General features: G+C 62.8%; 53 protein-coding genes (2 of these 53 cut by a window edge). 15 read left to right on the forward strand and 38 right to left on the reverse strand.

What is annotated here, in order from left to right; genetic code table 11:
* Both AC3WOS_RS03345 and AC3WOS_RS03350 read right to left on the reverse strand, forming a co-directional pair.
* On the reverse strand, positions 1-20 hold the 5' portion of the coding sequence (locus AC3WOS_RS03345) for an esterase/lipase family protein (protein WP_492714409.1). 1,156 nt of this gene lie to the left of the window's left edge; the window shows 20 of its 1,176 coding nt (coding positions 1-20); the start codon lies at positions 18-20; its stop codon lies off the left edge, out of view.
* 21 nt (positions 21-41) lie between these two features.
* A complete protein-coding gene (locus AC3WOS_RS03350; protein ID WP_492714411.1) occupies positions 42-647 on the reverse strand; it encodes a glutathione peroxidase in 606 nt (201 codons plus the stop codon).
* A gap of 190 nt (positions 648-837) precedes the next feature.
* On the opposite strand from AC3WOS_RS03350, the gene AC3WOS_RS03355 reads away from it, so the two are divergent.
* Together AC3WOS_RS03355 and AC3WOS_RS03360 are read left to right on the forward strand one after the other, a co-directional pair.
* The gene (locus AC3WOS_RS03355) at positions 838-2,058 is read left to right on the forward strand and encodes an extracellular catalytic domain type 2 short-chain-length polyhydroxyalkanoate depolymerase (RefSeq protein WP_492714413.1); all 1,221 of its coding nucleotides are present in this window, start codon (positions 838-840) and stop codon (positions 2,056-2,058) included.
* 33 nt (positions 2,059-2,091) lie between these two features.
* Positions 2,092-2,568, forward strand: coding sequence for a hypothetical protein (locus AC3WOS_RS03360; RefSeq protein ID WP_492714414.1), 477 nt, complete (start codon positions 2,092-2,094; stop codon positions 2,566-2,568).
* Positions 2,569-2,667: 99 nt separating this feature from the next.
* On the opposite strand, the gene AC3WOS_RS03365 is transcribed toward AC3WOS_RS03360, so the two are convergent.
* The 3 genes from AC3WOS_RS03365 to AC3WOS_RS03375 all read right to left on the reverse strand — a co-directional run bounded on the left by AC3WOS_RS03365 (position 2,668) and on the right by AC3WOS_RS03375 (position 6,728).
* Positions 2,668-3,510, reverse strand: coding sequence for a PPK2 family polyphosphate kinase (locus tag AC3WOS_RS03365; protein ID WP_492714415.1), 843 nt, complete (start codon positions 3,508-3,510; stop codon positions 2,668-2,670).
* Positions 3,511-3,600: 90 nt separating this feature from the next.
* Complete coding sequence (locus tag AC3WOS_RS03370; protein ID WP_492714416.1) at positions 3,601-5,217, reverse strand: NAD(P)-binding protein; 1,617 nt, start codon at positions 5,215-5,217, stop codon at positions 3,601-3,603.
* A complete protein-coding gene (locus tag AC3WOS_RS03375) occupies positions 5,217-6,728 on the reverse strand; it encodes a polyamine aminopropyltransferase (RefSeq protein ID WP_492714417.1) in 1,512 nt (503 codons plus the stop codon). The genes AC3WOS_RS03370 and AC3WOS_RS03375 overlap by 1 nt, the downstream gene beginning before the upstream one ends.
* A 65-nt stretch (positions 6,729-6,793) precedes the next feature.
* On the opposite strand from AC3WOS_RS03375, the gene AC3WOS_RS03380 reads away from it, so the two are divergent.
* The 5 genes from AC3WOS_RS03380 to speD are packed head-to-tail and all read left to right on the forward strand — an operon-like array spanning position 6,794 to position 10,316.
* The gene (locus AC3WOS_RS03380) at positions 6,794-7,180 is read left to right on the forward strand and encodes a DUF350 domain-containing protein (protein WP_492714418.1); all 387 of its coding nucleotides are present in this window, start codon (positions 6,794-6,796) and stop codon (positions 7,178-7,180) included.
* 20 nt (positions 7,181-7,200) lie between these two features.
* Entirely contained in the window at positions 7,201-8,259 is a 1,059-nt protein-coding gene (locus tag AC3WOS_RS03385) for an SPFH domain-containing protein (protein WP_492714419.1), read from the forward strand.
* A 19-nt stretch (positions 8,260-8,278) separates the two neighbouring features.
* Entirely contained in the window at positions 8,279-9,748 is a 1,470-nt protein-coding gene (locus tag AC3WOS_RS03390; protein ID WP_492714420.1) for a DUF4178 domain-containing protein, read from the forward strand.
* Positions 9,749-9,761: 13 nt separating this feature from the next.
* Positions 9,762-9,932, forward strand: a complete 171-nt coding sequence (locus tag AC3WOS_RS03395; RefSeq protein ID WP_492714421.1) for a hypothetical protein — start codon at positions 9,762-9,764, stop codon at positions 9,930-9,932.
* 12 nt (positions 9,933-9,944) lie between these two features.
* Positions 9,945-10,316, forward strand: a complete 372-nt coding sequence (gene speD, locus AC3WOS_RS03400; RefSeq protein WP_492714422.1) for an adenosylmethionine decarboxylase — start codon at positions 9,945-9,947, stop codon at positions 10,314-10,316.
* A 152-nt stretch (positions 10,317-10,468) separates the two neighbouring features.
* Here the strand turns inward: speD and AC3WOS_RS03405 are convergent, their stop codons facing one another.
* The 15 genes from AC3WOS_RS03405 to AC3WOS_RS03475 form a co-directional block, all read right to left on the reverse strand.
* Entirely contained in the window at positions 10,469-11,101 is a 633-nt protein-coding gene (locus AC3WOS_RS03405) for a glutathione S-transferase family protein (RefSeq protein WP_492714423.1), read from the reverse strand.
* Between the two features lie 223 nt (positions 11,102-11,324).
* Complete coding sequence (locus AC3WOS_RS03410; RefSeq protein ID WP_492714424.1) at positions 11,325-11,747, reverse strand: F0F1 ATP synthase subunit epsilon; 423 nt, start codon at positions 11,745-11,747, stop codon at positions 11,325-11,327.
* A gap of 73 nt (positions 11,748-11,820) precedes the next feature.
* Entirely contained in the window at positions 11,821-13,221 is a 1,401-nt protein-coding gene (gene atpD, locus AC3WOS_RS03415) for a F0F1 ATP synthase subunit beta (protein WP_492714425.1), read from the reverse strand.
* Positions 13,222-13,251: 30 nt separating this feature from the next.
* Positions 13,252-14,127, reverse strand: coding sequence for a F0F1 ATP synthase subunit gamma (gene atpG, locus AC3WOS_RS03420; RefSeq protein ID WP_492714426.1), 876 nt, complete (start codon positions 14,125-14,127; stop codon positions 13,252-13,254).
* A 60-nt stretch (positions 14,128-14,187) separates the two neighbouring features.
* Complete coding sequence (atpA, locus tag AC3WOS_RS03425) at positions 14,188-15,729, reverse strand: F0F1 ATP synthase subunit alpha (protein ID WP_492714427.1); 1,542 nt, start codon at positions 15,727-15,729, stop codon at positions 14,188-14,190.
* Positions 15,730-15,796: 67 nt separating this feature from the next.
* Complete coding sequence (locus AC3WOS_RS03430; RefSeq protein WP_492714428.1) at positions 15,797-16,342, reverse strand: F0F1 ATP synthase subunit delta; 546 nt, start codon at positions 16,340-16,342, stop codon at positions 15,797-15,799.
* Between the two features lie 2 nt (positions 16,343-16,344).
* Positions 16,345-16,815, reverse strand: a complete 471-nt coding sequence (locus AC3WOS_RS03435) for a F0F1 ATP synthase subunit B (protein WP_492714429.1) — start codon at positions 16,813-16,815, stop codon at positions 16,345-16,347.
* A 43-nt stretch (positions 16,816-16,858) separates the two neighbouring features.
* The gene (gene atpE, locus AC3WOS_RS03440) at positions 16,859-17,140 is read right to left on the reverse strand and encodes a F0F1 ATP synthase subunit C (protein WP_492714430.1); all 282 of its coding nucleotides are present in this window, start codon (positions 17,138-17,140) and stop codon (positions 16,859-16,861) included.
* A 60-nt stretch (positions 17,141-17,200) separates the two neighbouring features.
* Positions 17,201-18,007, reverse strand: a complete 807-nt coding sequence (atpB, locus tag AC3WOS_RS03445) for a F0F1 ATP synthase subunit A (protein WP_492714431.1) — start codon at positions 18,005-18,007, stop codon at positions 17,201-17,203.
* A 21-nt stretch (positions 18,008-18,028) separates the two neighbouring features.
* The gene (locus tag AC3WOS_RS03450) at positions 18,029-18,397 is read right to left on the reverse strand and encodes an ATP synthase subunit I (protein ID WP_492714432.1); all 369 of its coding nucleotides are present in this window, start codon (positions 18,395-18,397) and stop codon (positions 18,029-18,031) included.
* Between the two features lie 395 nt (positions 18,398-18,792).
* Positions 18,793-19,680, reverse strand: a complete 888-nt coding sequence (locus AC3WOS_RS03455) for a ParB/RepB/Spo0J family partition protein (protein ID WP_492714433.1) — start codon at positions 19,678-19,680, stop codon at positions 18,793-18,795.
* 47 nt (positions 19,681-19,727) lie between these two features.
* Positions 19,728-20,498: a ParA family protein gene (locus AC3WOS_RS03460; protein ID WP_492714434.1), complete on the reverse strand. Its 771-nt coding sequence runs from the start codon at positions 20,496-20,498 to the stop codon at positions 19,728-19,730.
* Between the two features lie 146 nt (positions 20,499-20,644).
* The gene (gene rsmG / locus AC3WOS_RS03465) at positions 20,645-21,292 is read right to left on the reverse strand and encodes a 16S rRNA (guanine(527)-N(7))-methyltransferase RsmG (protein ID WP_492714435.1); all 648 of its coding nucleotides are present in this window, start codon (positions 21,290-21,292) and stop codon (positions 20,645-20,647) included.
* Complete coding sequence (gene mnmG, locus AC3WOS_RS03470) at positions 21,292-23,220, reverse strand: tRNA uridine-5-carboxymethylaminomethyl(34) synthesis enzyme MnmG (RefSeq protein WP_492714436.1); 1,929 nt, start codon at positions 23,218-23,220, stop codon at positions 21,292-21,294. The genes rsmG and mnmG overlap by 1 nt, the downstream gene beginning before the upstream one ends.
* 204 nt (positions 23,221-23,424) lie before the next feature.
* Positions 23,425-24,192: a TSUP family transporter gene (locus AC3WOS_RS03475; RefSeq protein WP_492714437.1), complete on the reverse strand. Its 768-nt coding sequence runs from the start codon at positions 24,190-24,192 to the stop codon at positions 23,425-23,427.
* Between the two features lie 152 nt (positions 24,193-24,344).
* Between AC3WOS_RS03475 and AC3WOS_RS03480 the strand changes: the two genes are divergently transcribed.
* Positions 24,345-25,502: an iron-containing alcohol dehydrogenase gene (locus tag AC3WOS_RS03480; RefSeq protein ID WP_492714522.1), complete on the forward strand. Its 1,158-nt coding sequence runs from the start codon at positions 24,345-24,347 to the stop codon at positions 25,500-25,502.
* A gap of 290 nt (positions 25,503-25,792) precedes the next feature.
* Here the strand turns inward: AC3WOS_RS03480 and AC3WOS_RS03485 are convergent, their stop codons facing one another.
* The 8 genes from AC3WOS_RS03485 to AC3WOS_RS03520 form a co-directional block, all read right to left on the reverse strand.
* Positions 25,793-27,853 carry a 3-hydroxybutyrate oligomer hydrolase family protein gene (locus AC3WOS_RS03485; RefSeq protein ID WP_492714438.1) on the reverse strand — a complete coding sequence of 687 codons (2,061 nt, stop codon included), beginning with the start codon at positions 27,851-27,853 and terminating at the stop codon, positions 25,793-25,795.
* A gap of 165 nt (positions 27,854-28,018) precedes the next feature.
* Positions 28,019-29,002: a branched-chain amino acid ABC transporter permease gene (locus tag AC3WOS_RS03490; RefSeq protein WP_492714439.1), complete on the reverse strand. Its 984-nt coding sequence runs from the start codon at positions 29,000-29,002 to the stop codon at positions 28,019-28,021.
* An 11-nt stretch (positions 29,003-29,013) separates the two neighbouring features.
* On the reverse strand, positions 29,014-29,898 hold the full coding sequence (locus AC3WOS_RS03495; protein WP_492714440.1) for a branched-chain amino acid ABC transporter permease: 885 nt from the start codon (positions 29,896-29,898) through the stop codon (positions 29,014-29,016).
* Positions 29,899-30,024: 126 nt separating this feature from the next.
* On the reverse strand, positions 30,025-31,233 hold the full coding sequence (locus AC3WOS_RS03500) for an ABC transporter substrate-binding protein (protein WP_492714441.1): 1,209 nt from the start codon (positions 31,231-31,233) through the stop codon (positions 30,025-30,027).
* A 151-nt stretch (positions 31,234-31,384) separates the two neighbouring features.
* Positions 31,385-32,095, reverse strand: a complete 711-nt coding sequence (locus tag AC3WOS_RS03505) for an ABC transporter ATP-binding protein (protein ID WP_492714442.1) — start codon at positions 32,093-32,095, stop codon at positions 31,385-31,387.
* Positions 32,095-32,865, reverse strand: coding sequence for an ABC transporter ATP-binding protein (locus tag AC3WOS_RS03510; RefSeq protein WP_492714443.1), 771 nt, complete (start codon positions 32,863-32,865; stop codon positions 32,095-32,097). The genes AC3WOS_RS03505 and AC3WOS_RS03510 overlap by 1 nt, the downstream gene beginning before the upstream one ends.
* A 145-nt stretch (positions 32,866-33,010) precedes the next feature.
* Entirely contained in the window at positions 33,011-34,642 is a 1,632-nt protein-coding gene (locus AC3WOS_RS03515; RefSeq protein WP_492714444.1) for a GMC family oxidoreductase, read from the reverse strand.
* Positions 34,643-34,684: 42 nt separating this feature from the next.
* The gene (locus AC3WOS_RS03520; protein ID WP_492714445.1) at positions 34,685-35,722 is read right to left on the reverse strand and encodes an NAD(P)H-dependent flavin oxidoreductase; all 1,038 of its coding nucleotides are present in this window, start codon (positions 35,720-35,722) and stop codon (positions 34,685-34,687) included.
* Between the two features lie 540 nt (positions 35,723-36,262).
* On the opposite strand from AC3WOS_RS03520, the gene AC3WOS_RS03525 reads away from it, so the two are divergent.
* Both AC3WOS_RS03525 and AC3WOS_RS03530 read left to right on the forward strand, forming a co-directional pair.
* Positions 36,263-38,977 (forward strand): bifunctional diguanylate cyclase/phosphodiesterase, encoded by a 2,715-nt coding sequence (locus AC3WOS_RS03525; protein ID WP_492714446.1) that lies wholly within the window; start codon positions 36,263-36,265, stop codon positions 38,975-38,977.
* Positions 38,978-39,631: 654 nt separating this feature from the next.
* Positions 39,632-40,402, forward strand: a complete 771-nt coding sequence (locus tag AC3WOS_RS03530; RefSeq protein ID WP_492714447.1) for a 5'-methylthioadenosine/adenosylhomocysteine nucleosidase — start codon at positions 39,632-39,634, stop codon at positions 40,400-40,402.
* A gap of 187 nt (positions 40,403-40,589) precedes the next feature.
* Here the strand turns inward: AC3WOS_RS03530 and putA are convergent, their stop codons facing one another.
* Positions 40,590-44,243, reverse strand: coding sequence for a trifunctional transcriptional regulator/proline dehydrogenase/L-glutamate gamma-semialdehyde dehydrogenase (gene putA / locus AC3WOS_RS03535; RefSeq protein WP_492714448.1), 3,654 nt, complete (start codon positions 44,241-44,243; stop codon positions 40,590-40,592).
* 221 nt (positions 44,244-44,464) lie between these two features.
* On the opposite strand from putA, the gene AC3WOS_RS03540 reads away from it, so the two are divergent.
* Both AC3WOS_RS03540 and AC3WOS_RS03545 read left to right on the forward strand, forming a co-directional pair.
* On the forward strand, positions 44,465-44,920 hold the full coding sequence (locus tag AC3WOS_RS03540; RefSeq protein WP_182160856.1) for an Lrp/AsnC ligand binding domain-containing protein: 456 nt from the start codon (positions 44,465-44,467) through the stop codon (positions 44,918-44,920).
* Positions 44,921-45,065: 145 nt separating this feature from the next.
* Positions 45,066-46,628 (forward strand): methyl-accepting chemotaxis protein, encoded by a 1,563-nt coding sequence (locus AC3WOS_RS03545; protein ID WP_492714449.1) that lies wholly within the window; start codon positions 45,066-45,068, stop codon positions 46,626-46,628.
* 26 nt (positions 46,629-46,654) lie between these two features.
* Here AC3WOS_RS03545 and AC3WOS_RS03550 read toward each other — a convergent pair whose 3' ends face one another.
* Positions 46,655-47,623, reverse strand: coding sequence for a LysR family transcriptional regulator (locus AC3WOS_RS03550; protein ID WP_492714450.1), 969 nt, complete (start codon positions 47,621-47,623; stop codon positions 46,655-46,657).
* 172 nt (positions 47,624-47,795) lie between these two features.
* Between AC3WOS_RS03550 and AC3WOS_RS03555 the strand changes: the two genes are divergently transcribed.
* Positions 47,796-48,104, forward strand: coding sequence for a hypothetical protein (locus AC3WOS_RS03555; protein WP_492714451.1), 309 nt, complete (start codon positions 47,796-47,798; stop codon positions 48,102-48,104).
* Between the two features lie 64 nt (positions 48,105-48,168).
* Here AC3WOS_RS03555 and AC3WOS_RS03560 read toward each other — a convergent pair whose 3' ends face one another.
* The 5 genes from AC3WOS_RS03560 to AC3WOS_RS03580 form a co-directional block, all read right to left on the reverse strand.
* Complete coding sequence (locus AC3WOS_RS03560) at positions 48,169-48,768, reverse strand: chalcone isomerase family protein (protein WP_492714452.1); 600 nt, start codon at positions 48,766-48,768, stop codon at positions 48,169-48,171.
* Between the two features lie 216 nt (positions 48,769-48,984).
* Entirely contained in the window at positions 48,985-49,239 is a 255-nt protein-coding gene (locus tag AC3WOS_RS03565; protein ID WP_492714453.1) for a YfhL family 4Fe-4S dicluster ferredoxin, read from the reverse strand.
* Between the two features lie 12 nt (positions 49,240-49,251).
* Positions 49,252-49,743 carry a pantetheine-phosphate adenylyltransferase gene (gene coaD / locus AC3WOS_RS03570; RefSeq protein WP_492714454.1) on the reverse strand — a complete coding sequence of 164 codons (492 nt, stop codon included), beginning with the start codon at positions 49,741-49,743 and terminating at the stop codon, positions 49,252-49,254.
* 125 nt (positions 49,744-49,868) lie between these two features.
* On the reverse strand, positions 49,869-50,525 hold the full coding sequence (rsmD, locus tag AC3WOS_RS03575) for a 16S rRNA (guanine(966)-N(2))-methyltransferase RsmD (RefSeq protein WP_492714455.1): 657 nt from the start codon (positions 50,523-50,525) through the stop codon (positions 49,869-49,871).
* Positions 50,526-50,583: 58 nt separating this feature from the next.
* On the reverse strand, positions 50,584-51,483 hold the full coding sequence (locus AC3WOS_RS03580) for a DUF6279 family lipoprotein (RefSeq protein WP_492714456.1): 900 nt from the start codon (positions 51,481-51,483) through the stop codon (positions 50,584-50,586).
* 28 nt (positions 51,484-51,511) lie between these two features.
* On the opposite strand from AC3WOS_RS03580, the gene glmU reads away from it, so the two are divergent.
* Positions 51,512-52,876 (forward strand): bifunctional UDP-N-acetylglucosamine diphosphorylase/glucosamine-1-phosphate N-acetyltransferase GlmU, encoded by a 1,365-nt coding sequence (gene glmU, locus AC3WOS_RS03585; protein WP_492714457.1) that lies wholly within the window; start codon positions 51,512-51,514, stop codon positions 52,874-52,876.
* A gap of 478 nt (positions 52,877-53,354) precedes the next feature.
* Here the strand turns inward: glmU and AC3WOS_RS03590 are convergent, their stop codons facing one another.
* Entirely contained in the window at positions 53,355-53,828 is a 474-nt protein-coding gene (locus tag AC3WOS_RS03590) for an Lrp/AsnC family transcriptional regulator (RefSeq protein WP_492714458.1), read from the reverse strand.
* Positions 53,829-53,993: 165 nt separating this feature from the next.
* Between AC3WOS_RS03590 and glmS the strand changes: the two genes are divergently transcribed.
* Positions 53,994-55,823 carry a glutamine--fructose-6-phosphate transaminase (isomerizing) gene (glmS, locus tag AC3WOS_RS03595; protein ID WP_492714459.1) on the forward strand — a complete coding sequence of 610 codons (1,830 nt, stop codon included), beginning with the start codon at positions 53,994-53,996 and terminating at the stop codon, positions 55,821-55,823.
* An 83-nt stretch (positions 55,824-55,906) separates the two neighbouring features.
* Here glmS and AC3WOS_RS03600 read toward each other — a convergent pair whose 3' ends face one another.
* Together AC3WOS_RS03600 and AC3WOS_RS03605 are read right to left on the reverse strand one after the other, a co-directional pair.
* Positions 55,907-56,455: a M48 metallopeptidase family protein gene (locus AC3WOS_RS03600; protein WP_492714460.1), complete on the reverse strand. Its 549-nt coding sequence runs from the start codon at positions 56,453-56,455 to the stop codon at positions 55,907-55,909.
* A 12-nt stretch (positions 56,456-56,467) separates the two neighbouring features.
* On the reverse strand, positions 56,468-56,478 hold the 3' end of the coding sequence (locus AC3WOS_RS03605) for a Fic family protein (protein ID WP_492714461.1). The gene runs 1,441 nt beyond the window's last position; the window shows 11 of its 1,452 coding nt (coding positions 1,442-1,452); its start codon lies off the right edge, out of view — the gene reads right to left on this strand; the stop codon is at positions 56,468-56,470.

Below are 56,478 nucleotides of genomic sequence, written 5' to 3' on the forward strand. Positions count from 1 at the left end.
GAGACTTTGTTGGACATCATCGTGCGGCCCCTGTTCATGGTTTAGTTCGCAAGCGCTTGTTCGACCGCCGACACCAGTTGCTTGTCGGTCGGCGTGACCTTGCTGGGATAGCTGTCGACCACCTTGCCGTTGCGGTCGATCAGGTATTTGTGGAAGTTCCAGGCCGGCGCCTTGCCGGTGATTTTAATCAGGTTGACGTACAGCGGATTGGGATGGTCGCCATGCACGACGGACTTGGCGAACATGGGGAACTTGACGCCGTAGGTGTTGTAGCAGAAATCGGCGATCTCCTTGCTGTTGCCCGGTTCCTGCTTGCCGAAGTCGTTCGACGGGAAGCCCAGCACCACCAGGCCCTTGGGGCCGTACTTGGCGTACATGGCCTCCAGTCCTTCGTACTGGTTGGTGTAGCCGCAGTAGCTGGCCGTATTGACCACCAGCACCACCTTGCCCGCGTACTGGCACAGGTCCTGCGGCGTGTCGTCCTGCAGGCGGTTGAAGGTCTGCTTGAGGATGGCGGGGCAGCTGCCGGCGGCGGCCGGTGGCGTGGCGGCGGCTGGCGCGGTGGCGGCGGCATGGGCCGGCAGGGCACCCAGCAACGCGCCGGCCAGCGCGGAAATCAGGTTCAGTTTGACGATCGTGTTGGACATGGGGCAAACGCTCGGAGTGAATTGAAAATCCATTCTATGTCAAACGGCCGCCGGCCGTGCATTTCCGCTCCCGCAGGCCGCGGGCCGCGCGCAATAGTCGGCACGGTTGAGCGAGATTAAACCCGCGCCCCGGTCATCGCCCACAATGGCAGTTCCTACTACCTTTCCAGTCGCCCTTCCGGAGTTTTCCATGCCGCTACGCTTATTCTTGCTCGCATCTTTCTGGCTGGCGCTGCTGCCGGCCCGCGCCCAGGTCGTTCCCCTGCCCGCCATGCAGACGGCCGGCGTCAGCGTCTCGGGCCTGTCGTCCGGCGGCTACATGGCCGTGCAGTTCGACGTGGCCTACTCCGCCAGCCTGATGGGTGCCGGCGTGGTGGCAGGCGGGCCGTACTACTGCGCCCAGGGCAGCGTGGCCACGGCCACCACCGTCTGCAGCTGCACGGGCACGCCATATTCATGCCGCGTGGCGCCGGGCGGCACGGGCGTGGCCAGCCTGGTCAAACTGACCGACCAGAACGCCGCCAACGGCACCGTCGATCCCACGGCCGGGCTGGCCAGCCACCGCATCTGGCTGCTGTCGGGCACGGCCGACTCCGTCGTGCCCCAGGCCGTGATGAACGACCTGCAAACCTATTACCGGCACTACATCGGCGCGGCCAACATCTTCTACAAGCAGGACTTGCCGGCCCAGCACGCCATGCCCACGGACAGCTACGGCAACAATTGCGACAAGCTCGGTTCGCCCTACATCAACAACTGCGGCTACGATGCGGCCGGCGAATTGCTCAAGTGGATCTACGGCAGCCTGAACAACCGCGCCAGCGGCAGCCCGGCCGGCCGCTTCGTCGAGTTCGACCAGACCGAATTCCTGCCCGACCCCAAGTCGCACGGCATGGCCACCAGCGGCTACCTGTACCTGCCGCCCGGCTGCGACAACAACGGCGGCCAGGGCTGCCGGCTGCACGTCGTGTTCCACGGCTGCCTGCAAGACGCCGGCACCATCGGCGACACCTATCTGCGCCACGCCGGCTACAACGCCTGGGCCGACAGCAATCGCATCGTCCTGCTGTACCCGCAGGCGGCGCCCATCTATCCCTTGACCAACCCCAATGGCTGCTGGGATTGGTTCAACTACGACGATGCCCGCTACGCGCAAAAGACGGGCCGCCAGATGGCCGCAGTCAAGCAGATGGTGGACCGGCTGACGGGCGGCACCACGCCGCCGCCACCGCCGGCCCAGTGCTACACGGCCAGCAACCGCGACCACGTGCAGGCCGGCCGCGCGCACGACAGCCTGTTCCGCGCGCTGGCCAACGGTTCCAACCAGAACATGGGCTGGGACAACATCTTCATCCATACCACGCTCAAGCGCACGGGGCCCAATTTCTACGTGGTCGGCAGCTGTCCCTGATACCGGCCCGTTCATCCCACCACAGGAGGTCATATGTATCCGATGCAATGGTTTTGGGCGCCCCAGCTGCATTTTCCCTGGAGCGGCGGCGTGGCCCAGCAGATCGAGCTGGACCGCTTCTTCGACGCCATCCCGCCCGAGGCGGGGGACGGCAAGATCGAGCGCAAGGCCTTCGACGTGGCCTCCTACGGCCGCCAGCTGGGGTGGATTTCGGAAGTGCTGCTGGACCTGGCCAAGACCGCCCCGCCCTCTTCCAGCCAGGCCCGCGAGGCGCTGCAGAACCTGGTGGAAGCCAATGAGCAAATCCAGCACATCAAGCGCGCCCAGGATGCGGACCGGCACGTGATGACGGCCCAGTACATCGAAGACGCCATCGTCAAGCTGCGCACGCGCGACGGCGAACAATTCCGCCAGCTCAGCGAACGGCTGCTGCCGCTGCTGCAAACGCCGCCCGTGTTGCAGACGCCGGCCGTGCTGCAGACGCCGCCCCTGCTGGAAGGCGGCGCCTGACGGCAAACCCTTGCCACGCCGGCGCCGGGGCAGCCGCCGCCCGCGCCGGCTCTCCCCTCCTTGCTGCGCGGCCGCAGCGTTGGAGAGTGGGACGGCAGGCTAGTCGACCGTGATGGCCGTCAACGCCGGATCGGGCGCGGGAAAGGTCAGCTTCATGGCCGTCAGCGTTTCGAGCAGGAGGGTGGCGATCACCAGGTTGCGGTGGGTCTTGGAATTGGCCGGCACCACGTACCACGGCGCATGTTCGGCGTCCGTGGCGCGGATGGCCTGCTCATAGGCGCGCTGGTAGTCGTCCCATTTTTCGCGCTGGGCCAGGTCGGTGGGGTTGAACTTCCATTGCTTGTTGGGGTCGTCCAGCCGCTCCTGCAGGCGTTGCCGCTGCTCGTCGCGCGAAATGTGCAGGAACACCTTGATGATGACGGTGCCGTTCTCGGCCAGCATGCGCTCGAAGTCGCGGATCTGGGCATAGCGCCGCCGGCATTCGCGCGCATCGATCCAGCCTTGCACGCGCGTGATCAGCACGTCCTCGTAGTGGCTGCGGTTGAAGATGGCGATTTCGCCCTTGACGGGCACCTGCTGGTGTACCCGCCACAGGTAGTCGTGCGCCAGTTCGATGTCGGTCGGCTGGCGGAAGGCCACGGCCCGTATGCCCATGGGATTGATCATGCTGAACATGGTGCGTACCGTGCCATCCTTGCCGGACGTATCCATGCCCTGCAGCACCAGCAAGACCTTCTGCTTGCGCTGGGCAAACAGCATCGTCTGCAATTCCGACACGCGCGCGATCAGGGCCGCCGTGTGGCGCTGGTCCTGCGCCTTGGCCTTGGCCTTGCTCAGCCTGGGATTGGCCGCGCGGCTCGACAGCGCGCTGTCGTCCGCGTCCTCCTCGCGCAGTTTGAGCTTGGCGGTGGCGCGAAAGCGCTGGCGGGCGGATGCTGGCATGGTGGCGGACTCCTGTCGTTGCGGCGCGCCGGCCGGCGCAGCCTCGTCAGGCTAGCGTAACAGATCAGTACGCCACCTGTCTCCCCCTCCTCAAACAGGACGGGCCGCCAGCCGGGCGGCGCGGTCGCCCCACCACGCCGCTTCCTCGAACACGGAAAAACCGGACAGGTCGGCATGGGCGAACAGGATGGGGCCGTCCGCCGCGCGCAGCGCCTGCAAGCCGGCGTTGCTGCGAAAGCCGGGCAGCGGCGCCGCCATCGCATGGCCGCGCAGCGTGATGTCGACCCGTTCCACGCACCGGGCGAAGCCGGCGCCGTAGGCCGTCTTCAGATCGACGCTGGCCAGCGCCAGCAGTTCTTCCGGGCTGGCCGTGTCCAGCCAGCGGCGCGCCTGCTGCGGCGTGCGGTCCGACAGGGCCGTGTAGGCGCTGAACACGGTCTGCTCCGGCGGCCGCACGCGGATATCCTGGTGGGTGGAGACGACAAAACCGAGCCCCGGTTCCTGGTACACCACGTTATCCCACGACAGGGGCTGGGCCGGCCGTTCGTCGGGAAAGCGCTTGAGCAGGAAGTTGGCAATCATCCACGGCGCGTATTGCGGCATATGGTGCGCCGGGTCGAAGCCGTAAGCGGCCATGTCCTCCACCACGCGCGCGGCCACCATCAACGGCATGGCGCAGATGGCTTTGCGCGCCCGCACCAGATAGCTGTGCGGCTGGCCACCTTCCAACCGGAAGCACAGCGCCTCCACGCCGTGCGCCGTGCGCTTGATGGAGACGGCCGTGCCGGCCACGCGGCGGATGGCGGCCGCCTCGCCCATGGCCCTGGCCAGCGGCTGCAGCCCGCCCGGCCACGTCAGCCAGGCGCCGTTGCCGGCGTTGGCGGCCTGGCCCCAGCGGCTGCAGTAGTAATGCAGGCCGGCCCAGGCCGAGACCTTGTCGTAACGGGTGCCGTAATCGTCCCGGCAGCAGTAGTTCAGATACCAGTGCAGCGTGGGCGAGCGGTAGCCGTTCTGTTCCAGCCACTGCCTGAGCGTGATGCGGTCGAGCGCCTGCCACGCCGCATCCTCCGACGACAGCACGGTGGGGAACACGAAGATGCGCCGCCCGTCGCTGCCGCGCAGCTGGCGCAGGCGCTGCACTTCGGCGAAAAAGCGCGCGTGTTCGTCCAGCTCCCAACGCGGCACGCCGTCGGTGGGAATGAAACCGTCCTGCCAGCGGCCCTGGTACAGCAAGCGTTCCTCCGGCGCGTGCAGGATGTAACGCTCGTCGTAATACGGCTTTTCCGCCATCGCATCGCGCTCGATGATGCCCAGGTCGGCCAGCAGTTCGCGCACATGCACCGATTCCGGCGACGGCAGCGGCAGGTAGTGTCCGCCGGTGGGGAACTCCAGCTCGCCGAAGGCGCCGCCGGCCGCGTTGCCGTAGGGCTGGGGACCGTCCACCATCAGCGCCTCCTGCCCGCCCAGCTTGCGCAGGCGCCAGGCCGCCATCAGGCCGCCGATGCCGGAACCGAAGATGGCGATGTCCGTCTCCACCACCTCCGACGGCGGCGGCAGCGCGCGCCGGTCGCGCAGGAAGTGGCCCTCGTCGCGGCCCGGATAATGGACGGCGGGCGTGATCTCCTGCCAGCGCTGGAAGCCGGCCACGCTGCCGGCTGCGGCCAGCCCGCTGGCGGCGGCCCACAGCAGGAAGGAGCGGCGCTCCATCAACGGATCACCCGCCGCCAGTCCTGCTCGAACTCGCGCACCAGCGACTGCGTGTTGAGGCGGTTCGGCTCCATCGGCAGGCGCTGCATATCGGGCGGGAAGATGAACATTTCGCGCGTGGTGTCCGCGTTCAGGTAGCGCATTGGCAGCCGGTACGACGCCGGCGGCTTGAAGTCGAGCTGCGGCGAGGCGAGGATGAAGCCCCACTCGCCGAACGAAGGCACGTAGGCGTGATACGGCCAGGTGCGCAGGCCCACTTGGCGCAGCGTCGCGTCCACCGTCCAGTAGGCGTGCGGCGCGAAGAACGGCGACGTCGATTGCACCACCATCAAGCCGTTGGCTGCCAGGTGGCGCTTGAGCATGCCGTAGAACGGCACCGAATACAGCTTGCCCAGCGCGAAGCTGGACGGGTCGGGGAAGTCGACGATGGCCGCGTCGAACAGTTCCTGGTTGTGCTGCAACCAGATGGCCGCGTCGGCATTGATCACGCGCACCCGCTTGTCCCTGAACGAACCGTGATTGAGCTTGACCAGTTCCTCGCGCGTGGTGAAGGCGCCCGTCATGGCCGGGTCCAGGTCCACCAGCGTGACCTGTTCGATGTTCGGGTAGCGCAGGATCTCGCGCAGCGCCAGGCCGTCGCCGCCGCCCAGCACCAGCACCCGGCGCGCCCACGGCAGCGACTGCAGGGCCGGATGCACCAGCGCCTCGTGGTAGCGGTACTCGTCGCGCGAAGAAAACTGCAGGTTGCCGTTGATGTACAGCCGCAGGTCGTCCTGCCAGCGCGTGATGACCAGCCGCTGGTAAGGCGTGGTGGTGGAATAGACGATTTCGTCGCCGAACAGGCCATGTTCGCCCCAGTACGTCATGCGGTCGGCCAGCGCGAAGCCGAACACCAGCACGCACATCACGCCGCTGGCGCGCAGCAGCCGGCCGCCCACGTTGGCCAGCTCGCGGCGGAAGGTGACGATGGTCCACAGCGCCACGCCCACGTTCAGCATCCCGAACAAAAAGCCCGTGCGCACCAGGCCCAGGTAGGGCGCCAGCACCAGCGGGAACAGCAGCGACACCGCCAGCGCGCCCAGGTAGTCGAAGGTCAGCACGCGGCTCACCAGCTCATTGAATTCCGTCTGACGCGCGTTCAGGGCCCGCATCACCAGCGGCACTTCCATGCCCACCAGCGCGCCGACCAGGAACACCAGCACGTAGAGCAGGGTGCGGAACGGCGCCGCCATCCAGGAAAAGGTGAGGAACAGGGCCGCGGCCGACACGCCGCCGATCAGGCCCACGGCCAGTTCGATGTCGACAAAGCGGGCCAGCACGTCGTCGTCGCGCACAAACTTGGAAAAATGCGCGCCGACACCCATGGCGAACAGATAACAGCCGATAATGGTGGAGAATTGCAGGATCGAGTCGCCCAGCAGGTAACTCGACAGCGCCCCGGCGATCAACTCATAGGCCAGGCCGCAGGAAGCGACCACAAAAACGGAAAGTATCAGAATTTTTTTGGTCATTTATGCGCTTTTGCACTAAGATGGTTTTGCGTTATCAAGTTAACCACTTTAACCGAGAGTACGCCGTGTACGCCATCCTAAACTATCTGATCCACATGGTACTGGCCGCCGTGCTGCTGGCAGCGTTCTTCGCGGCCTACACCCGCATGACGCCGTACAACGAAGTACTGCTGATCCGCCAGGGCAACCATGCGGCCGCCCTGTCGCTGGGCGGCGCGCTGCTGGGCTTTTCGGCCACCATCGGTTCGGCCCTGCTGCACACGGCGGACTACCGCGAATTTTTCGCCTGGGCCTTCGGCGCCATGGTGGTGCAGATGCTGGCGTATGCCGTCACCACCCGCCTGCTGCGCATGTCCAAGGACCACATAGAATCGAACAACTGCGCCTTTGGCGGCTTGCTGGGCGCAATTTCGCTGTCGATCGGCGTGATCAACGGCGCGTGCATTTCCTAATTTTTGCGAAGGACACCATCATGGGCATCGGCAGCTTTATCAAGAAGCAGTTTATCGACGTACTGCAGTGGAACGAGGACACGGACGGCGTGCTGTCCTGGCGCTACCCCATGCAGGATTTCGAGATCCAGAACGGCGGCGTGCTGATCGTGCGCGAATCGCAGATGGCGGTGTTCGTCAACGAAGGCCAGGTGGCCGACGTGTTCGGGCCCGGCACCTTCAAGCTCACCACGCAAACCCTGCCGCTGCTGACCAACCTGAAAAACTGGGACAAGCTGTTCGCCTCCCCGTTCAAGTCGGACGTGTACTTCTTCAGCACCCGGGTGCAGACGGGCCGCAAGTGGGGCACGCCGCAGCCCATCACCATCCGCGACAAGGACTTCGACATGATACGGGTGCGCGCCTTCGGCATGTACTCGTACCGGGTGGCCGATCCGCGCCTGTTCTTCAAGGAGATCAGCGGCACGCGCGACGTCTACACGCGCGACGAGGTGGAAGACCAGCTGCGCGGCATCCTGATGGCGACCATGGCCAGCTCGCTGGGCGGCGCCAACGTACCCTTCCTCGACATGGCGGCCAACCAGGCGCTGATGGCGCAACAGGTCAAGGGCGACCTGGCCACGGCCTTCGGCCGCTACGGCATCGGCCTCGATGAATTCAACGTGGCCTCGGTCAGCCTGCCGGAAGAACTGCAGGCGGCGCTGGACGAACGCATCTCGGCCGGCATGAAGGGCGGCATGAGCGCCGACAAGATGGCCGGCTTCACCAAATACCAGGTAGCCAGCGCCATTCCGCTGGCGGCCCAGAACGAAGGCGGCATGGCCGGCATCGGCGCCGGCCTGGGCGCGGGGCTGACGGTGGGCCAGACCATAGGCCAGGCGCTGGGCGCCTCGCTGGCGCCGCAGGCCGCACCGGCTGCGCCAGCCGCAGCGCCGGCAGCGGCCGCCGCGCCGGCCGTGGCCGAGGACAGCATCGAAGCGCGGCTGGAAAAGCTCAAGGGCCTGCTCGACAAGGGCCTGATCTCGGCCGCCGATTACGATGGCACCAAGGCGGAACTGCTCAAGAAACTGATAGGCTGACACCAGGCCGGACCACTACATGCAAATCGTTTCCTGTCCCAGCTGCGGGGCGGAGGTCAAGTTCCGCTCGCACGCTTCCGTCATGGCCGTGTGCGAGTACTGCAGCACCAGCGTGCTGAAGGACGCCGACGCCGTCAAGGACCTGGGCAAGATGTCGTCCGTGCTGGAGGACTACTCGCCGATCCAGATCGGCACGGCCGGCGTGCTGGGCGGACGCGCCTTCACCGCGGTGGGCCGCATCCAGCTGCGCTACGACGCCGGCCTGTGGAACGAGTGGTATCTGTTGTTCGACGACGGCGCCACGGCCTGGCTGGGCGATTCATCCGGCATGTACACCGTGACCACGGAACGTCAGGTGGAGGGCGCCCTGCCCGCTTTTGAACAGCTGGCGCCGGGCCGCAACCTGCCCATCGGCGGCGAATACTACACGGCGGCCGAAATCCGTACCGCCGACTGCATCGGCGGCCAGGGCGAGCTGCCGTTCAAGGTAGGCCAGGGCTGGCAAGCCAGGGTGGCCGACTTCCGGCGCGGCAGCGCCTTCCTCACGCTCGATTATTCCGACGGTCCCCGTCCCGCGGTCTACACGGGCCTGGCCGTCACGCTCGAGAGCCTGCAATGCCAGCTGCTGCGCGACGACGACCAGATCCAGCGCAGCGCCGGGCGCTACCGGGGCCGGCTCGATGCGCTCGACTGCCCATCCTGCGGCAGCCCCATCAAATACCTGCCCGGCATGACGGCCCACCTGGTCTGCCCCGCCTGCCAGGCGCAGGTGGACGCGGCCAGCCCGAAAGCGCAGGTGCTGGCGGCCGGCGAACGGGTGGCCGCCGTCGCCACCACGCTGGAACTGGGCGCCCAGGCCAAGCTCAACAACCAGGAATACACGGCCATCGGCGTCATGCGCCGTGCCGACGACGAAAACAACCAGTGGACGGAATACCTGCTGTACGCGCCGCGGGCCGGCTTTTCCTGGCTGGTGGAAACGGATGAAGGCTGGTGGCGCGCCAACGTCATGCCGGAGTGGCCCCAGTTCGGCGGCCCCAAGGGGCAGGAAGTGATTGTGGATAAGTCCGCATTCAGCAAGCTGTACGAATACGGCGCGCGGGTCACCTTCGCGGCCGGCGCCTTCAACTGGCGGGTACAGGTGGGCGACCAGTGCCACGTGGCCGAGTTTGCCAGCGGCCAGGTGCGGCTGGCGGTCGAGACGACGGACGCGGAAATGACGTGGTCCCGCTCCTCGCCCGTGCCGGTGGACCAGCTGAAAGCGTGGTTCGGGCCCCAGTTCCACGGTCGCGCGCCGGCGGCCGGGGCACCGTTCCAGCACCAGGGCTACCGGAGCGTGGCCAGGAAGTTCATCATGGTCATGCTGGCCATCAACGCCGTGCCCATGCTCGCCAATTTTTCCCGCACCTGGGCCTTGAGCGCGCTGGGCGCGCTGGCGCTGTACCTGCCAGCCGTGTTCCTCGACTCCAACGACGACAGCAAGAAATGATGAGTAATCCCGCATGAGCAAATACGTCATCTACGCCCTGGTCGTCACCATGTTCACCTCGTGTTCGACGTGGATGCGCGGCTTTAGCGGCAGCAACTACGGCAGCGGCAGCAGCTGGAGTTCCCGCACCGGCGGCGGCGGCGGCAGTTTCGGCGGCGGCTCCGGTGGCGGCGGACACAAATAATTGGACAGCATTGTGAACCAGCAAGCGCCACATCAAGCGGCCGGCACCCATCTGCTGGCGGACCTGGGCGGCATCGCCGCGGACAAGCTCAGCGATTGCGACCGCATCGAACGGTTGCTGCGGGGCGCGGCCCAGGCCGCCGGCGCCCGCGTGTTGCACAGCCACTTCCACGGCTTTGGCGTGGGACTGGGCGTGACGGGCGTGGTGCTGCTGGCCGAATCGCACATCTCCATCCACACCTGGCCGGAAGCCGGTTTTGCCGCCGCCGACATCTTCATGTGCGGCAGCGCCCAGCCGGAGTTAGCGCTCGCTATCATTGCGGAGGCGTTACAGCCTCAATCACGCGTCGTGCATACGGTACGGCGGGCGGCGCCGGGCAGCTGATGCCGGTGGCGCTGCCTGGGCCGGGCGACTGAGCCAGTCACCGGCGCCGTGCCGGACGGCCGCTGCCAACGCCGGCGTCCCGGGTCGACGGCCCAGGCAGTCCCTTCGCCTCGTCGCCCGCCTCGCCGATGGGCCGATGGCCCGGCAACTGCTCAAGTGGACAGGTTCTGTGCCGCCACCAGTTCCGCATCCTGGGCGTTGGCGGCAATCGATGCGGGCCGGGCCTGGACGCGCTCGATATAGGCGGCGATGGCTGGCACCTTGGGCACCAGGCCGAAGGCCGTGGTCCAGTTCAGGGCTGTGCCCCACAGCACGTCCGCCGCACTGAACTTCTCGCCCAGCAGATAGGGCCCTTTTTCCAGCTGGTCGGTGATGGTCTTGAGCATGGTGTCCCAGTCGCCCCAGGGGCACATGGACGGCGCGGCGGGAGTATGTTTCATGGCCCGGTCGCACAGGGCCGGCTCGAAGCAGGAGCCATAGAACACCATCCAGCGCAGATAGGGGCCGCGCAGCGGATCGCCGATGGCCGGCGCCAGCCCCGCTTCCGGATACAGGTCGACCAGGTACAGGTAGACGGCCACCTGTTCCGTCACCAGCGCCCCGTCGTGCAGCACGGCGGGCACCTTGCCCATGGGATTGACGGCCAGGTAGGACGGCTGGCGCTGCTCGCCGGCCTTCAGGTTCAGCACATGCAATTCATAGTCGGCCTGCAGTTCATGCACCAGCACCAGCGCGCCCGTCGAACGCGACTGCGGGGCATGGAACAGGGTGAAATGGCGTGTCATGGCAGTCTCCGGAACAGGTTGAGATCGAACCGTTACAATATCAGCAAGTTTGCCGCGCGTCGTGCAAAATTCGATGCGTGCGGTGCTACTTAAAATGGGGAGAAAAAAATGGGGACGTACCCCATTTCGGAAAAATGGGGTACGTCCCCATTTTTTTCCTGCGGCGCGCGGACGAAAAAAAAGGCAGCCGGGGCTGCCTTTCTTGCTTGCTGCGGAACTGCGCTTAGTGCTTCGCGCGCAGCTTGGCGATGGCGGCCAGCTGGCCGATCGCGCTCGCCAGCTCGGCTTGCGCCTTGGCGTAGTCGATGGCGCCGGTGTTGTTCGCCAGCGCTTCTTCCGCCAGCTTCTTGGCGGCCGTCGCTTTTGCTTCGTCCAGATCGTGACCACGGATCGCGGTGTCGGCCAGCACCGTCACGGCGTTCGGCTGCACTTCCAGCAGGCCGCCAGCGACGAAGACAAATTCTTCCTCAGCTTGACCTGGTACCTGGATGCGAACCGCGCCCGGACGGATGCGGGTGATCAGCGGCGTGTGCTTGGGATAGATACCCAGCTCGCCCTGCTCGCCCGGCAACGCGACGAATTCGGCTTCGCCGGAGAAGATCAGCTCTTCGGCGGAAACCACGTCAACGTGAATAGTATTTGCCATGTGTGTCCTGTCGGGTTGAAGCGGTTCCGCCAGCCGGCGGCGCCCCGCCCCCCCCCCGCGCCAGACTCAATGATTAGTTGAGTTTCTTGGCTTTTTCGATTGCTTCTTCGATCGTGCCAACCATGTAGAACGCTTGTTCTGGCAGGTGATCGAGTTCGCCGGAAGCGATCATCTTGAAGCCCTTGATCGTGTCTTTCAGCGAAACGTATTTACCAGGCGCGCCGGTAAACACTTCAGCAACGTGGAACGGCTGCGACAGGAAACGCTGCATCTTACGGGCGCGGGCCACCAGCAGCTTGTCTTCCGGTGCCAGTTCGTCCATACCCAGAATCGCGATAATGTCACGCAGTTCCTTGTAACGCTGCAGCGTGCCTTGCACGGCGCGGGCGGTGTCGTAGTGGTCCTGGCCCACCACCAGCGGGTCCAGCTGGCGCGAGGTCGAGTCCAGTGGGTCCACGGCAGGGTAGATACCGAGCGAGGCGATGTCACGCGACAGCACGACGGTCGAATCCAGGTGACCGAAGGTGGTCGCTGGCGACGGGTCGGTCAAGTCATCCGCTGGCACGTACACGGCCTGGATCGAGGTGATCGAACCGGTCTTGGTCGAGGTGATGCGCTCTTGCAGACGGCCCATCTCTTCCGCCAGGGTAGGCTGGTAACCCACGGCCGACGGCATACGGCCCAGCAGTGCCGACACTTCGGTACCGGCCAGCGTGAAGCGGTAGATGTTGTCGACGAAGAACAGCACGTCCTTGCCTTCGTCACGGAACGATTCCGCGATCGTCAGGCCGGTCAGCGCCACGCGCAGACGGTTGCCTGGTGGTTCGTTCATCTGGCCGTAGACCATCGCCACTTTCGAGTTGGCGGGGTTTTCCAGGTCCACCACTTTGGCGTCAGCCATTTCGTGGTAGAAGTCGTTACCTTCACGGGTACGCTCACCGACACCGGCGAACACGGACAGACCCGAGTGCGCTTTAGCGATGTTGTTGATCAGTTCCATCATGTTCACGGTCTTGCCCACACCTGCACCGCCGAACAGACCGACCTTACCACCCTTGGCGAACGGGCAGACCAGGTCAATCACCTTGATGCCGGTTTCCAGCAGGTCCTGCGATGGCGACAGTTCGTCGTAGGCAGGAGGCGTGCGGTGGATCGAGGCCAGCTGGTCGTGTGCGACCGGGCCGCATTCGTCGATCGGGTTGCCCAGCACGTCCATGATGCGACCCAGGGTCGCTTTACCCACGGGCACCATGATCGGCTTGCCGGTGTTCTGGATGCTCATGCCGCGACGCAGACCGTCGGACGAACCCAGAGCAATGGTACGGACCACGCCGTCGCCCAGCTGTTGTTGTACTTCCAGGGTCAGCTCGGAGCCTTCCATTTTCAAGGCATCGAATACCTTGGGCATCGCGTTGCGTGGAAACTCAACGTCCACCACAGCGCCGATACACTGAACGATTTTGCCATCAGCCATGTTCGTTCCTTCAAATATAGTTAAATTCGTTTAAACCGCAGCCGCACCGGCAACGATTTCGGAGAGTTCTTTGGTAATCGCAGCTTGGCGCGTCTTGTTGTAGATCAGCTTCAGTTCGCCGATCACATTGCCTGCGTTGTCGCTGGCCGACTTCATCGCCACCATACGCGCCGATTGCTCGGACGCCAGGTTTTCCGCCACTGCCTGGTACACCAGCGCTTCCACATAGCGCTCCAGCAGTTCATCGATCACGGTCGCAGCATCGGGCTCGTAAATGTAATCCCACGAATGGTTACCTTTGTCGCCTTGCTTCTTACCGGCTGGCAGGGGCAGCAGCTGCTCCACCATCGGTTCCTGCTTCATCGTGTTAATGAACTTGGTGTAGCACAGGTAGACTGCGTCGAGCTGGCCGTTCTGGAACTGCTCGAGCATGACCTTGACCGGTCCGATCAGCTTGTCCAGGTGCGGCGTGTCGCCGATCTGGGTAGCCTGGGCCACCACAGGAACGCCTACGCGATTCAAAAACCCCAAACCCTTGTTACCGATAGCTACCGCTGCAATCTTGTTGCCAGCCGTTTCCAGCTCGCGCGTCTTCGACGTCACCAGGCGCAGCACGTTGGTGTTCAGACCACCGCACAGACCCTTGTCGGTCGTGACGATGATGAAGCCCACTGCCTTTGCTGCCACGCTCTGCTCTTCAGCGAGGAACGGGTGCGTGTATTCCGGATTGGCGGTTGCCAGATTGGCGGCGATATTCCGAATCTTGTCACTGTAGGGACGGGCGGCGCGCATGCGATCCTGCGCCTTGCGCATTTTCGATGCGGCGACCATTTCCATCGCCTTGGTGATCTTTTTCGTATTCTCTACGCTCTTGATCTTGCCACGTATCTCTTTGCCTACTGCCATGAGTCCTTACTCCTTCTGCGCTGGGGGCGGCCCGCTGCCGTAACAGGGGCCGCCGTATGCTTAAAATGCGCCGGATTTCTTGAAATCAGCAATGGCGGCCGACAACGCAGCTTCGCCGTCCTTGTCCAGTTGCTTGGTTTCTTCGATCTTGGCCAGCAGCGCAGCTTGCTTGGTCTTCAGGTACGAATGCAGACCGGCTTCGAATGGCAGTACTTTCTTGACGGCGACGTCGTCCAGGTAGCCCTTGTTCACGGCGAACAGCGAGGCAGCCATCAGCGAGATCGACAGCGGCGAGTACTGGGCCTGCTTCAGCAGTTCCGTCACGCGGGCACCGCGGTCCAGCTGCTTGCGGGTCGATTCGTCCAGGTCGGAAGCGAACTGCGCGAACGCAGCCAGTTCACGGTACTGGGCCAGGTCGGTACGGATACCGCCGGACAGGTTTTTGATGACCTTGGTCTGGGCGGCGCCACCGACGCGCGACACGGAAATACCGGCGTTAATTGCAGGACGGATACCGGAGTTGAACAGCGACGTTTCCAGGAAGATCTGGCCGTCGGTGATCGAAATCACGTTGGTCGGCACGAAGGCGGACACGTCGCCAGCCTGGGTTTCGATGATCGGCAGCGCCGTCAGCGAACCGGTCTTGCCCTTGACGGCGCCGCCGGTGAAGGCTTCGACGTAGTCGGCGTTGACGCGTGCTGCGCGTTCCAGCAGACGGCTGTGCAGGTAGAACACGTCGCCTGGATACGCTTCGCGGCCTGGTGGGCGGCGCAGCAGCAGCGAGATCTGACGGTAGGCCACCGCTTGCTTGGACAGGTCATCGTACACGATCAGGGCGTCTTCGCCGCGGTCGCGGAAGTATTCGCCCATGGTGCAGCCGGAGTAGGCCGAGATGTACTGCATCGCTGCCGATTCGGCGGCCGAAGCGGCCACGACGATGGTGTACTCCATGGCGCCGTGCTGTTCCAGCGAACGCACGATGTTCTTGATGGTCGATGCCTTCTGGCCGATGGCGACGTAGATACACGTCATGCCCTGGCCCTTCTGGTTGATGATGGCGTCGACGGCCACGGCCGACTTACCGGTCTGGCGGTCGCCAATGATCAGCTCGCGCTGGCCACGGCCGATCGGCACCATGGCGTCGATCGATTTCAGGCCGGTCTGCATCGGCTGCGACACGGATTCGCGGGCGATCACGCCGGGGGCGATTTTCTCGATTGGCGAGGTCAGCTTGGCGTCGATGGCGCCTTTGCCGTCGATCGGCTGGCCCAGCGCGTTGACCACACGGCCGCGCAGTTCAGGACCGACTGGCACTTCCAGGATGCGGCCGGTGCACTTGACCGTGTCGCCTTCGGAGATGTGCTCGTAAGCACCCAGGATCACGGCGCCGACGGAGTCACGCTCCAGGTTCATCGCCAGACCAAAGGTGTTGCCAGGGAATTCCAGCATCTCGCCTTGCATCACGTCCGACAGGCCGTGGATGCGGCAGATACCGTCGGCGACGGAAATAACCGTGCCTTGGTTACGCACTTCAGCGCCGCCGTCAAGACCTTGGATCCGGCTCTTGATCAACTCGCTGATTTCAGATGGGTTGAGTTGCATACTAACTCCTAAAAGTGTTTCTCTCAGCTTGCGCGAGGGGAAGAATCTGTTCTAAGCAGGCGGTCCCTTAGGCCACCAGCGCAGCACGCATTTGCTGCAGCTTGGCGCGGACCGAAGTGTCGAGCACTTCATCGCCCACCACCACGCGCACGCCACCGATCAGCGATGGATCGACCGTGACGGCCGGATTGAGCTTGCGGCTGAATTTCTTTTCCAGCGTCGCGACCAGCTCGGCCACTTGCGCCGCGCTCAGTTCGAAGGCGCTGGAGATGGCTGCATCCGCCGCACCTTCCACGCTGTTTTTCAACAGCTGGAATTGCGCGCCGATTTCCGGCAGCAGATTGATGCGGCCATTTTCGACCAGCATAGCCAGGAAGTTCTTGGCTTCCGTATTCAGCGGCGACTTCACCAGGGCGGTGACAGCGGCGATCACATCGCCATCCGACACTTTCGGATTGCGGGCGAACGCTTGTACCTCGGGGTGGGTACCAATCTGGGCCAGTTCGGACACCAGATCGGACCACGCCGCGAGGCTGAACGATTCCTTACCTGCTTGGGCTACGCGGAACAGAGCTTCCGCGTAGGGACGGGCGACGGTTGCGTTTTCTGCCATGATTACAGCTCGACAGCCAGGCGCGACAGCAGTTCGGCGTGGGCCGCTGCGGAAACTTCGCGCTTCAGGATTTGCTCGGCGCCCTTGACAGCCAGGTCAGCCACCTGAGCGCGCAGTGCTTCGCGAGCCTTGGCCACTTGCTGATCGGCGTCTGCCTTGGCTTGCGCAATGATGCGGTCCGCTTCGGCTTGTGCATTAGCTTTGATTTCTTCGCCAACCAGTTGCGCACGCTTTTCGGCGTCGGCAACGCGCTGCGAAGCTTCTTCGCGTGCACCGGCCAGTGCTTCGGCCGCACGCTTCTCAGCGACAACCATGGCAGCTTGACCCTGGTCGGCCGCAGCCAGACCGTCAGCGATACGCTTGGCACGCTCATCCAACGCCGTGTTCAGCGCTGGAAATACGAACTTCATCGAGACCCAGACCAACACCGCGAAGGTGAGCATCTGGCCGATGAGCGACATATTGATGTCCATACCTTTGCTCCTAACTAAAAGTTTCTCCTAGGGTTGGAGCAGATTACTTACCAGCAGCGGCGATGATGGCGGTCAGGAAGGGGTTGTTGAACGTGTACAGCAGAGCAACACCGACGCCGATCATCGAGATCGCATCCAGCAGACCAGCGATAACGAACAGCTTGGTTTGCAGTTGTGGCATCAGTTCAGGCTGACGTGCCGACGCTTCCAGGAACTTGCCGCCCAGAATAGCGAAACCCAGCGCGGTGCCGATGGCGCCCAGGCCGATGATGATGGCTGCTGCCAGAACGGTCATGCCTTGTACTTGTGCGATCAGAGCTTGCATTTATTTCTCCTAAGATTTTAAAAAAGACTACAGATACCAAAAAATGAAAAACGATGTTGCTTAGTGCTTCTCAACCGCGAGGCTCAGGTACACGACAGTCAACGCCATAAACACAAACGCTTGCAGGGTCACCACCAGGATGTGGAAGATAACCCATGGACCACCGAGCAGCCACTGCGCCCACCATGGCAGCAGAGCAATCAGAATAAAGATCAGTTCGCCAGCATACATGTTGCCGAACAGTCGCAGCGACAGCGACAGTGGTTTTGCCAGCAGCTCGATCATCTGGAAGATGAAGTTAACCGGCGCCAGCACGATGGCCATGAAGCCATGGGCGTGGAACGGCGCCGTCAACAGTTCCTTGAACCAGCCGCTCAGGCTCTTGGCCTTGATCGAGAAACCAATAATGCACAGCATGACGCCGAACGACATGCCGAAGGTGTGGTTGACGTCGGCGGTCGGCACCACGCGCAGCTTGTGCACGCCCACGTAGCTGAACAGCTTGGGCAGCAGGTCGACCGGCAGGAAGTCCATGGCGTTGAGCAGCCAGACCCAGACGAAAATGGTGATGGCCAGGGGAGCGATGACCTTGCTCTTGGCGTGGAAGGCGGAATTGACGACGTCGTTCACCAGTTCCATCACGGCTTCGACGAAGTTTTGCAGCTTGCCCGGCACGCCGGCCGTGGCCTTGCGCGAAGCCATGTAGAACACGCCCAGGAAAACCAGGCCCAGAAACGCCGAAATCCAGAACGTGTCCAGATTGAAGGCATTACCCGGATCGCGCAGATGGCTCAGGTGGTGTTGGATGTACTCGGTGGCATTTGCCGGCGCCCCGTGGGCCGCCTCAACAGCGTGTTCTGTGGTCATATAAGTATTAGATTTTGGTGATTAAACTGCGAGCAATGAGAACCAGTAAGCCAAGGTTGCCACCGCGAAACCCAAGATCAGCCATAACCAAGAGGCCGACTGAAACAGCGCTAGTGCCAAAACGAACAGCACTACCGTGATAAAAATCTTTACCACTTCGGCGCGGATATGCGTCCGAAATGCTCGGTTGGCGTCATTTGAGCCGCCCGCGACGATCATCGCGTACATCAGACTCCCGATGACTGCGATTCCTCCGCCGTAAGCGGCCGACCAACCTTTCAACGCGTTGCCCATGGTTCCCACGAGCAATGCAAATCCAGTGGCGATAACCAACTGGAGCGCGACAACTCGGTACACGGGCCGGGAAATACTTTGTGTTGTATCACTCACGTGCCGGTTTCCTAGAGATGCCGATATACCAAAGACACGGGATTATAAGTGTCTTTACGTATCAACGTCAAACATTGCTGCACCGCAGCAGAGCGTTTGCGGCTTGAAAGACACGGTTTTAGTACCATATACCTAGTCTTTGCACCTTTTTGGGGCGCCGGATACGAGCCAGTATTTTATGGGGTTTTGCTTATGTGAACCTGACAGTGGAACCTGTTTGCAACAATTTCCGGTATCTGTCGCCGCGCCGGTGGGATTTACCCAACAGTAACAGTCGGCCTGCGCCGGGCGGTTGTCATGTTATCCGCAAGGAAAGAGCTTGCGTGAGGAAAATTTTCAAAACGGTCAAAAAATATGGCGCCACGCGGGCGCCTTATTTTTGTGATAACAAGCGGTCAGGCGCGCAGCCGGGCCAGCACACCATCCAGGATGTCGAGGTCGGCGAAGTCGATGATCATCTGGCCACGGCCCTTGGCCCCCATCTTGAACACCACCGGGGTGGCCAGGGCGTCGGACAGTTCCTCTTCCAGGCGCAGGATGTCGCCCGACTTTTCCTTCTGGGCTTTTTCGGCCGGATGGGCCTTCTGCTCTTCCAGCGTCTTGTTGACCAGCTTTTCCGTTTCCCGCACGGACAGGCGCTTGGCCACCACCAGGTTGGCCAGCGTGATCTGGGTGGCCGCGTCCACGGCCAGCAGCGCGCGGGCATGGCCCATGTCGATGTCGCCGGCCATCAGCATGGTCTGCACGGGCGCGGCCAGGTTCATCAGGCGCAGCAGGTTGCTGACAGCGCTGCGCGAACGGCCAACGGCCGTGGCCGCCTGTTCATGGGTGAAGCTGAAGTCCGTGATCAGGCGGTGGATGCCTTGCGCCTCTTCCAGCGGATTCAAGTCTTCGCGCTGGATGTTTTCGATCAGGGCCATGGCGGCGGCCGCCTGGTCGTCCACATCGCGCACCAGGACGGGGAGCTGTTCCAGGCCGGCGATTTGTGCGGCGCGGAAGCGGCGTTCGCCGGCAATGATTTCATACCGGGTCAGGCCGGTGACCATGTCCTTGCCCACCGGACGCACCAGTATCGGCTGCATGATGCCCTGGGTCTTGATGGAGGCGGCCAGTTCCTGCAGGCCGCCTTCGTCCATGCGGGTACGGGGCTGGTACTTACCCGCTTGCATTTGTGACACGGGCAGTTCGGACGGCGTGCCGAGCGCCGGGTTGTTCAGGTCGCCGTCGCCGCCGAGCAGCGCGTCGAGGCCGCGACCGAGGCCTTTGAGTTTTTTGGTTGCCATGCTGTCCTAATGTTCTCTCTGTCGTAGGGATGCCGTTGCCGGCATGCTTACATTTTCTTGATGCGTTCGACCATCTCGGCGCCGAAGGCGATGTACGCCTGCGCACCCTTGGACGACGGATCGAAAGTCACGCCCGGCAAGCCGTACGATGGCGCTTCGGCCAGCCGCACGTTGCGCGGGATGATGGTGTTGAACACCTTGTCGCCGAAGTGCTGCTCGAGCTGGGCCGACACTTGCTGCGACAGCGTCATGCGCGGATCGAACATCACCCGCAGCAGGCCGATGATCTTCAAGTCCTGGTTCAGGTTGGCGTGCACCTTCTTGATGGTGTTGACCAGGTCCGACAAGCCTTCCAGCGCGTAGTACTCGCACTGCATGGGGATGATCACGCCGTGCGCGGCGCACAAACCGTTCAGCGTCAGCATCGACAGCGCGGGCGGGCAGTCGATCAGGATGAATTCATAGTCCTTGTCCACCAGCGCCAGCGCATCCTTCAGGCGGCGCTCGCGGTTTTCCAGTTCGACCATTTCCACTTCGGCGCCGGCCAGTTCGCGGTTGGACGGCAACACGTCGAAGCGCCCCGCTTCCGAGCGCTGGCGCGCCGTAGCGACATCGGACTCGCCCAGCATCACCTCGTAGGTGGAGGCTGCCAGTCCGGCCTTGTTGATGCCGGCGCCCATGGTGGCATTGCCTTGTGGGTCCAGGTCCACCAGCAGCACGCGCTGGTCCAGCTTGGCCAGTCCGGCCGCCAGGTTAACGCTGGTGGTTGTCTTGCCCACGCCGCCCTTTTGATTCGCTACGCAAAAAATTTTCGCCATGTATATTCTTATCAGGAGTTGCCGTATCTGCGCGGTCGCCTTCATGGGGCTGCCGACGATACGATTAATATTATTTATACTATTACTACGGTATAAACGATTTATACTGTTTATACTGAATAAACCATTTATATCGTATAAATCGTTTATTCAGTTTTGGCGATGAACACCAGATGGCGCTCCGCGCCCAGCCCCGGCACCTCCAAAGGCTGTAATTTGCTCACTTTCCATGGCTCCGGAAGCCGCTCCCGCTCCTCTGCCGGGGCCACCCCTTTCAAGGCGATGAATTGCCCGCCCTCCTCCAGCAAGTGCCCGGACCAGTTGACGAAGTCGGACAGGTCGGCAAAGGCGCGCGAGGTGATGACGTCGAAAGGCTGCTTCACCTGCAGCTGCTCCACCCGCATCGTGTACACGCTCACGTTGGCCAGGCCCAGCTCCGCCTTCACCTGGTTGAGGAAGGCCGTCTTCTTGTGCACGGTGTCGATCAGCGACACTTTCATGTCCGGCCGCGCGATGGCCAGCACCAGGCCGGGCAACCCGCCGCCCGCGCCCACGTCCAGCACGTTGCGCGCGCCCGCGAAGGCCGGCACGGCGGCCAGCGAATCGAGCAGGTGCAGCGTCACCATCTGCATCGGGTCGCGCACCGACGTCAGGTTGTAGACGCTGTTCCATTTGTTGAGCAGCGCCAGGTAGTCCAGCAGCTGTTCCACTTGCTGCGCGTTCAGGTCCAGGTGCAAGGCCTTGATGCCGTCGTTCAGTACCTGCGACAGCGCGTTACGGTCAAACACCTTCATTAAGCAACCTCATCTTTAAGCGTGACGAAACCGCCGAAACCGGCCTTCTTCAAATGCACCAGCAGCAGCGAAATGGCGGCCGGCGTCACGCCGGAAATGCGCGATGCCTGGCCCAGGGTTTCCGGCCGCTGGGCGTGCAGCTTCTGCCGCACTTCCACCGACAGGGCCGTGATCTCCAGGTAGTTGAACGCTTCCGGCAGCTTGAGGTTTTCGTAGTGTTCGTGGCGTTCCACTTCCTTGCTCTGGCGGTCGATATAGCCCGAATACTTGAGCTGGATTTCCACCTGCTCGCGCACGGCTTCGTCCGTCACGCCGGGACCGGCCAGCTCGCGGCCGTCGATGCCGGACAGGCTCATCAGTTTGTCGTACGCGACGCCGGGACGGCGCAGCAGGTCGGCCAGCGAATACTCGCGCTCGATGGCCTGGCCGATCACGCGCTCCGATTCCGCCGCCGCCAGGATGCGCGGGTTGACCCACGTGGAACGCAGCCGTTCCAGTTCCAGCGCCACCGCTTCGCGCTTGCGGTCGAACGCTGCCCACTGGGCATCGCCCACGCAACCGAGCTTGCGGCCGATTTCCGTCAGGCGCATGTCGGCATTGTCTTCGCGCAGGCTCAGGCGATACTCGGCGCGGCTGGTGAACATGCGGTACGGTTCCTGCACGCCTTGCGTGACGAGGTCGTCGACCAGCACGCCCAGGTAGGCTTCGGAACGGCCCGGCGTCCACGACTCGCGACCCGACGTTTGCAGGGCCGCGTTGATGCCGGCCAGCATGCCTTGCGCCGCCGCTTCCTCGTAACCGGTGGTGCCGTTGATCTGGCCGGCGAAGTACAGGCCTGCCACGGCCTTCGTTTCCAGCGACGCCTTCAGGCCGCGCGGGTCGAAGTAATCGTATTCGATGGCATAGCCGGGACGCAGGATGAAGGCGTTTTCCATGCCCTTCATCGAGCGCACCAGGTTCAACTGCACGTCGAACGGCAGGCTGGTGGAGATGCCGTTGGGGTAGAACTCGTTGGTGGTCAAGCCTTCCGGCTCCAGGAAAATCTGGTGCGATTCCTTGGCCGAGAAGCGGTGGATCTTGTCCTCGATGGACGGGCAGTAGCGGGGGCCCACGCCCTCGATCACGCCCGTGTACATGGGGCTGCGGTCCAGGCCGGCGCGGATGATGTCGTGCGTCTGGCTGTTGGTGTGCGTGACCCAGCACGGCATCTGGCGCGGGTGCATGGCCGCGTTGCCCATCACGGAAAACACGGGCACGGGATCCAGGTCACCCGGCTGTTCCGTCATGACGGAAAAGTCGATGCTGCGGCCGTCGATGCGGGGCGGCGTGCCCGTTTTCAGGCGGCCTTGCGGCAGCTTCAATTCCTTCAAGCGGGCCGACAGGGAAATGGCGGGCGGATCGCCGGCACGGCCGGCCGAGTAGTTCTGCAGGCCCACGTGGATCTTACCATCCAGGAAAGTGCCGGCCGTCAGCACCACGGCGCGCGAGCGGAACTTGAGGCCGATCTGGGTGACGGCGCCGACCACGCGGTCGCCCTCCACCATCAGGTCGTCCACGGCCTGCTGGAACAGCCACAGGTTGGGCTGGTTCTCCAGCCGCGAACGGATGGCCTGCTTGTACAGCATGCGGTCGGCCTGGGCGCGGGTGGCGCGCACGGCAGGGCCCTTGGAGGAATTGAGGATGCGGAACTGGATGCCCGCTTCGTCGGTGGCGATAGCCATCGCGCCGCCCATGGCGTCGACTTCTTTGACCAGGTGGCCTTTGCCGATGCCGCCGATGGACGGGTTGCACGACATCTGGCCCAGTGTCTCTATGTTGTGCGTCAACAGCAGAGTCTTCTGCCCCATGCGGGCGGAAGCAAGGGCCGCCTCGGTGCCGGCGTGACCGCCACCGACAACGATGACGTCGAATTCAGTAGGAAATAACATGATGGAATTGGTAAATGCGAAGGGATTGAGGTCAGATTATAGAGTCTTTTTCCAGCTGCGACTTTTTTCAGCAGAAATTTTCACCAACATGGGCATAAATTGTTCCACGTGGAACAGCGGGCAGCTGACGAAATTTGACAGCCCAAAAAGCAAAGGGCGCCCTTTTCAGAGCGCCCTTCCATGTTCCACGTGGAACAATCTATGCTAGAGGTATCGCGTCAAGGCATCGTAACCCGTCTTGCAGATCAGCACCGCCACCACGATCAGGAACAGCTTACGCACGAAACCGCTGCCATGCTTGAGGGCCATGCGGGAACCGACGATGGAACCGCCGATCTGGGCCACGGCCATCATGGCGCCCAGTTGCCAGACCAGGTGGCCGCTGTAGCCGAACCAGATCAGCGCGGCGAAGTTGCACGCCACGTTGACGATCTTGGCCACGGCCGACGCGCCCAGGAAATCGAAGCCGAACACCCGCACGAACAGGAACACGAGGAAGCTGCCCGTGCCGGGACCGAAGAAGCCGTCATAGAAGCCGATGCAGGCGCCCACGCCCAGCGCCAGCGCCTGTTCCTTCACGCCGCTGTGCATGGGCGCGTGGACGCTGCCCAGGTCCTTGCGGGCGAAGGTGTAGACGGCCACCGCCAGCAGGATGAACGGCAGCAAGGCACGCATGAAATCGGGCGACACCTTGGTCACCGTGTAGGCGCCGGCGAAGGAGAACACGAGGGCGGCGATGGAAGCGGGTGCCGCCGTCGACCAGGCGATCCTGACCCGGCGTGCATAGCTGGCCGCCGCCACACCGGTGCCGCAGATGCTGGCCAGCTTGTTGGTGCCGATCAGCGTGGCCGGCGCCATGTTGGGGAAGACTGAAAACAAGGCAGGAATCTGGATCAATCCCCCGCCCCCGACCACCGCATCCACCAGTCCCGCACCGAACGCCGCCACACCCAACACCAGATAATCGACCATCACCTACCCTATCAAATCAAGGAAACAAGGGCCATATTGTACGGAAGAAACGTCAAAACTATGGGCCAGCCCCCATGCCGATTACGCATAGTTGCGCGCATGGTGTAAGCTTCACGTGAAATCCATCACCTGCGGAAACAGCCATGCACGACATTCCAGCGTTCGCATTCAGCACCGTCCCACAGATCATTTCCGAACTGGGCGCCACCCGCAAACTGGGCGAGCTGCTCAGCCAGCGCTTCCCCGCCGCCCGCCGCGTCCTGCTCGTCACCGATCCAGGCTTCCTTAAAACCGGCCTGGTGGATGCCCCGCTGGCCAGCCTGCAGGCGGCCGGACTCCATGTCCGCGTGTATGCCGACGTGGTGGCCGACCCGCCGGAACAAGTAATCCTCGATGCCGTCGCCATCGCCCGCGCCGACGAGACCGACATCGTCATCGGCCTGGGCGGCGGCAGCTCGATGGATGTGGCCAAGCTGATCGCCGTGCTGGCCGACGATACCCAGCAGCTGGGCGCCATCTACGGCATCGGCAACGTACGGGGCGACCGGCTGCCGCTGGTGCAGATCCCCACCACGGCCGGCACCGGATCGGAAGTGACCAACATCGCCATCGTCACCACGGGCGCCACCACCAAGCTGGGCGTCGTGGCGCCCCAGCTGTACGCCGACCTGGCCGTGCTCGATGCGGAACTGACGCTGGGCCTGCCCGCCATGGTGACGGCGGCCACCGGCATCGACGCCATGGTCCATGCGATCGAAGCCTATACCAGCCGCCACAAGAAAAATCCCCTGTCCGACATGCTGGCGCGCCAGGCGCTGGGCCTGCTGTCGGCCAACCTGATCCATGCCTGCGAAAACGGCCGCAACCTGGCCGCGCGCCAGGCCATGCTGCTGGGCGCCATGCTGGCCGGGCAAGCATTCTCCAACGCGCCCGTAGCGGCCGTGCATGCGCTGGCGTATCCGATAGGCGGCATCTTCCACGTGCCACACGGCCTGTCCAATTCGCTCGTGCTGCCGCACGTACTGCGCTTCAACGCGCCGGAAGCGGCCGGGCTGTATGCGGAACTGGCCGCCATCGTCGTGCCCCAGGCCAGTGGCAGCGCGGAAGCGCGGGCGGAAGCACTGGTTATTGCAATGCAACAAATTGCCACCATCACAGGCATCGAGCGTACGCTGCAGCAGGTCGGCATCCAGGAGGCCGATCTCGACCGCCTGGCCGACGAAGCCATGCAGCAGACCCGGCTGCTTAGCAACAACCCCCGTCCCCTCACCCGCAGCGACGCCCGCGCCATCTACGCCGCCGCCCTCTGAAAAACCAGCGACCAGAAAAAATGGGGACGTACCCCTTTTCTTAAAATGGGGTACGTCCCCATTCTATTTAGCCGGTATCCAAACCTTGACGCCCACAAATAGAAGCCGCAAGAGGCTGCCGTAACGGGCACTACGAACAGTTCAATTCGGCACGTCCACGACGATAAAAAATGGGGACGTACCCCTTTTTTGGAAATGGGGTACGTCCCCATTTTATTTAGTTGGCATCCAAACTTGACGCCCACAAAAAAGGCCGCACGGGGCGGCCTTTAGCGGCACTGGTTAACAGTTCAGTTCGGCACGTCCACGACCGTTCCCGTTACCGTGATCGCATCCGCTGCCGCGGGCGTCGCGGCAATGGGCGGCACGTTGGCGATGGTGATCGGGGTGCTGGCGTCGGTCCGCGTCACCGTGCGCACTACCTGGGACGGCGGCAGCGACGAGGACGAACCGCTCTTCAGGCTGGCATACATGGCGTCCAGCGCACGGAACAGGTAGACGTGCAGCGGGACTATGCTGGCTGGCAACGCAGTGCTGAACGAGTCGAAGTGGTTGGCGTGCGTCACCTCGATGTAGCGCAGCTTGCTGGTGTTGCCTTCCGCCACCGCGTTCAGGCCCAGATAAGCGCGTGATGCGTGGTTGACGGGAATCAGCGTGTCGCTGCGCCCTTGCACGATGATGGCGGGCTTGCCGCGCAGGTTACCCGTGGCCGCCACTTCCGCCATGCCGGCCCGCACGCGCGTGCTCTGCGCCATCAAGCCAGTGTCCAGCACGCCCCCCGTCACGGGGTCGACACCGGTCGCCAGCGCCCGCAGGCACAGGAAGCCATCGAGCGACTGGTCGGCCTGGCCGTTGCTGGGCGAAATGCCGGCCGTGTACACCTTGGGTATGCCATCGGCCGAATTCTCATACACCACGCTGCCGATGATGCCGTTCTGGGTGGCAAAGCTCGATGCCTTCTGCGCTGCCGTAAACGCGACCGGCAAGCCCGTCGCATCGACCGGCGCAAACGAGAAACCGCACACCTTGTCCGTCACGGAAAACTTCCCGTACGCATTCGCGTACGTCACCGCAACCAGGATGTTGGTGCCGGCGTGGGCCGCCTGCAATACGTCCGAGTCCGCCAACCAGCCATAGGCCTTCAGCTTCGCCTTGGCGTCCGCCTGCTGCGTGGGCAGGTCGCCCGCCACCAGCAAGCCCTTGGCCGTCAGGGCGGAGCAGCGTCCGGCGCTGCCGGCGATGCAGGGCTGGTACAGGGCCGCATAGGTGGCATAGTCGAACAGCGCCTTGCCCTGTGCCGTTACCGGCGCGCCGCCCTGCCGCACGCTGTAGCCGCTGGCGCTCTTGGGCTGGATCTGGGGTTCCGTGACGGCCACGCCGCCGATCAGGCCCTTGGTGTCCTGTTCCGCCGCCAGCAGCGCGGAACCACCGCCGTTCGAGATGCTGGAGGCAATCGTCACCGTATTGCGCGGCGTGAGGCGGATGACGTGGCTCTTGTTGTCCGACGCCAGCACGCCGTATTTTTCATTGAGCACGTAATAGGCGAACTCCACAGCCTGCAGCGTGAACTTGCCCCAGTCCTTTTCCGGATTCTGCTGCGAGTGCGCATGCTTGAAGGCGACCCGCCCCGTCAGCCTGGCAAAGGCGGCGCGGTCGGCGTCGCTCAGGATGGGCGAGAAGTTGGCATCCTTGCCGGCCGCCGTACGCGTGGCCCGTACACCGTTCTGCAGGTTCACGCTGTCGTCGTCGAACGTGTACAGGCCGGTGCCGCTGCCCTTGTCGATGTAGGCCACGGCGCAGTTGTTCTTCAGCCCCCATTCGCCGGCGCTGCCGATGGCGCCGTAGATACCGCGCGAACCGCTCGAGGTGCCCGTCACGATGCAGGCATGGTCGGGATCGAAGCTGGCCGGCACCTGCACCATCAGCGTCACGTTCTGGTTGCCCGTACCGTCGTCGGAATAGGTCAGGTACTCGGTGCCGGCCACCTTGCCTTCGCTGGCCGTCACATTGCCCTTGGCGTCCACGTTGGGGCCGTACAGCGTGCCGTAGCCGCTGTTGGCGTTGATGTCGAGCACGGCCCGGTAGTTGGCCCAGATCGCGTTACGGCGCAGCTCTGCGGCCGTGGGATTGAGCGGGTCGGCATAGGCCGGCACGGTGGCCGCCAGCCCTGTCTTGCCCAGGCCGCCCGTCAGCAGGTCGTCGCTGGTGCCGTCGTAGCTGGTGCTGGTGATGGCGCCCAGGTAGGTCGGCCGCATGTTCAGTTCGTCGGGCATGTGGCTGTTGCCGCCGCAGGATGCCAGGGCCGCGCCGGCGCCAGCGAGCGCGGCAAATCTTGTCAGTGTGCGTTTCATGTCTTCCTCATGGTTCCGTTAGAAGTGGATAGTTGGCCCATTCAGGCATATTCCGACAACGAAAAGGGCGAGTTTGCCCATCCAGGCCAAGTGCTAGATACAAAGACAATATTGCAAGAAAAAACGCCGGACAGGAAGTCCGGCGTCGCGTGCTACGTTGTTACGTCAGGCGGGCTTGCGGCCGCCGTTGCCCGAAAACCGTGCCACGAACTCCCCGACGATGCCGCGCCGGAACAGCAGCACGCAGGCCACGAAGATCAGCCCCGTCACCATGCTGACCGCCTCGCCCAGCTGGTTGAACCAGGCTATGCCCGTATGGCTGGCCAGAAAGCCGCCCAGGTCGCCCAGCTTGTTCTCCAGCGCGATGATGATCATGGCGCCCAGGATGGGCCCTGCCAGCGTGCCCATGCCCCCCACCAGCGTCATCAGGATCACCAGGCCGGACATGGTCCAGTGCACGTCCGTGAGCGTCTCGAAGCCCTGTACCAGCGTGTTGGTGGCCCCGGCCAGCCCGGCCAGGGTGGCCGACAGCACGAAAGCGAGCAGCTTGTAGCGGTCCACGTCGTAACCGAGCGAGATGGCGCGCGGTTCGTTTTCCTTGATGGCCTTGAGCACCTGGCCGAACGGCGAGTGGATGGTGCGCACGATCAGGGCGAAACCGCCCACGGCAATGGCCAGCACGACGTAATACAGCACGAAGTCGTTGCCCAGGTCTAGCATGCCGAGCAGCTTTCCACGTGGAACGCCCTGCAAGCCATCCTCGCCGCCCGTCAGCTCGCCCGCCCGCAGGCAACCGAAATACACCATCTGCGCCAGCGCCAGCGTGATCATCGAGAAATAGATGCCCTGGCGGCGGATGGCCAGCGCGCCCATCACGAGCCCCACCACGGCCGCCGCGCCCGCCCCCGCCAGCAATCCCAGCTCGACCGGCAAACCCCACACCTTGAGCGCATTGCCGGCCACGTAGCCGGCCGCGCCAAAGAAGGCTGCGTGGCCGAACGACAGCAAGCCCGTAAAACCGATCAGCAGGTTGAAGGCGCAGGCGAACAGGGCGAAGCACAGCAGCTTCATCAGGAACACCGGATAGCCGATGAATGGCGCGGCCAGGGCGATGGCGAAGGCAATTGCGTAGCCTGTATTCTTGTTCATGGGAGGCCTCTTTATTTTTCTTTGCCGAACAGGCCGGCGGGACGCAGCAGCAGCACGATGATCATCACCACGAACACCACCGTGGCCGAGCCTTCCGGGTAGAACACCCGGGTCAGGCCCTCGATCACGCCCAGGCCCAGGCCCGTCAGGATGGAACCCATGATGGAACCCATGCCCCCGATCACCACAACGGCGAACACGACGATGATGAGGTTGGAGCCCATCAGCGGCGACACCTGGATGATGGGGGCCGCCAGCACCCCGGCAAAGCCCGCCAGGGCGACGCCGAAGCCATAGGTCAGGGTCACCATCAGCGGCACGTTGACGCCGAACGCTTCCACCAGCTTGGGGTTTTCCGTGCCGGCCCGCAGGTAGGAGCCCAGCTTGGTTTTTTCGATCACGAACCAGGTGGCCAGGCACACGGCCAGCGACGCCACGACCACCCAGGCCCGGTAATTGGGCAGCACCATGAAACCGAGATCGGTGGCGCCGGCCAGTTGCGACGGCACTTCGAACGGCTGGCCGGACACGCCGTAGAACGAGCGGAACACGCCTTCCACCATCAGCGTGATGCCGAAGGTCAGCAGCAGCCCGTACAGGTGGTCCAGCTTGTAGAGCCAGCGCAGCATGGTCTTCTCGATGACGATGCCGAAGGCGCCCACCAGCAGCGGCGCCAGCACCAGCATCACCCAGTAGTTCAGGCCCAGGTAGGCCATGCCCATCCAGGCCAGGAAGGCGCCCATCATGTACAGGGCGCCGTGGGAAAAGTTAATCACATTCAGCAAGCCGAAGATGACCGCCAGGCCCAGCGACAGCATGGCATAGAACGAACCGTTGACCAGGCCCAGCAGCAACTGGCTCAGCATCGCGGGCAGGGGAACGCCGAATATTTCCATGGGATCACAATTCAAGTTTCGCCGCGCGCGGCGAGGGTGAACAGGGAAGGCGCCGCCGGCACACGGCGGGCGGCACACGGCACAACACGGGCGGCGCCGCGGCCGGCGGCCCGCCTGCCCGTCAGCTTATTTCCACAGCGAACACTTGGACTCGGCCTTGGTCACGTAAGCCTGGGCGCCCGGCACTACGGCTGCGACCTTGTAGTAGTCCCATGGATACTTGGAGTCGGACGGCTTCTTCACTTCCATCAGATACATGTCGTGCACCATGCGGCCGTCGGGGCGGATTTCGCCGCCCTTGGCGAACATGTCGTTGATCTTGGTCGACTTCAGGCGCGCCATCACCTTGTCGGCATCGTCCGTGCCGCCGGCCTTGACGGCCTTCAGGTAGTTGCTCACGGCCGAATAGTCGGCCGCCTGCAGCATCGACGGTTCCTTCTTCATCTTCTCGAAGTAGCGCTTGGCCCAGGCGCGGGTGTCGGCGTTCATGTCCCAGTACCAGCCGTCCGTCAAATACATGCCCTGGGTCAGGTTCAGGCCCAGTGAGTGGATGTCGTTGATAAACATCAGCAAACCGGCCAGCTTCATCTTCTTGGTGATGCCGAACTCGTTGGCGGCCTTGATCGAGTTGATGGCGTCACCGCCCGCATTGGCCAGGCCCAGGATCTGCGCGCCCGACGACTGCGCCTGCAGCAGGAAGGACGAGAAGTCCGACGCCGACAGCGGATGCTTGACGCTGCCCAGCACCTTGCCGCCGTTGGCCTTGACCACGTCGGCCGTATCCTTCTCCAGCGACTGGCCGAAGGCATAGTCGGCCGTCAGGAAATACCAGTTCTTGCCGCCCTGCTTGACGATGGCGCCGCCCGTGCCGCGCGCCAGCGCCACCGTGTCGTAGGCGTAATGCACGGTGTAGGGCGTGCATTCCTCGTTCGTCAGGCGGGCCGAGCCGGCACCGATGGAGATGAACACGCGCTTCTTCTCGGCCGCCACCTTGGCCATGGCCAGGTTGGCGCCGGAATTGGTGCCGCCCACCAGCAAGTCCACGCCCTGCTGGTCGAACCATTCGCGCGCCTTGGAGGCGGCGATGTCGGCCTTGTTCTGGTGATCCGCGGAAATGAACTCGACCTTCTTGCCGGCGATGACCACGCCCGCGTCGGCGATCGCCATCTTGATCGCTTCCGCCCCGCCGGGACCGTCGATGTCGGAATACAGGCCGGACATGTCGGTGATGAAACCGATCTTGATGGTATCGCCCGATACCTGGGCTTGCGCGGCAATGGACAGCCCCATGGCGCAGACGGCGGTGGTGGCGATGGCGATGGTCTTGAGTTTCATATTGTCTCCGTTCAGGATTGGTATTGTTGGAAGTCGTCTCAAAAAGCCCATGGCTTCGTTGTGGCTGCTTGCCGTGCAGGCGCACTGCCTTCGTCGCCACGCCTCGCCATGGTCATTTTGAAACGACTTCTTAGTCAGTGAAACAACAGCACTACACGCCCAGCAGCTCGGTCAGCACCGGCATCTTGGCGCTCAATTCGGACGCAACAAAGGTTTCCACGATCTGCCCGTGTTCCATCACATAGAACCGGTCCGCCAGCGGCGCGGCGAAACGGAAATTCTGTTCCACCATGACGATGGTGTAGCCCTTGGCCTTGAGCGTGGTGATCGTGCGGGCCAGGCCCTGCACGATGACGGGCGCCAGGCCTTCGGAAATCTCGTCCAGCAGCAGCAATCGGGCGCCCGTGCGCAGGATGCGGGCCACGGCCAGCATCTGCTGCTCGCCGCCCGACAGCCGCGTGCCCTGGCTGTGCTTGCGTTCCTCCAGGTTGGGGAACATGGCGTAGATTTCTGCCACCGACATGCCCTGCTGGCCCGTGGCCAGCTGCGGCGGCAACATCAGGTTTTCCTCCGTCGACAGCGACGAGAAAATGCCGCGCTCCTCGGGGCAATAGCCGACGCCCAGGTGGGCCACCTTGTGGGTGGGCAAGCCGATCGCTTCCACCCCGTTGACCTTGATCGAACCCTTGCGGGCGCCCGTCAGGCCCATGATGGCGCGCATGGTGGTGGTACGGCCGGCGCCGTTGCGTCCCAGCAGCGTGACCACCTCGCCCGGCTGCACCCTCAGGTCGACGTTGTGCAGGATGTGCGATTCGCCATACCAGGCTTGCAGGTTCGATATTTCCAGTGCGGCCGTCGTCATCAGTGGGCTCCTTCCAGCACAGCCGCTTCCGTGCCCATGTAGGCTTCCATCACCTGGGGATTGTTCGACACTTCCGCGTAGCTGCCTTCGGCCAGCATGGCGCCGCGCTGCAGGACGGAAATCTTGTCGCAGATGCCGGACACCACTTTCATGTTGTGTTCGACCATGAGGATGGTGCGGCCGGCCGACACCTTCTTGATCAGTTCGGTAACACGGTGCACGTCTTCGTGGCCCATGCCCTGGGTCGGCTCGTCGAGCAGCATCAGTTCCGGTTCCATCGCCAGCGTGGTGGCGATTTCCAGCGCCCGCTTGCGCCCGTAAGGCATGTCGACCGTGACCGTGTCGGCGAATTCCGTCAGATCCACTTCAGCCAGCAACTCCATGGCGCGCGCATTGAGCGTGGACAGGCTGCGCTCGCTTTGCCAGAAATTGAAACTGGTGCCCAGCTGGCGCTGCAGGCCGATGCGCACGTTCTGCAGCACCGTCAGGTGGGGGAAAACAGCGGAAATCTGGAAGGAACGGATCACGCCCATGCGGGCGATCTGGGCCGGCTTGTCGGCCGTGATGTCCTTGCCGTTGAACAGGATCTGGCCGGAGGTGGGGACGAGGAATTTGGTGAGCAGGTTAAAGCAAGTGGTCTTGCCCGCGCCGTTGGGTCCGATCAGCGCGTGGATGTGGCCGCGCTGGACCTTCAAATTCACGCCGTTGACCGCAGTGAATCCCTTGAATTCCTTGGTCAAATTCTTTGTTTCCAAGATAACGCTGGACATCCTGTCTCCTAGTTATTCTTTGCAAACGACAAATTTTTTTAGATCATACAGGCTAACAATTTAGCTAACAATACAGTATAAATACCATTAATTTTTGATCCATCGCTATCAAATGTACGGCTGGGATAGTCAAAAAACGACATTCCTAGCGGACATTCCAGGCCGCATGGATCAGTCCGGCTGCTTTCTCCGCGATCATGATAGTAGGTGAGTTGGTGTTACCGGAAGTAATATTCGGCATCACCGACGCATCCACCACACGCAAGCCCCCCACCCCGATCACGCGCAAGGCGCTGTCGACCACGGCCGCGGCGTCGCCGGCCCGGCCCATCTTGCAAGTGCCCACCGGATGGAAAATCGTGGTGCCGATGGCGCCCGCCGCCTGGGCCAGCTCGTCCTCGGTGCGGTAGTGCAAGCCCGGCTTGAATTCCTCGGGACCATATTTCTGCAATGCGGGCGCGGCCACGATGCGACGCGTCAGCGCCAGCGCGGCGGCGGCCGTCTTGCGGTCTTCCGCCGTGCTCAGGTAATGGGGCGCGATGGCCGGCGCCGCGTGGGAATCGGCCGACACGATGCGCACCTGGCCGCGCGAGGTGGGCCGCAAGTGGCAGACGCTGGCCGTAAAGGCGGGAAACGCATGCAACGGTTCGCCGAATTTCTCCAGCGATAAAGGCTGGACGTGGTATTCCAGGTCCGGCGTGGCCAGGCCGGGATCGGACCTGGCGAACGCCCCCAGCTGCGACGGCGCCATAGCCATAGGCCCGCTTTGCCGCAGCGCATATTCGAGTCCGATTTTCATCTTGCCATACCAGGTGCTGGCCATGGTGTTGAGGGTTTTCGCCCCCTGCACCTTGAACACCATGCGCAGTTGCAGATGGTCTTGCAGGTTCTCGCCCACGCCGGCCAGGTCCAGCACGGGCGCGATGCCGTGCGACTGCAGCAGCGCCGCCGGCCCGATGCCCGACAGCTGCAGAATCTGCGGCGAGCCGATGGCGCCGGCCGTCAGCAAGGTCTCCCGCCTGGCACGCGCGCTCCAGGCCGTGCCGCCGCCCGTGAACTGCACGCCGCGGCAAACAGGACCATGCTCGCCCTGCTCGATCAGCAACCGTTCCACGTGGCACCCCGTCATGATGGTCAGGTTGGGCCGGGCCGCGGCGGGCCGCAGGAAAGCCTTGGCCGTGTTCCACCGTATGCCCCGTTTCTGGTTGACGTCGAAGTAGCCGCAGCCGGCGTTGTCGCCGCCGTTGAAATCGTCCACCCTGGCGATGCCGGTCTGTGCGGCCGCGTCGCGGAACGCGTCCAGTATCTGCCACGACAGCCGTTGTTTTTCCACCCGCCACTCGCCGCCCGCGCCATGGATGGCCGAGGCGCCGCCATGGTAATCCTCGCTTTGCCTGAACAGAGGCAAGACGGCATCCCAGCGCCAGCTGGGGTCGTCCGTCAGCTCGGCCCAGCGGTCGTAGTCGCCCGCCTGGCCCCGCATGTAGATCATGCCGTTGATGGAGGAACTGCCGCCCAGCACTTTGCCGCGCGGATACATCAAACTGCGTCCGCCCAGGCCGGCATCGGCTTCCGTGCGGTACAGCCAGTCCGTGCGCGGATTGCCGATGCAATGCAGATAGCCGACGGGAATATGGATCCACACATAATCATCCTTGCCGCCCGCCTCGATCAGCAATACCTGGGCATCCTTGTCACGGCTGAGCCGGTTGGCCAGCACGCAACCGGCCGAACCGGCCCCGACGATGATGTAGTCGTACTCTCCCGCTGATTCCAATGCCCGTTCCTCCACGATAAAGTTACCGGCTGCAAAAACCGTTCACGCGGCGGCGATTTCCGCCAGCAAAGTCTGCACCAGTTGCGCGGCCGGCATGGGGCGAGCCCGCGCCACGCCCGTGCCGCACCACAGGGACATGAATTCGGTATCGCCCCGTTTGGCCGCTTCCGCGCGGATGCTGCCAGTTAGCGCATTTTGCACGGGGTAAGCAGGAACTTGCTGCTCCACAGCCGCCATCATCTGCATGAAACGGTTGTCCAGCCCGCGCGCGTAACGGCCGGAAAAACTGCGCGTAAGCCGGGTCGGGTGCGTGCCCGCCGTGAGCAAACGCTGCTTGTACGCGGGCTGGATGGCCGATTCGTCCGTGACAAGAAATGCCGTGCCCATCTGCACCGCCTGGGCGCCCGCCTTCAGGGCCCGCTTGATGTCGGCGCCGTCCATGATGCCGCCGGCTGCGATCACGGGAATGCGCACGGCCGCCACCACCTGTGGCAACAGCTCGAAAGTGGTCAACGTCGCCTCCGTTTGCGGACCGAGGAAGGTGCCGCGATGGCCGCCCGCCTCCACACCCGACGCGATCACGGCATCGGCGCCCCGTTCCTGCCAGGCCAGCGCTTCCTCGGCCGTGGTGATGGTGCCGATCACGGCGATGCCGGCCCCGTGCAGCCGTGCCACCTGCTCCGCGCTCAGGATGCCGAACGTGAAACTGGCCACGGCCGGTTTCAGCTCGATCAGCGTTTCAAACTGGGCGGAAAAATCCTCGCACCACTTGGCCGGCGCCGGCAGGTCCGACCAGCCCAGGGCCGACCACACGGGCTTCAGCAAGGCGACGCCCGCCGCCACCTCGGCAGGATCGGGCGCCGGCGTCTGCAACACAAAGAAATTGAGGCAAAAAGGGCGGTCCGTCAGGTCGCGGATCTGGGCCACCTGGGCCCGCAAGGTGTCGGGCGAGAGCAGCGAACCGGCCAGCGAACCCAGCGCGCCGGCGTTCGATACTGCCGCCACCTGGGCCGGCGTATTGGGTCCGCCAGCTGTCGGGCCCTGGATGATGGGGTGTGGAAAAAGATTACGTAAATCCATGCAATTCCTCCTGAAACATCGTCCCGCGGCAGTTCATGCACAAAAAACCGGCAAAATCGGCCGTTTTTCTTGTGGATAAGTCTCTGGATATCCACAGGCGCCAAATGTGAGTAAACAAATGAAAAGTCGGAAGCCGTTTTTTTATCCCAAAACAGTTCCCCGGTCATACAAGGTTTACGCGCCTGCTTATGCATCGCGCAAACGCTTGATTCTAATTCAAAATGCGGACTTATCCACAGAAACATGTCTACGTTAACAACTACTACTATTTTTATATACGTCTTTACAGTAAACCAAAGCCAACGCGACGCGAAGAAAAACCGGGACGCGGCTGCAAAACCACAAGCGGGCGCAGCTCGCGCTGCGCGACGCGGAAAAATTGCGCTTACTCACTATCCGTTCCCCTATACTGAAACCGCAAGCGATTGAACCTGCCCATGCCGGAGCCATCTTGTTCAAACAGCGCAAACTTTCCTGTCTTGCCTGTCGGAGAGCGCTGCTCACCGTGGCCATTGCTATGGTGACGCAGGAATTGTTGCCATGAACAAGGTCCAGGTCACGGAAAAACCAGTACGTTCGCGTTCGTATCTGCGCTTTCGCGCACGTCTGTTGATCGGTTTGGCGCTGATGGCTGTCCTGGCCGTCGCCGTTGTCGTCATCCAGATCCAGTCGGCCGACCAGGAACGCAAGGTCGCCATCCGCAAGCAAACCGAACACTACGTGCAGGCGATGGAAGCCCACGTCGTCTATTCGATCCAGTTCATCGACCTGTCGCTGACCGGTTTTGCCAATGCGATCGAAGTCTTGTCGCCACAACAGGCAGCGTCGGCCAGCACCATTACCGCACTGCTCTCATCCCGCGGCGCAACCTTCACCCGCGATTACTGGATCACCTTCATCGACGCCCACGGAATTGCCGTCGCCGCCTCCAATAATCTGCAAGTGGCCGGCATTTCCTACGCCGACCGCGACTATTTCAAAGTGCATCTAGGCAAGGACCGGATTTCCGGTCTCTACGTTGGTGAACCCATGGTCGGCCAGGCCGGCAAGCAGCGCCTGTTCGCGCTGAGCCGCCGGGTGGAAAACGCAAAAGGTGAATTTCTCGGCGTCATCGTTGCTCCGCTCGATGCCAACCGTTTCGCCAAAGTATTCGACGATTCGCGCTTCAGCCCGGATGTGTCGATTGCCCTGGTCCACGGCAAAGGCAAGATCATTGCCCGCGCGCCCAATTTTGAAGCAGCGTTCGGCCGCAATCTCGATGCCACGCCCTTGTTCGACAATGTACGCAAGAGCAAATTTGGCACCTATCAGGCCACCAGCTCGATTGATGGCTTGCCACGCGTCTTCAGCTACCGGGTTTTGGATGAGTTTCCGCTGATCGTTGTCGTCGGCAGTTCCGCCCGGGAATCGAATCGCATCGTCGAACGCAATACCTGGATTGCCGGCGCTGGGCTCGGGCTGCTGCTCACGCTAATGCTGGCCGGCGGCCATTTTTCGCTGCGCACCTACACCAGGCTGGAAGAACGGGAACTGCGCTACCGTCAGCTGTACGTTTCCAGCCGCGAAACGAAGGCGAAATTGTCGGAAAGCGAACAATTGGGCGCTTTGATGTACCGCAACAGCAGCGAAGGGATGATGGTGACGGATGCGGAAGGGCGCATCCTTTCCGTCAACAATGCTTTTACCCGCCTGAGCGGCTACGCGGAACAGGAAGTGGTCGGCCATCACGCCTATGAACTGACTTCCGGTCGCCAGGACGAGAACTTTTTCCATCGGATGGAGCAATCGATCTCCGCCAGCGGCCAGTGGGAAGGCGAATTGTGGCATCAACACAAGAACGGCGAGCACTACCTGGTGTCGCTGCGTTTCAACACCGTCTACGACAAGGACGGTAAAGCTTTCCGGCACGTGGGTTTGTTCTCCGACATCACCAAGAAAAAGGCATCCGAAGAACTAATCTGGCGGCAAGCCAATTTCGACACCCTCACCGGCCTGCCGAACCGGCGCATGTTCCATGAGCATTTGCGGCTGGAAATGAAAAAAACGGACCGTTCCCTGCTGCCCATGGCGCTGGTGTTCGTCGACCTCGACTATTTCAAGGAAGTCAACGACACGCTGGGCCATGACAAGGGCGATCTGTTGCTCAAGGAAGTGGCGATCCGTCTTACCGCCAGCGTCCGCGGCAGCGATGTCGTGGCCAGGCTGGGCGGGGATGAATTCACCGTCATCTTGAGCGAGCTGCACAATTCCGGCGACGTGGTGCGTATTGCCCAGGAAATTCTCAAACAGATGAGCACGCCTTTCCACCTGGAGCAGGAAGTTGCCCACATTTCTGCCAGCATCGGCATCACCCTGTATCCCGACGATGGCGCCAGCGCCGATGTGCTGATGCAAAACGCCGACCAGGCCATGTATGCGGCCAAGCAACAAGGTCGCAACCGTTTCAGCTATTTCGCGCCATTCATGGAAGAAGCGACCCGCACCCGCTTAGAGTTGAGCAATGAATTGCGCGATGCCGTCAGCCATGACCAGCTGCGCATCCTGTTCCAGCCCATCGTCGAGCTGGCCAGCGGGCGGATTTGCAAGGCCGAAGCGTTGGTCCGCTGGGAACATCCGCGGCGCGGCCTGCTCAATCCGGCCGATTTCATCAGTATTGCTGAAAATACGGGCATGATCGTCGGCATAGGCGACTGGGTATTTCGCCGGGCGGCCGACGCGGCGCGCCGGCTGCGCGACGCCGGCGCGGCCGATTTCCCTATTTGCGTGAACAAATCAGCCTGGCAGTTCCGCGATGACGGCAACAATTTCCAGCAATGGCTGGCCTATCTGGCCAGTCTGGAGCTCGATCCCCACAACATCATCATCGAAGTGACGGAAAACTTGCTGCTGGATCAGGCCAGCGCCGTTTCCGAGCACTTGAAAGCGCTGCAGCGGGCCCACATGCAATTGTCGCTCGACGATTTCGGCAGCGGCTACGCCTCGCTCGCGTTTCTCAAGCGTTACGACATCGATTACATCAAGATCGACCCGCTGTTCGTCTCCAACCTGGCGGAAGGGACGGATGGCATCGCCTTATGCGAGGCCATAATCGCCATGGCGCACAAAATGGACATACGGGTGATCGCCGAAGGCATAGAAACGCCCCAGCAATTGCAGGTGCTGAAGGCGGCAAATTGTGATTTTGGCCAGGGATTCCTGTTTTCCAGGCCGATTTCAGAGGCAGAACTCGAAAAACAGCTCAAAAACGGCGTTTGAGCTGTGGACAACCGGCTGGATATCCACAGGACGACTTGTGCGTAAGGACAAATTTGTCCCAAGGCCGGCATTTTATACAGAATTGCTCCTGAACTGATACAACGATTATGCAAGACCTTATCTATGCCGTAAACGAATGATTTTTAAGCCGTTAACCGACTTATCCACAGGAATTTGCACGTTTACTACTACTACTATTTTGATATAAAACTTTTGTAAACAACTAAAGAGCAAAAGCCGCAGGCCGCTCAAAAAAATTCGTTAACTGCCGTTCTAAAAAACCGTGCTACAAGCACCTGCTTCGCATCCAGAACGGCAAAGCTGGACAACAAACGGCTCTAAACGCGCTGTTGACGATGCTCTGCTGTGGATAAGCGCCTGCATATCCACAGGATGAGATGTGGGAAAACCCGCGACTTGTACACACGATTTTTTTTGTCCCAAATCCATCCGCCGTAGATACAATGCTTGTGCATCTGGTTTTCTGCATGGTAAGACCATGATTTTGTTATGGTTTACCAGCTTATCCACAGAAAAGTGCCGGTTTACTATCTACTATCAGGTTTATATATACATCTTTATATAAAACACTAAGCAACGGCCAGCGGTGGAAAAAACGGACCTTGTCCACCCTGAAAAATCGCATCCAGGACGATGAAGACACAGAAAACTTTGCGTTTAGGCATCATTAGCGCTTTGGCTGAAGAACAGCACGGGCTGATAGAAGCCATGGAAGGGCCCTACAAGCTCATGCACGGCATGCGGGAGTACACGGCAGGGAAGTTGTGGGAAATCGACGCTGTGTGCGTTCTATCGCGTATAGGCAAGGTTGCAGCGGCCATGACAGCCGCAATCCTTGTGGAAAAGTTCGAAGTTACCCACATCGTGTTCACGGGCGTGGCCGGAAGTGCCGATGCCGGCGTCAATGTCGGGGATATCGTGGTGGCCGAATCGCTGGTTCAGCACGATTTCGACGCCAGTCCCCTGTTTCCGCGTTACCAGATCCCGCTGACGGGCCTGTCGCATTTTGAAACGGACGTGAAATTAAGCGAGCGCATGGCTGGCGCTGCCCGGCAATGCATCGAACATGGCCTGGACAGCGTGATTGGCGCGGCAACGGCGCAAGCGTTCAAACTGGACAAACCGCAGTTGCACCTGGGATTGATCGCCAGCGGCGACCAGTTCATAGGCAAGCGGGGCCAGGTCATGCAGCTCAAAGCGGCCCTGCCCGCCCTGCTGGCGGTGGAAATGGAAGGCGCCGCCGTGGCGCAAGTATGTTTCGAGCTGGGCATCCCGTTTGCCGTGATCCGCACGATCTCCGACAAAGCCAATGAAGACGCCGCCACCGACTTCATGCATTTCGTCAAAACCGTCGCCTCCCCCTACGCCTTCGACATCCTCCAGCGCTTCTGCCGCGCCCCATAAAAAAAATGGGGACGTACCCCATTTCCGGCAGGTTGAGCCGAAAATAGGGTACGTCCCCATTAAAATTTTGCACTATGCCTCTGGCGTTGTGCCTGCAGCATAGTTCCCTTCCGCTGATCCAAATAAAAAATGGGACGTACCCCTTTTTTCTGCGGCTGGACAGGAAATGGGGTACGTCCCCATTTTTTTAAGCTTCCAGCGTCATCAGGCTGGCGTTGCCGCCCGCTGCCGTCGTGTTGACGCACAGGGCGCGCTCGGCAAGCAAACGCCACAGGGGGATGGCGCCATCCTCGTTGGTGTCGATTAACGCCACCAGGGCCCCGTCACGGGCCGCCAGCTGCGGGCGCAGGGCGTTGACGAGCGACGATTCCACCAGCGCGACCTGGAACTCGCCGTCCAGCTGCTCCAGCGAGGCGACCGGGCGGATGCGCTCCATGACGTCCGCCGGCAGGTCGGCCGGCAGCAAACAGGCTGTTTCAGTGCTCATCAGGGCGATGTTGCCCGTCGCCAGGGTGGCCGACAGCTGGTTCAGCAGGCAGGCCGCCGTCGTCGCGGCGCAGACAATGGCGCCGCGGCCCACGAAACTGAGCGTGTTGCGCTCGCCCGTCGGACCAGGCAGGACGGTGGTGCTGCCCAGCATGGTGGTGCGGCTGTATTGCTCCGTCAGGCTGGCCAGACGTTCCTGGCCATGCATCCTGGCCCACACGGCCAACCCGTCCAGCGCGGCCGAACCCTGGTGGCCGTGCTGGGCCACGATGGCGGCCCCGCGCTGCAGGCGTTTCAGGTACAGGGGGCCGCCCGCCTTCGGACCTGTGCCCGATTTGCCTTCGCCGCCGAACGGCTGCACGCCGACCACGGCGCCCACGATGTTGCGGTTGACGTAGATGTTGCCCACATGGGCGCGTGAGCTGATGAACTCGATGGTTTCATCGATTCGCGAGTGGATGCCCAGCGTCAGGCCGTAGCCGCTGGCGTTGATTTGCTCTACCAGCTTGGCCAGGTCGGCTCGCTTGTAGCGGATCACGTGCAGCACGGGGCCGAACACTTCCTGCTTCAGTTCGCTCAGCGAGCGGATTTCCATCACGGTCGGCGGCACGAAGGTGCCGGCCACGTTGAGCGGCAATTCCAGCGCGAAATGGCTGACGGCCGTCTGCTTCATGCGGTTGATGTGGCCCAGCAGGTTGTGCTGCGCTTCCGCGTCGATCACGGGGCCGATGTCCGTCGCCAGCCGGTCGGGATTGCCGACTTTCAGCTCCAGCATGGCGCCTTTCAGCATTTTGATGGTCTTGTCGGCGATATCTTCCTGCAGGAACAGCACGCGCAGGGCCGAGCAACGCTGGCCGGCGCTGTCGAAGGCGGACGAGATGGCGTCCTGCACCACCTGCTCCGGCAGGGCGGATGAGTCGACGATCATGGCGTTCTGGCCGCCCGTCTCCGCGATCAGCGGAATGTCCGTGTTTTCGGCCACGGCGCGGCGCGCCAGCGTGCGGTTGATCAGTTGCGCCACTTCCGTCGAACCGGTGAAGATGACGCCCTTGACCCGGGCGTCGTTGCACAGTCCGGCGCCCACCACTTCGCCACGGCCGGGCAGGAATTGCAGCGCGCTGCGGGGTATGCCCGCTTCGTGCAGCAGTTCCACGGCGCGGAAGGCGATCAGCGGCGTTTGCTCGGCCGGCTTGGCCAGCACCACGTTGCCGGCGGCCAGCGCCGCGCCCACCTGGCCCGTGAAGATGGCCAGCGGGAAGTTCCACGGGCTGATGCAGGTCACGGGACCGAGCGCCAGCGTGTTGGTGGCGCCCTGCACCTGGCCCGCGTAGTAGCGCAGGAAGTCGACGGCTTCGCGGATTTCGGCGATGGCGTTGGGCAGCGACTTGCCCGCTTCGCGGATCGCCAGCGTCATCAGCTCCAGCTGGTGGGTTTCGAACAGGTCGGCGGCGCGGCCCAGGGCGGCCGCGCGCAGTGACGGTTCCGTCGTCTGCCAGTCCATGGCGTACTGGCTGGCGCTGGCCAGCGCCGTTTCCACGTCGGCCGCGCTGGCTTCGACCAGCTGGCCCACCACGTCCGTGCGCTGGGCCGGGTTGGTGACCGCTTGCGACGGCTGGCCCACGCTGACGGCGCCTTCCAGCAGCGGTGCGGCGCGCCAGCTGCGCGGCACGGCCAGTGCATCGGCCAGCGCGCGCAGCACGTCTTCGTTGGCCAGGTCGATGCCGGCCGAATTCTTGCGCTCGGCGCCGAACATGGCTTGCGGCAGCGCGATGGCCGGATGGGGCGAGCCGCCCAGCGTGCGCGCCTGTTGCAGCGGGTCCTGGACCAGCGATTCGATGGGGACATTGGCATCGACGATCTGGTTCACGAACGAGGAATTGGCGCCGTTTTCCAGCAGGCGGCGCACCAGGTAGGCCAGCAGCGTCTCGTGCGAACCGACGGGGGCGTAGATGCGGCAACCCTTGTCCAGGTTGTCCTTGCCCACCACCTGGTCGTACAGGGTTTCGCCCATGCCGTGCAGGCACTGGAATTCATAGTCCGTCACGCCGTCGCGCTTGGCCCAGGTGTAGATGGTGGCCAGGGTTTGCGCGTTGTGGGTGGCGAACTGCGGGTAGATGACGGCCGTGGCGCCCAGCAGTTTTTGCGCGCACACGAGGTAGGACACGTCCGTGTACACCTTGCGCGTGTAGACCGGATAGCCGCTCATGCCGTCCACCTGGGCGCGCTTGATTTCCGCATCCCAATAAGCGCCCTTGACCAGCCGCACCATGAACTTGCGGCCGCTGCGCTTGGCCAGGTCGATCAGGTAGTCGATGACGAAGGGGCAACGTTTCTGGTAAGCCTGGACCACGAAGCCGATGCCGTCGAAACCGGCCAGCTCCGGATCGAAGGCCATGGCCTCCATCAGGTCCAGCGACAATTCCAGCCGGTCCGCCTCTTCCGCGTCGATGTTCAGGCCGATGTTGTAGTGCTTGGCCATCAGCACCAGCTGTTTCACGCGCGGCAGCAGTTCGTCCATCACGCGCGCGCGCTGGGCCCGGCTGTAGCGGGGATGCAGGGCCGACAGCTTGACGGAAATGCCGGGGCCGTCCTTGATGCCGCGCCCGTTCGACGCCTTGCCGATGGCGTGGATCGCCGTTTCGTAGGAGGCGTAATAGTTGGCCGCATCCGCGTCCGTCAGGGCCGCTTCGCCCAACATGTCGTAGGAATAGCGGTAGCCGCGCGCTTCGTTGTCGCGCCCGTTCTTGATGGCCTCGTCGATGGTCTGGCCCGTCACGAACTGGTTGCCCAGCATGCGCATGGCCAGGTCCACGCCCTTGCGGATCAGCGGTTCGCCGCCCTTGGCGATCAGCTTGGTCATGGCCGAACCGAGACCGGTTTCGCTGCTGGTGCTGACCAGCTTGCCCGTGATCAGCAGGCCCCAGGTGGCGGCGTTGACGAACAGCGAAGGCGACTCGCCCAGGTGCTTGCGCCAGTCGCCCTTGCTGATCTTGTCGGCGATCAGGCGGTCGGCCGTGGCGCTGTCGGGAATGCGCAGCAGCGCTTCGGCCAGGCACATCAGGGCCACGCCTTCTTCCGACGACAGCGAGAATTCATGCATCAGCGCGTCCACGCCGGACGAGCGGGTGCGTTTTTCGCGCACGGCGCTGACCAGCTTGTGCGCCAGTTGCCGGGCTTGCTCACCGGAAGCGTGGTCGCCGGCGCGCACCTGGCCCAGCAGCCATTGCACGGCCGTCGCCTCGTCGCGGCGGTAGGCGGCGGTGATGGCGGCGCGCACAGGCGTGGGGTCGCGCAGGATTTCCGCTTGAAGTGCGGCAAAGGGAGTGGAAGAAACCGGAGTGACGGCTGGGTGCATGGAATACTCTTAAGTAGAAGATATTTATGAGTCCACGCAGCAAAAAACGCCCGGCAGGCATAGCACTGGCGAGCGTAATCGGCATCCAAAACTGTGAACTGCTGATGATTTGATTGTAAAGGGGAATCTTCTGGATTAATTCTGGTATTGCAGGGGGCTAGCAATAGATAGTTTTTGGTGAGACAATTTAACCAAATAAAATTAATGGGGGAGAAAGCGGTATGCTGGACAAAATCAGCAAGAAAATTCTGATGGAACTGCAGAGCGACGGCCGCATCAGCAACGTCGAGCTGGCCGCCCGCGTCAACCTGTCGCCGGCCGCCTGCCTGGAACGGGTGCGCAAGCTGCACGAATCGGGCTACATCATGGGGTACACGGCCCAGCTCAATCCGCAGCTGCTCGACGTGTCGCTGCTGGTGTTCATCGAAGTCGTGCTCGACCGCACCACGCCGGAAGTGTTCGACGCCTTCAAGCAAAGCGTGCAAGTGATCCCGGAAGTGTTGGAGTGCCACATGGTTGCCGGCGGCTTTGACTACCTGGTCAAGGCCCGCGTCAAGGACATGGCTGCCTACCGCGAATTCCTGGGCAAGACGCTGCTGCAAAAAGGCGTGCGCGAAACGCACACCTACGCCGTCATGGAAGAAGTGAAGAATACCACCAAGCTGCCCATCAAATAGCACGGCCCGGCGCGTTCTAGTCACAAATAGCGATTGAGCCAGATTAAGTTCTGTTGTATTTTGGAATTAGTTTGTGGCACTGGATGCATTCGCATCCGGGACAACGCATGCGCGGCGGACATGGCCCTGCTGTGACGGAGGACGAATGAAATTCTTGCAGCAGACGACAGTGCGCCAGGGAGCGTGGCTGCTGGGGGCGACGGCGGGCGGCACAGGCCTCGCCTATCTGGTATCGCTGGCCGTGGGCGGCGGCGGTCCGCTACTGTATGCGGCGCCGGCCGCGTTGGCCGGTGCGCTGATCGTCACGCTGGGCCGGCGCAATGCCGACGATGACGGCGCGCACCGCTTTGCCCACACGGTCGGTGAGGCGATCGACGCCATCATGATAGGCGCGGCGGAAACGTCGTACTTCGTCGACTCCGTCAAGAAGAAGATCGAGCTGGACGTGGAAACGGCCAGCGACATCGCCGACAGTTCCGGCCGCAACGTCGCCACCATCGAACGCATTGCCGCCAACGCCGAGCGCGCGGCCAAGGTGGCGTCCCAGGTGCGGGCGGAAACGGAGACCGGCCGCAAGGAAGCGGACCAGGGCTTGCAGCGCATCAGCGCGGCGCGCCAGGACGCCCAGGCGGCAGCCACCGTGATGACGGACCTGCAAGCCAATTCGCGCCGCATCTACGGTTTCACGGAAGCGATCAGCGAAATTTCCGCCCGTACCAATTTGCTGGCCCTGAACGCCGCCATCGAGGCGGCCCGCGCCGGCGAGCACGGGCGCGGCTTTGCCGTGGTGGCGGGCGAAGTGCGCCAGCTGGCCATGCGCACCAAGGAGGCGACCGACGAAATCAGCCACATGGTGCGGGAAATCAATGAACAGGCCGAAAAGGCCACCACCGGCATGCACACGCTGGCGGCCGCCGTCAGCGCCGCGGCCGGCAACGTGGAAACCGTGCATGGCTTGCTGGGCAATATAGAACGTTCGTCGGGCGTGTCGGAAGACGAGATCGGCCAGATCGCCCGCGCCTCGCGCGAGCAGGTGGCCACCACGCACGACATCGCCGACGCCATCCGCCGCATCCACGACAGCATGCTGTCGACCGACGCCGAGTTGCCGCGGGCGGCCGGTTCCGCCATGGCCCTGGCCGAGCGGGCCGAAGTCATTACGGCCGCGCTGGGCGACACGGCCATCGAAACGTCGCACGATGCGATCCGCATCGCGACCCAGCAGGCGGCGCTGGAGGTGGGCAAGATTTTCTCGCAAGCCATCGCCAGCGGCCAGATCACGCGCGAAGCCCTGTTCGACCGCCACTACCAGCCCATCCCGAACACGGACCCGCCCAAGCACAGCACCCGCTTCGACGCTTTCACCGACCGCGCGCTGCCGGAGCTGCAGGAAGCCGTGCTGCGGGCCCTGCCCCAGCTGACTTACGCGGGCGCTGTGGATAACAATGGCTATTTCCCCACCCACAACCGGAAGTTTTCCCAGCCGCTGACGGGCAATTATGAAGTGGACTTTGTCAACAACCGCACCAAGCGCATCTTCAGCGACCGCACGGGCAAGCGCTGCGGCGCCAACACCAAGCCGTTCCTGTTGCAGACCTACAAGCGCGATACGGGGGAAGTGATGCACGACCTGTCGGCGCCCATCTACGTGGACGGCCGCCACTGGGGCGGCTTCCGGGTCGGCTACAAGTCCAGCGGCCACGGCTGAGCGCGGCCGGACTGGCTAGACTGGTGTCAGTAAGTGTCGTTCTTCGGCGCCGTGCCGGGGGCGGTGCGCTGGGCCACGGTGTTCATGCCTTCCAGGTGCTGGCGCAGCCATTTGTGGGCCGGGCTGCGGGCATCGCGCTCGTGCCACAGCATGTCCAGGTGCACGGCCGGCAGCGTGAACGGCAGATCCTTGGAGATCAGGGCGTCCGTCATGCCGGTGGAAGCGATCAGGTGGCGCGGCAGCACGGTGATCAGGTCGGAATTGGCCACCACCCGCCCGGCCGTGAAGAACTGGTTGACCGTCAGCAGGATGCGGCGCTCGCGCTGCAGCTGGGCCAGCGCCTCGTCCACCAGGCCGTGGGCCCGGCCCGAAAAACTGACCAGCAAGTGGTTGGCGGCGCAGTAGTTGTCCAGCGTCAGTTCGGCCTTGGCCAGCGGATGGTCGCGCCGCATCACGCACACATAGTGGCCCGAGTACAGCCGTTCATGGCGGATGGGCGAACCGATATCGCTCGACAACTGGGCCGCCACCCCGGGGAAGAAGCCAACGGCCAGGTCGATGTCGCCGCGCAGCAGCATGGGCCGCGGTTCGCGCGTGGTCAGCGGCATCATGCGTACGTTCACGCCCGGCGCTTCGCTCTCGATCGAGCGCATCAGCGACGGCAGCCAGAACGCGGCCGTGGCGTCGGCCATGGCCATGCGGAAAGTGGCGTGCGCCTTGGAGACGTCGAACGTTTCCGGCGCCACGGCCGCTTCCAGGCTGGCCAGGGCGCTGCGCACGGACGGCCACAGCGTTTCGGCCCGCGGCGTGGGCTTGACGCCGTAGGCGGTGCGGATCAGCAGTTCGTCGCCCAGGCTTTCGCGCAGGCGCTTGATGGCGTTGGAGACGGCAGGCTGGGTCATGGCCAGGTGACCGGCGGCGCGCGTGAGGTTTTGTTCCGTCATCACGGCGTCGAAGACGCGCAACAAATTCAAGTCCAGCGTCAGAAAGCTCATGGCAGCTCAGCAGTAAGTTGATTGAAGGAAAGTGTAGAGTAAGGCGGGCAAATTAAGAAATATGATTTCCTCGTCAACTATAAGCCATCCCATTCACGATCAGTATAATTGTTATCGAGAAATGAAATTGGATGGATATGTTGCGCTGCACTATAGTTACGGTAGATTCTAAATGTACCGGAACATCATGTCTACCTTCATCTCCCTCGCGCACGCTGCCGCGACGCATTTTTCCCTGATTGCAGCACTGCAAATTACCGCCGGCCTGAGCGTGGCACTGGCGCTGGCGCTGCTGTTCAAACCATTGCTGCTGGGCGTAGCCCGGGCGCTGATGCTGGTGATTAAGCCCAAATTGACCAAGGAAGAGCGTCTGCAGCGCCGTCAGATGCGCGATGCCATGATGCTGAACCGCATGTTGAACTCGATGGAAGGTTCGCCCAGCCACGCGGCCGAACTGCGCGCACTGGCCGCGCGCGCCTGATCAGGTAAGCGGGGGCACGGGGGCTAGCCCCGATGCCGCATCGCAGCAATTCAGATTGCCGTCATTATTTTGCCGCGCCCAGCAGGTGGGGCTTGAGCGAACTGTCCACGGGCTTGTCGCCCAGCCAAATGCGCAGCACCGCGTTGTAGAAGGCCAGGTCGGGCAGCACGGCGCCGATCTTCTTGCCGTTCAGCTGGCACTGGGTGCCCTCGCCCGGCGTCCAGTCCAGCGCCAGCACGTCGCCCTTCTTCAGGGAAGCGATCTGGGCAAAAATTTCCCCGAACTTCATCGTCTGCGGCAGGATCTTGGCCCGCTCCGCTTCGGCCGTGTTGGCCTTCAGGCCGGCCATGAAGGCTTCGCCGAAATCTTCCGAGCTCAGGTCGCGCAGCATGACGATGGACACGCGGCGCGGTCCCTGCTGGGCCAGGATGTCGGCCACCGTGGATTTCTTTTCCGGCAGGTACAGGCCGACGGCATACACCTTGAAGATCAACTTGGTGCGCACGCCGGCGCCGTTCAGTTGCAATTCCTTGCCGGCCAGGCTGATGTTGTCGTCAAACTTGATGCCGGCCACTTCCGTGGCGGCCACGGCGGGCAGGCTGAAGCTCGATGCCAGCATGGCGGCGGCCAGCAGGCTTTTCAGGGTGGTTCTGCGATTGATCATTCTGTCTCCATGGGGTAGTGGTAAGCCGCCCGCATGCTGACCGCGATGTTGGCGTGGCTGAAATATACCACCGGCCGCAGCGCGTGGATGCGCAATGCGGCCAATTAGCCGCACGCTCATGCTATTTTAGAGGGAGACCCCTAGTGTGACCATGCAGCCGGCGACCAGGGCGGCGACCGGGGGAAAGCCGCGGACGGGCGTCCGCGGCGGGCGGGATCAAGCCTTGGCGGCCTGCAGCCGTTCGAACTTGGCGCGCAACTGTTCTTCCGTCTCGCGCCAGGCCGGATTGAAGGGAATGCAGCTGACCGGACATACTTGCTGGCACTGGGGCTCATTGAAGTGGCCCACGCATTCCGTGCACTTGTCCGGGTTGATCTCGTAAATTTCGGCGCCCATGTAGATCGCGTCGTTCGGGCACTCAGGCTCGCACACGTCGCAATTGATACAGTCGTCGGTAATTATTAATGCCATGGCAGTACTCGCTTACTCGTCGCGGGTGGCGGCAATCTTCTTTTGCAGCCAACGGTCGACCGATGGGAAAACAAACTTGGACACGTCGCCGCCCAGCACCGCGATCTCCCGCACGATGGTGCCGGAAATGAACTGGTACTGGTCGGACGGGGTCAGGAACAGGGTTTCGACGTCCGGCAGCAGGTAGCGGTTCATGCCCGCCATCTGGAACTCGTACTCGAAGTCGGACACGGCCCGCAGGCCCCGCACGATCACGCGCGCATCATGCTCGCGCACGAAGTCTTTCAGCAGCCCGGAAAAGCTCTGCACCTTGACGTTGGGATAGTGGCCCAGCACCTCGTTGGCGATGGTCAGGCGTTCGTCCAGCGAAAAGAAGGGCTTCTTGTTCTTGCTGTCGGCAACGCCGACCACCAGCGTGTCAAACAGACCGGATGCGCGGCGCACCAAATCTTCATGACCGCGGGTCAGCGGATCGAAAGTTCCCGGATAAACGGCTACAACCATTGCGGCTCCCTGCAGATGCACCAATAAACGCGCATTATGCCTTAAAAACGGGCGTTCGCCCCCATCGGGGGCCGCCCGCCATGATGTGGACGGGTTTTAGCGCCTCCCTCGGCGCGGGGTTCGCTTCAGGCCGCGGCCGGCTTGAGCCGCAACAAATGGTAGTACACCATGCCGGCCTTGTCGGCCCGGATCACTTCCCATGGCGCCAGCCAGTCCGGTACATCGGCGCCCTCTTCCATGGTCAGCGGCAAGCCCGATTCGGCATAGATCAGGCCGCCTTCTTTCATCAGTTTAGTGCACAGCGGCAGGGTGCGGCCGAGAAAATCCTGCTGGTAGGGCGGATCGAGGAAGATCAGGTCGTAGCGCTGGCCGCGGGCCGCAGCGCCCTGGGCCACGGCCAGGGCGTCGCCCCGCAGCAGCTGGACGTTGTCGGCCTTGAGCTTGTCCTTGACCACTTCCAGCTGGCGCACCACGGGGCTGTGGCTGTCGACCATGGTGACGGCCTGGGCGCCCCGGCTGGCCGCCTCGAAGCCCAGCGCGCCGCTGCCGGCGAACAGGTCCAGCACCTGGGCGTCGGCCCAATAACCGTCGCGCAAGTGGTTGATCCAGTTGAACACGGTTTCCCGCACCCGGTCCGGGGTCGGACGCAGGCCCAGCGCTTCCAGCACGGGCAGCGGCGTGCGCTTCCATGCGCCGCCGATGATGCGGACCTGGTTGCTGTGTTTGGGACCGTGGACGGGCGTTTTGGCGGGCTTTGCGGGCTTGGCAGGCTTCTTGGGCATGTGGCTAAGTCATTGATTCAACAGGAAGCACTATACCATACGGCCTTGCTGGCGCTGGTCAGCGGGCCTGCTCCGCCAGGCTGTTGAAGTCGTCGATCCAGCCCTGCATGCGCTTGAGGGCGTGCGCTTTCTGGGCCGGGGTGGCCAGGCGGATCACGGTCAGCACCAGCTGCGCCGTACCCTGGTCGTACAGCTCGAAAAAGTCGCGGCGCTCGCCCGATTTGTCGCGGCGGGCGAAGCCGTCCTCGATCAGGGTACGGATCAGTGCCATGGTGGCATCCTGGCCCAGCCGCTCGCGCTGCACTTGCCGCAGCAGGGCCAGGATGGCTTGCTGGCGCCGCATGCGCTCATCCAGCCACAGTGCGTTGTCGAGCGGACGGGCGTCGGAAGCCTGGCGGATGGCCGCTTGCTGCTCCTGGCTGAAACGGCCGAACCACAGCTCGAACTGGTCCATCGCCTTGTCGTAGCGGAAGGCGAGCTGGTGTTCGCGGTCGCCCTTCATGTTCTTGTGGCGGAAATCGTCGTTGTTGGCGGCGAACTTCTTCTCCACCTGGGCGATCTGCTGGGGCTGCAGCGCGCGGGCCAGTTCGGCCAACTGGGGCAGGGTCTTGAGCAGCAGCTGCTCGGTGCGGTTGCGGATGTCGTTGTAGTCGGCCAGCAAGTCCGCCTCCGTGGGCGTACCCTGCAGCTGGCGCCGGGCCGTCTGCAGCACCTGGGCGTAGTCGTGCAGCTGGGTCTTGCGGTGCCATTGGAAGAAGTTGCCGATGTCGCGCTTGACCCACGGCTTCTGGTCGCTGTCGAGATCCACATAGCCGTCCAGCCACCAGTAGAGCAGCGTGTCGCCGTGGTTGTAGGCCAGTTGCAGCGAGCTGCAGGCGGCCAGCAGCACCATGATGGCGAGCAGGAAAAGACGCGTCGCGCGCCGTAGCGCAGCGGCGTGCATGTTAAACTTTTCCATCTTTTCAACTTTCAGAGTTCTACGGCCTATGAATGTAGTCATCCTCGCCGCCGGCATGGGCAAACGCATGCAATCGGCCCTGCCCAAGGTATTGCACCCGGTGGCCGGCAAGCCGATGTTGTCGCACGTGATAGATACCGCGCGCAGCTTGTCTCCCGGTCAATTATGCGTGATTTACGGGCATGGCGGCGCGGCCGTGCTGGATTTGCTGTCCAGGCAGACCGAGCCGGTCGCCACCGCCCTGCAGGAACCCCAGCTGGGCACGGGCCACGCCGTCCAGCAAGCCCTGCCCGCGCTGGACGATAAGCTGCCCACCCTGATCCTGTATGGCGACGTGCCGCTGACCACCGCCGCCACCCTGCGCGCCTTGGTGGAGGCGGCCGGCAACGACAAGCTGGCCATCCTGACGGTGGAGCAGGACGACCCGTTCGGCCTGGGCCGCATCATCCGCGAAGACGGCCGCATCGTGCGCATCGTCGAGCAAAAGGACGCCACGGAAGCGGAGCGCGCCATCAAGGAAATCAACAGCGGCATCATGGTCGTCCCCGGCGGCAAGCTCAAGCCGTGGCTCGATGCCCTGTCGAACAACAACGCCCAGGGCGAGTACTACCTGACGGATATCGTGGCCATGGCCGTGGCCGATGGCGTGCCCGTCGTGTCGGCCCAGCCGGGCGCCCAGTGGGAAGTGGCGGGCGTCAACAGCAAGGTGCAGCTGGCCCAGCTCGAGCGCATCCACCAGGGCAATATCGCCAACCGTTTGCTGGAACAGGGCGTCACCCTGCTCGACCCGGCCCGCATCGACGTGCGCGGCGAGTTGATCTGCGGACGCGACGTCACCATCGACGTCGGCTGCGTGTTCGAAGGCAAGGTGGAACTGGGCGACGGTGTGACCATCGGCGCCCATAGCGTGCTGGTCAACGCCCGCATCGCGGCCGGCGCCGCCATCAAGCCGTTCTGCCACATCGAGGAAGCGGTGGTGGGCGAGGCGTCCATCATCGGCCCTTATGCGCGCCTGCGGCCGGGCACGGAACTGGCGCAAGATGTCCACATCGGCAACTTCGTGGAAATCAAGAACAGCCAGATCGCCGCGCACAGCAAGGCCAACCACCTGGCCTACGTGGGTGACGCCACGGTCGGTTCGCGCGTCAACATCGGCGCCGGCGCCATCACCTGCAATTACGACGGCGCCAACAAGTTCCGCACCGTGATCGAGGACGACTGCTTCATCGGCAGCGACACCCAGCTGATCGCGCCCGTGACCGTGGGCAAGGGCGCCACCCTGGGCGCCGGCACCACGCTGGCCAAGGATGCGCCGGCCGGCAAGTTGACCGTGTCGCGCGCCCGCCAGGTGACGCTGGACGGCTGGACCCGCCCCGTGAAGATCAAGAAGTAGCCAGGCAGCCCATCCCACGGCTTTGTGGATAAAGCTGTGGGCAAGTGCCTGAACAAGCCGGGATAACTTCCCGGCTTTTTTTCGTCCGCATTTTTTATACCAAGCAGCCGTATTTTTGTTCTGTGGATAAACATGTGGAGAAGCCCCGGAACAAGCGGAGGAAAACGTCCGTATAACCGTGGGAAAACCATGGGATAAGTCCGCGCTCATGAACGGGACCGACAAGCCGGATTCGGATAAGGCCTGTAGCGATGCCATTTTCCCATTCCAGCGTCACCCCATGTGGATAAGCCTGTGGGGAAGCGGTGGGAAATACCGGAATAACTTTTTACTGTGGATAAACATGTGCAGAACCAGCGGGAAAAGCACTGGATAGTCACTGGAAAACACGGGACAAGTTTTCCAGCGCCAGCATGGTTTGCGTTGCAGTGTGGATAAGGCTGTGCAAAACCGCCTGGACAAGGCGGGGATAAGTGGCTCAGACGACGATGCGGGTCTCGAATTTGCTGCGGAAGGTGGAGAAATACGCTTTGACGTTGCGCACATTGGCCTGGGTGGCAAACAGCCGGTGCGCCAGCGCGTGGTAGGCCGGCATATCCGTCACCTGCACGATGAGAACGAAATCGGGCCCCGGCGCCACGCGGTAGCATTGCAGCACCGCATCCTCGTCCGCCACCCGCGCTTCGAACTCGTCCATGCGCTCGGCCGCCTGGATATCGAGCGAGATTTCCACAATGGCCGTCAGGCGGGCGCCCACCTTCTCCGGCGCCACGATGGCCACCTGGCGGGCGATCACCCCCGCTGCCGTCAGCTGCTTGACGCGGCGCAAGCAGGTGGGCGGCGACACATGGACTTCCTGCGCCAGCTCACTATTGGTTTGTGACGCATCAATTTGCAAGGCATTGAGGATGCGACGATCGATGTCGTCCAGCGGCAAGTTGGTATCAGTCATGATTATGTGATTGATTAGTAAAAAAAATCGTAGAAAATGAAATATTATTTCATGTATCTATCATAATGAAATTTTATTTCAAAATCAGGCGAATTTAGACAGCATATTTCATTGCCGCTGTTCTACGATGCATTCATTGCAAATTTCTTACCCCAAGAGGTCATTATGTGCGGCATCGTCGGCGCGGTAGCGCAACGTAACATCACCCCCATCCTGCTGGAGGGCCTCAAGCGCCTGGAATACCGCGGCTACGATTCCTGCGGCGTGGCGCTGCACGTGGATGGCCAGCTGCAGCGTTCGCGCAGCACCTCGCGCGTGGCCGACCTGGAAAAGCAGACCCAGGAATCGCACCTGCAAGGCTTTACCGGCATCGCCCACACCCGCTGGGCCACCCACGGCGCGCCGGCCACCCATAATGCCCACCCGCACTTCTCGCCCAGCGCCGACCAGGCCCGCATCGCCCTGGTACACAACGGCATCATCGAAAACCACGACGAACTGCGCGCGGAACTGACGGCCCTCGGCTACGTGTTCCAGAGCCAGACCGACACGGAAGTGATCGCCCACCTGGTCGACCACATGTACAACGGCGACCTGTTCGACACCGTGCAGCACGCCGTCAAGCGCCTGCATGGCGCCTACGCCATCGCCGTGTTCTGCCGCGAAGAACCGCACCGCGTGGTGGCGGCGCGCCAGGGCTCGCCCCTGATCGTGGGCCTGGGCCAGGGCGAGAACTTCGTCGCCTCCGACGCCATGGCGCTGGCCGGCACCACCGACCAGATCATTTACCTGGAAGAAGGCGACGTGGTCGACCTGCAACTGGGCCGCACCTGGATCGTCGACACCGACGGCAAGCAAGTGCAGCGCGAAGTGAAAACCGTCCACGCCCACACGGGCGCGGCCGAGCTGGGCCCGTACCGCCACTACATGCAGAAGGAAATCTTCGAGCAGCCGCGCGTGATCGGCGACACGCTCGAAGGCGTGACGGGCATCATGCCCGAACTGTTCGGCGATGGCGCCTACAAGGTGTTCAAGCAGATCGACCGCGTGCTCATCCTGGCCTGCGGCACCAGCTACTACGCCGGCCTGACGGCCAAGTACTGGATCGAATCGGTGGCCAAGATCCCCGTCAACGTGGAAATCGCCAGCGAATACCGCTACCGCGACAGCGTGCCCCACCCCAACACGCTGGTGGTGACGATCTCCCAGAGCGGCGAAACGGCCGACACCCTGGCCGCCCTCAAGCACGCCCGCAGCCTGGGCATGGAGCACACGCTGACGGTCTGCAACGTGGCCACCAGCGCCATGGTGCGCGAATGCAAGCTGGCCTACATCACGCGCGCCGGGGTGGAAGTGGGCGTGGCCTCCACCAAGGCCTTCACCACCCAGCTGGCGGCCCTGTTCCTGCTGACGCTGACGCTGGCGCAAGTGAACGGCCGCCTGACGGATGAGGAAGAAGCGGCCCACCTGAAAGCCATGCGCCACCTGCCGGTCGCCATTTCCGCCGTGCTGGCGCTGGAGCCGCTGATCATCGCCTGGGCCGAAGATTTCGCCCGCAAGGAAAACGCCCTGTTCCTGGGCCGCGGCATGCACTACCCGATCGCCCTGGAAGGCGCGCTCAAGCTCAAGGAGATTTCCTACATCCACGCCGAAGCCTATCCGGCGGGCGAGCTCAAGCACGGCCCGCTGGCGCTGGTGACGGAGGAAATGCCGGTCGTCACCATCGCCCCGAACGACACGCTGATCGAGAAACTGAAGTCGAACATGCAGGAAGTGCGGGCCCGCGGCGGCCAGCTGTACGTGTTCGCCGACGTCGATTCGCGCATCACGCCGGGCGAAGGCGTGCATGTGATCCGCATGCCGGAGCACTACGGCTTGCTGTCGCCGATACTGCATGTGGTGTCGCTGCAGCTGCTGGCCTACCACTCGGCGCTGGCGCGGGGGACGGATGTGGATAAGCCGAGGAATCTGGCCAAGTCGGTGACGGTGGAATAAGGTCCCGTAGATCGTTCTTATGGCAGTAACGGTATGAACGCCGGCTTCTCGCAAGCCGGCGTTTTTGGCTTCAGGCCCACTTACTACTTGTGTTCCCAAACTTCTGCAACTAACGGTAAATCATTCAGCTCCGCACGTGCTTCACGCCATGTCGGATAGGCCTTGTCCAAGATCGCCACAAACCGATCACTGTGCGTCGGTTCCAGCAAGTGCGCCATCTCATGCACAATCACGTATTCCAACAAGTCCTTCGGCTTTTTAACTAGCTCTGTGTTGAGGCGGATATGGCCTGCCCTATGATTGCAGCTTCCCCATTTTGTGCTGGCGAATCCAGCCCAGCCTGGATATGGCATATCTGTACCGGGACGCCATAGCGCAGCAACTGATAGGTACGCAGATTTGCCTGGTACAACGTTATGCCGGTCACGTCGCTGGCAGCCAGCAGTCTTTCGACAGCCTGAGAAATGGGGGCATCGGAGTAGCCGCGCCTCTTCATACTTGCGCGCAGCAGGTCCGACTCGATGCAGCGGTTGTCCTTGTCTTTGCTCCAGTTGCCGAGATAAACATAACCCAGGCCGCCATCGGCGACAGGTGTGGTGATGCGCTTGATAACGCGGTTTTGTGTGACTCATTCGGGGCGCAATTTATTGTTCAC

The sequence above is a fragment of the Rugamonas sp. FW305-51 genome (assembly GCF_058786935.1).

Excerpts from the sequence above, each read along its gene's own strand:
- AC3WOS_RS03350 (WP_492714411.1), bottom strand. The coding sequence starts at position 647 with ATGTCCAACACGATCGTCAAACTGAACCTGATTTCCGCGCTGGCCGGC.
- AC3WOS_RS03355 (WP_492714413.1), top strand. The coding sequence starts at position 838 with ATGCCGCTACGCTTATTCTTGCTCGCATCTTTCTGGCTGGCGCTGCTG.
- AC3WOS_RS03360 (WP_492714414.1), top strand. The coding sequence starts at position 2,092 with ATGTATCCGATGCAATGGTTTTGGGCGCCCCAGCTGCATTTTCCCTGG.
- AC3WOS_RS03365 (WP_492714415.1), bottom strand. The coding sequence starts at position 3,510 with ATGCCAGCATCCGCCCGCCAGCGCTTTCGCGCCACCGCCAAGCTCAAA.
- AC3WOS_RS03370 (WP_492714416.1), bottom strand. The coding sequence starts at position 5,217 with ATGGAGCGCCGCTCCTTCCTGCTGTGGGCCGCCGCCAGCGGGCTGGCC.
- AC3WOS_RS03375 (WP_492714417.1), bottom strand. The coding sequence starts at position 6,728 with ATGACCAAAAAAATTCTGATACTTTCCGTTTTTGTGGTCGCTTCCTGC.
- AC3WOS_RS03385 (WP_492714419.1), top strand. The coding sequence starts at position 7,201 with ATGGGCATCGGCAGCTTTATCAAGAAGCAGTTTATCGACGTACTGCAG.
- AC3WOS_RS03390 (WP_492714420.1), top strand. The coding sequence starts at position 8,279 with ATGCAAATCGTTTCCTGTCCCAGCTGCGGGGCGGAGGTCAAGTTCCGC.
- AC3WOS_RS03395 (WP_492714421.1), top strand. The coding sequence starts at position 9,762 with ATGAGCAAATACGTCATCTACGCCCTGGTCGTCACCATGTTCACCTCG.
- AC3WOS_RS03405 (WP_492714423.1), bottom strand. The coding sequence starts at position 11,101 with ATGACACGCCATTTCACCCTGTTCCATGCCCCGCAGTCGCGTTCGACG.
- AC3WOS_RS03410 (WP_492714424.1), bottom strand. The coding sequence starts at position 11,747 with ATGGCAAATACTATTCACGTTGACGTGGTTTCCGCCGAAGAGCTGATC.
- atpD (WP_492714425.1), bottom strand. The coding sequence starts at position 13,221 with ATGGCTGATGGCAAAATCGTTCAGTGTATCGGCGCTGTGGTGGACGTT.
- atpG (WP_492714426.1), bottom strand. The coding sequence starts at position 14,127 with ATGGCAGTAGGCAAAGAGATACGTGGCAAGATCAAGAGCGTAGAGAAT.
- atpA (WP_492714427.1), bottom strand. The coding sequence starts at position 15,729 with ATGCAACTCAACCCATCTGAAATCAGCGAGTTGATCAAGAGCCGGATC.
- AC3WOS_RS03430 (WP_492714428.1), bottom strand. The coding sequence starts at position 16,342 with ATGGCAGAAAACGCAACCGTCGCCCGTCCCTACGCGGAAGCTCTGTTC.
- AC3WOS_RS03435 (WP_492714429.1), bottom strand. The coding sequence starts at position 16,815 with ATGGACATCAATATGTCGCTCATCGGCCAGATGCTCACCTTCGCGGTG.
- atpE (WP_492714430.1), bottom strand. The coding sequence starts at position 17,140 with ATGCAAGCTCTGATCGCACAAGTACAAGGCATGACCGTTCTGGCAGCA.
- atpB (WP_492714431.1), bottom strand. The coding sequence starts at position 18,007 with ATGACCACAGAACACGCTGTTGAGGCGGCCCACGGGGCGCCGGCAAAT.
- AC3WOS_RS03455 (WP_492714433.1), bottom strand. The coding sequence starts at position 19,680 with ATGGCAACCAAAAAACTCAAAGGCCTCGGTCGCGGCCTCGACGCGCTG.
- AC3WOS_RS03460 (WP_492714434.1), bottom strand. The coding sequence starts at position 20,498 with ATGGCGAAAATTTTTTGCGTAGCGAATCAAAAGGGCGGCGTGGGCAAG.
- rsmG (WP_492714435.1), bottom strand. The coding sequence starts at position 21,292 with ATGAAGGTGTTTGACCGTAACGCGCTGTCGCAGGTACTGAACGACGGC.
- mnmG (WP_492714436.1), bottom strand. The coding sequence starts at position 23,220 with ATGTTATTTCCTACTGAATTCGACGTCATCGTTGTCGGTGGCGGTCAC.
- AC3WOS_RS03475 (WP_492714437.1), bottom strand. The coding sequence starts at position 24,192 with ATGGTCGATTATCTGGTGTTGGGTGTGGCGGCGTTCGGTGCGGGACTG.
- AC3WOS_RS03485 (WP_492714438.1), bottom strand. The coding sequence starts at position 27,853 with ATGAAACGCACACTGACAAGATTTGCCGCGCTCGCTGGCGCCGGCGCG.
- AC3WOS_RS03490 (WP_492714439.1), bottom strand. The coding sequence starts at position 29,002 with ATGAACAAGAATACAGGCTACGCAATTGCCTTCGCCATCGCCCTGGCC.
- AC3WOS_RS03495 (WP_492714440.1), bottom strand. The coding sequence starts at position 29,898 with ATGGAAATATTCGGCGTTCCCCTGCCCGCGATGCTGAGCCAGTTGCTG.
- AC3WOS_RS03500 (WP_492714441.1), bottom strand. The coding sequence starts at position 31,233 with ATGAAACTCAAGACCATCGCCATCGCCACCACCGCCGTCTGCGCCATG.
- AC3WOS_RS03505 (WP_492714442.1), bottom strand. The coding sequence starts at position 32,095 with ATGACGACGGCCGCACTGGAAATATCGAACCTGCAAGCCTGGTATGGC.
- AC3WOS_RS03510 (WP_492714443.1), bottom strand. The coding sequence starts at position 32,865 with ATGTCCAGCGTTATCTTGGAAACAAAGAATTTGACCAAGGAATTCAAG.
- AC3WOS_RS03520 (WP_492714445.1), bottom strand. The coding sequence starts at position 35,722 with ATGGATTTACGTAATCTTTTTCCACACCCCATCATCCAGGGCCCGACA.
- AC3WOS_RS03525 (WP_492714446.1), top strand. The coding sequence starts at position 36,263 with ATGAACAAGGTCCAGGTCACGGAAAAACCAGTACGTTCGCGTTCGTAT.
- AC3WOS_RS03530 (WP_492714447.1), top strand. The coding sequence starts at position 39,632 with ATGAAGACACAGAAAACTTTGCGTTTAGGCATCATTAGCGCTTTGGCT.
- putA (WP_492714448.1), bottom strand. The coding sequence starts at position 44,243 with ATGCACCCAGCCGTCACTCCGGTTTCTTCCACTCCCTTTGCCGCACTT.
- AC3WOS_RS03540 (WP_182160856.1), top strand. The coding sequence starts at position 44,465 with ATGCTGGACAAAATCAGCAAGAAAATTCTGATGGAACTGCAGAGCGAC.
- AC3WOS_RS03545 (WP_492714449.1), top strand. The coding sequence starts at position 45,066 with ATGAAATTCTTGCAGCAGACGACAGTGCGCCAGGGAGCGTGGCTGCTG.
- AC3WOS_RS03550 (WP_492714450.1), bottom strand. The coding sequence starts at position 47,623 with ATGAGCTTTCTGACGCTGGACTTGAATTTGTTGCGCGTCTTCGACGCC.
- AC3WOS_RS03555 (WP_492714451.1), top strand. The coding sequence starts at position 47,796 with ATGTACCGGAACATCATGTCTACCTTCATCTCCCTCGCGCACGCTGCC.
- AC3WOS_RS03560 (WP_492714452.1), bottom strand. The coding sequence starts at position 48,768 with ATGATCAATCGCAGAACCACCCTGAAAAGCCTGCTGGCCGCCGCCATG.
- AC3WOS_RS03565 (WP_492714453.1), bottom strand. The coding sequence starts at position 49,239 with ATGGCATTAATAATTACCGACGACTGTATCAATTGCGACGTGTGCGAG.
- coaD (WP_492714454.1), bottom strand. The coding sequence starts at position 49,743 with ATGGTTGTAGCCGTTTATCCGGGAACTTTCGATCCGCTGACCCGCGGT.
- rsmD (WP_492714455.1), bottom strand. The coding sequence starts at position 50,525 with ATGCCCAAGAAGCCTGCCAAGCCCGCAAAGCCCGCCAAAACGCCCGTC.
- AC3WOS_RS03580 (WP_492714456.1), bottom strand. The coding sequence starts at position 51,483 with ATGGAAAAGTTTAACATGCACGCCGCTGCGCTACGGCGCGCGACGCGT.
- glmU (WP_492714457.1), top strand. The coding sequence starts at position 51,512 with ATGAATGTAGTCATCCTCGCCGCCGGCATGGGCAAACGCATGCAATCG.
- AC3WOS_RS03590 (WP_492714458.1), bottom strand. The coding sequence starts at position 53,828 with ATGACTGATACCAACTTGCCGCTGGACGACATCGATCGTCGCATCCTC.
- glmS (WP_492714459.1), top strand. The coding sequence starts at position 53,994 with ATGTGCGGCATCGTCGGCGCGGTAGCGCAACGTAACATCACCCCCATC.
- AC3WOS_RS03600 (WP_492714460.1), bottom strand. The coding sequence starts at position 56,455 with ATGAGTCACACAAAACCGCGTTATCAAGCGCATCACCACACCTGTCGC.